This is a genomic window from Paenibacillus sp. JT22N1 (assembly GCF_059692155.1).
Map to the genome: position 1 here is coordinate 115,343 of NZ_JCAUAW010000013.1, position 57,671 is coordinate 173,013.

Below are 57,671 nucleotides of genomic sequence, written 5' to 3' on the forward strand. Positions count from 1 at the left end.
AGCCGTCATCTCAGGTAAGGTTTGGTTGTTCCCAGTTGAACCGACACTTCGTGGCTATCAGGCCGTGTTTCAAAATCCGCAAATCTTGACGGGGTACGGCAACTCTTTGTTCTATCTCTTCTTCGGGACACTGCTTAGCGTTTCATTGACGATAACGGCTGCTTACCCGCTATCTCGCAAAAACTTTTATGGACGCAACGTCATTACTGCATTATTCGTTTTTACGATGCTGTTCAGTGGGGGATTAATTCCTTATTATTTGACCGTGAAAGGGATGGGCTTGCTCGATACGAGATGGGCTATGATTATTCCAGGCGCGATTTCAGTATGGCAAGTCATTCTGGCGAGGACGTTTTTCCAGACATCAATTCCTTCGGAACTAACGGAGGCCGCACATTTGGACGGATGCAGCGACTTCAAGTTTTTATTTCGAATCGTTATTCCACTTTCCAAACCCATCATTGCCGTTCTAGTGCTCATGTACGCCATCGGCTATTGGAATTCTTACTTTGAAGCATTAATTTTCTTGAAATCGGCTAATCTGTATCCGCTGCAGCTCATTCTAAGGAACATTCTAATTCTGAACTCAATCGATCCTACGATGATTAAAGATGTCAGGGAACTTGCGGAAAGACAAGGGTTGAAGGAACTGCTTAAATATTCGCTGATCGTCGTCGCAAGTGCACCCGTACTTATTCTGTATCCTTTTGTACAAAGACATTTCGTGAAGGGGTTATTGATTGGTTCTCTGAAAGGTTGAATCTAGTTAGATATTGAAAGGAGGAATGCGAGGCACGAAGAGATCAGGTTTGCCCCCAAGGATTGATTATGTATAAAAAACAAGGAGGGTTTTGAATATGGTAAGTAAAGGAATCAGAAAAACATGGTTATCGGTGGTCCTGATTTTATTCATCACTTTGCTTGTAATCGGCTGTACGTCTAATAGCGAAGAGCCGAAGGATAGCGCTAGCCCTAATGGGGGTGGAAGCGCAAACGGGGGAGCAAACGTTAATGCAACAGGCTTTCCTATCGTCAAAAATAAAATTACGATGAGTGCTTTCGCACCGCAATCGGCTAATATTGCAGATTTGAATACGAATTGGTTTACCAAGTATTTGGAAGAAAAGACGAATGTTCATTTGAACTGGCAGCTTGTGCCGGGAGAAAACGCGGCATTGAATGAGAAGAAGCAGCTGCTGCTCGCCAGCGGAGACTATCCCGATATTTTCATGCAAGGGAATCTAACGAAGGAGGAGCAGCTGCTGTATGGTCAACAAGGTGTCTTGATCCCTTTAAACAAGTTAATCGATCAATACGCACCGAACATTAAGAAAGCGTTTAAAGACATTTCGTATCTGGAGAAGGCGATCACTGCGCCAGATGGCAATATTTATGCGATCCCTTCCGTAAATGAATGCTATCACTGCCAGTTTTCGGCCAAAATGTGGGTGAACACGAAATGGTTGCAAAAGCTCGGTCTTAGCGCGCCGAAGACGACAGACGATTTCTATAACATGCTCAAAGCGTTTAAGGAGAAGGATCCAAATGGCAATGGCAAGGCAGACGAAATTGCGTTCACGGGTTCACCGACAGGTTGGCATACGGATGTTGAGACGTTCGTGATGAACGCGTTCGTCTATTACAATGCGGATAACAACTATTTCATGATGAGCGGCGGCAAGCTGGCAACATCGGTCGACCAACCAGGCTTCAAAAAAGGCTTGCAATTTTTGAACAAACTGTATGCGGAAGGCTTGATTGATAAGGAAGCATTTACGCAAAAATCGGATGCGCTTACCCAAAAAGGGAATAGCCCGGATACGGCCATTGCCGGCGCTATTCCGGCAGGCTGGTTCGGTGAATTTACGGATGCATCGCCGGCAGCAACACGCCACAAAGACTATGATCCGATCGCGCCGCTTACAGGACCGGACGGAGCCTCATTCACAGCACACTACATCGGCATCGGCAACTCGGTGTTTGCAATAACGAATAAAAATAAAAATCCGGAAGCGGCAATTCGTCTAGCCGATTATCTGTACTCCGAAGAGGGGACAACAACGTCCAACTCTGGGGAAGAAGGCCGTAACTGGGTGAAGGCGGATGCGAACGATAAAAACACGCGCGGAACTGCAGCCAAGTTCAAGGTTAAGGAAACGTCTTACGGGGTAGGTCAGGTGCAGAACGATCATTGGAATCAAATGGGACCGAACCTTCGTTCTGCTGAATATCGCGAAACTTCGTATGCAGCCAGCCAGGAAATCTATACAATGGATGGCTTGGAAACTCGGCTGTACAAGGCCACCAAGGAATTGTACGAAGGACATCAACCGAAGGAAGAGTTCCCGACGGATATTTTCTTGACGAACGATCAAGCCAATCAAGTGAAACAGTTGAAGCCGATTATTACGGACTACGTCAAACAGTCTATGCTTCAGTTCATCATGGGGGCCAAAAGCATCGACAAAGATTGGGACGCTTACGTGAAAGGCCTTAAAGATTCCGGCATGGATCAATTTATCAAAATCTATCAGGATGCCTACGACAAAGTGTATAAAAAATAAGTAATTGGGTCTGATCGTACGAGTGTGAAGAACCTTCAAACCTATAGTAAGGGTTGAAGGTTCTTTATCCTTTGAGACTTAATAATGGAAGGTGATAGAGATGGAGGAAGAAAATAAAAGCGGATATTTAACTAATCAGCAAATTGAATTTTATAACGAAGAAGGTTACATCGTACTTGATCGTTTATTATCAAAAGAGGAATTAACGCCAGTACAAGAAGCGATGACGTACAAGGTTTCAATGATTGCCGATGAATTGTTTCTTGACGGACTAATTGAGGACAAATTGGTTGACCGCCCGTTTAAATATCGGTTAGCGGAACTTTTTGAACATTTAACCGCTGAAGAATTTTTGAAATACGGACGAAGTTGGCGTGACCGGATACCTGGTTATTTTCATTTAATGAGCAACGATAAAATTCTTAATGCTGTCGAATCTTTGATTGGTGGTGAGCTATTCTCGAATCCAGTTTATAATGTTAGGCCGAAGATTCCGAAAGTTGCTGCTGGAGCAGTGCCTTGGCATCAAGATAAATCATACTGGCCGGACGCTAATTCTAATCCTGTCATTACAGTGTGGATTCCTTTAGTTGACGCTAATGAAGTGAATGGCTGTTTGCATATTAAACCGAAGACACACCGAAAACCTCTTTTGAAATGGTACCAAGAATCTGATACTGGAACCGGTTACACAGCATTGAAGGAAAGTCAATTAGGGCACACCAAGACTGTTGTATTGCCCGTTTCCGCTGGCAGCGCAATATTATTCAACGATCGCTGTCTCCATATGTCAACGCCGAACCGATCTGATGAAGTAAGGTGGAGCGTGGATCTACGATACCAGCCGACAGACCAAGATCCAATGGTAGCACACGGAGCAGGCTTCTTGGCTAGAAGCTACAAATATCCGGAGCGAGTTGCAACTCTTGAAGATTGGTTAGAGAGACGTCCTGAGCATCGCATGTCGTGTACGTAGATGTTGATGTGAAAATAGCTGTCCAAAAAGTCGTCGAAGATGCCTGTGAGATAAACAGTGCACGCAGAGTTTGCCGACCTGAGACGCAATGATGTAAAACATCGATGCAGCAATCGCAATGCTACCTCAACTTGAATCTAACGATGAAATACATCATTGCAACAAAATAGGCTGTGCAAAAAGTCGCTGAAAATGACTGTGAGATAGGCTTTATGACAAAACAAGGGGCTGTCCTTAAAGACAGCCTCTTCATTTTTATTAAGCAAATTATTTTTTGTCAATGATAGCGACCGTACAGCGAGAAATACATATGAGTTGATTATTCTCATCGGAAATTTTAATTTCCCAAACCATTGTTTTCCTGCCCTTGTGCAATGGAGTTGCAACAGCAGTTACGATACCATCTTTCTTACTTTTGAGGTGATTGGCGTTAATTTCAAGTCCTGCAGCTGCATGTTTCTCTTTATTGATATTAATTTCAGAAGCGATAGAAGCTGCGGTCTCAGCCAATAAGACAGAAGCCCCTCCATGTAAAATCCCTGCTGGTTGGTGGGTAGCCGGTCCGACAGGCATCGTCATTACAACGCGATCTGGAGTTAGCTCTACAATTTCAATGCCTAGCGTGCGGATAGCGGTGTTCTGACTTCTTTCTTTCATAAACGCAATAAAGGAATCTTTATCCATGCCGTAGGACTGATAAATTTCTTCGGATACGATCATAACCATAACCTCCATAGGTCTAGAAAATTTTACGAATCCTTCCGTCAGCAACAAACAACTTCGGACAAATCGACTATGATCATACAAAGTAGGAACTGTATTTATTTTATGTCCAATGATACAAACATAGGCTCATATTCTCTGTTGGAATAGGTGAGGGAGGGGCTCTCCACAGCTCATTTATTTCTTTGCCTTGCTTCGGGCAAGCTCCTGTCGCACAAGTGGCGCAACCTTTGGTGCCGAGCAATTCGATAGACCGCTTGACCTCACGGAGCGGCATTGTGCCGACATTTACATGCAGGAAGAAACGCGTTATCCCCAAATTTTTGTGCAGTAGACATCCAACCCGACCTGATCAGCTAGTACGACTTCTTCAACCGCATTGCGTAACCGCTCGGCATGGCTGATGACCCCTCCTGTCACTGGGTCTGGTGTAGTCTCCAAGAAAGTACTTATTCCTATTTCTATGTTGGTTGCCATATCGTCCATCATGTTTCGCCTTCTTCATTATCTATATTTAACTCATTTATTTATGGTTTCTCAAATTTAGTAAGAGAAGAGCGGGCGCAACGAAGACATTAGAACGAATGTTAATACTTAGGGCTTGCACCCGCGAGCTTGAGACGGTATCGTAAAGGTCAGGGAGGCGAGGCAAATCCTATGCTGGAACCGGGGAAAACGTATAATACGGCAGTGGAAGTAACGCTCGAAGTGATCGGAGGCAAGTGGAAGCCAGTCATTTTGTTCCATCTCACGTTCGGTACGAAACGAAATGGTGAGCTGATGAGCTTGATGCCAACGGTTACTCAAAAAGTGCTAACCCAGCAGCTGCGAGAACTAGAGGAGGATGGGGTTGTTAACCGAATTTCATATAACCAGGTACCCCCAAAAGTCGAGTATGAGTTGACCGAATATGGCTGGAGTTTGAAGGAACTTCTTCATATCATGTGCAGATGGGGAGATAGGCATGTTGAGCGTGTGTACGGTGATAAGGTCAATATCTTGGAAAATTTACCACGCTTGAATGGAACATAATCAGTAATAAGACAGAAACCGGTCTCTGGAATTCAGAGGCCGGTTTCTTGTGTTAGGTCATGGAATAACCTTGCGTTGACGCAAATCCTCGAAGATGTTCAGGAACATTGCTTCTGTATCAATAAACTCGTGAAAACCGAAACGACGTGCTTTCGTACCGTCAGCAAAAAAGTCGTAATCCCAAGAAAACACAAAGTCACCGAACCGCCAGGAGGAAACGTCACTATAGCTGTTATCCACTAACCCATGCTTCTTCACCATGGTGTTCCATAGCGACTCCTTGTCGGCCATAACTACATCCAAGGACATCTGCAGCGGAGGTGCAGTTTCTAGACCGAAATACGTGGCAATCTTTGGCCAAAGCTCGTTCCAACGGAAGAGATCTCCGTTCGTAATGTTGAAGGCCTGATTCGCGCAACGTTCATCTGTCGCTGCCCAGACGGTGGCCTTGGCCAACAATCCCGCGTCGGTCATCTCCAGCAGGCTGTTGTAAGCTCCCGGCTTACCGGGAAAACGTAGCGGCAACCCGAGTTCCTTCGACATGGAAGCATAGATTGCGATAACCATCGCTAGGTTCATTGGATTGCCCAATGCGTATCCGCAAACGACGGAAGGGCGAAGCGCCGACCAGGTCCAGCTGCTCCCTTTCTGCCGATTTTCAAGGAATTGCTGTTGGTCGACATTAAACTCAGGCGGCATGTGATAGGCGTCTGTTTCCCGAGCTGGTGTCTTGAAGGGACCGAGGTGCGCGCCATATACTTTGTAGCCCTGCATGAGACTAATATGCTGGAGGTAAGGAGAGATTGGCTCAATCGCATTGACGATGTTGACGAGCATGGCTAAGTTTGGGGGGACCAATTCGGCCCAGGTAGGACGATCTTGATAAGCAGCATAGAAGATATGGGTGACTTCCGTTAGACTTCCAAGTTTCTCACGGATATCATTTTCATTAAGTAAGTCGACGGCTATATATCGGACTCGGTTGTTGGAATCCCCACCCCGCCGTGACACACCAATGATATCCCAGTCGTGAAGCTGCTCCAGATATGCGATAAGATTTCTTCCAATAACGCCGTTAGCTCCGACAACAAGAGCGGTTTTGTGTGGCGTGGTTTCATTTGTTTTCATAAAGTATCCTCTCCTACTTCGTGGTGGTTTCATGATCATTGTGCACTTTTGCGTGTTGAATGAAAAGTACGCACTTTGAAGTCATATAGTTACTTAGAAGTAATAAAAGGCAGTGGAGAGGAGGAGCTGGGAACAGCCAGTATCTATTTTATTTGGGCTGAGATCGAAGAGTATAAGAGTAATCGTAACTCAAAATACTGATTTAACAATAAAAAAACTGGATTAGGCGAAACCCTATCCAGCTTTTATTTCTTATTCGGTTGGTTGGAATCTTAACGCAACGTTTTTAAAGCGCCGCTCCAGGCGACGACTTGATCGAACATCGTGTTGGCGGCTGCTTCCTGATGAGGTGCGGGCTTCACAACGCTGTAGTTTTCGAAATCCGTAAAGAGCGAAAGGGTGACCTGAGCACGTACGTCCGCCACATGCAGCTCACCTAAGATGAGTCTCAGGTTTTCTGCCGCACGAGCACCGCCTGTGCCACCGCCGTAGCTGACGATACCTGCCGCCTTATCTTTCCACTCATTAAAAAGAAAATCTATGGCGTTTTTGAGTGCGCCGGAGATAGCATGATTGTACTCAGGTGTTACGAAAACAAAGCCGTCATACGAATGGATTGCTTTCGACCAAACCACCGTATGCGGCTTCGTATACTGAGCCAGTACAGGAGGCTTCGGTTCATCATATAGCGGTAAATTGAAATCGGCAATATCCACGATTTCGTATTCAGCGTCACTGCGTTTTTGTGCGATCTCGTGGACCCATTGAGCGACTGCCTCACCTCTGCGTCCTGGACGCGTGCTGCCAATTATTATTGCGATTTTTAACATTGTAATTTCCTCCGTTATGTTGACTGTATTTTTGAATGCAATATGAAATTCTGTTCCAATAACCTCCTTTCGTTTATACCCATGGAAAATGTTAACAGACAACATCATTACATTACAAACGAAACAACCGTTATAACCAAAGTTTCCGTTGGTATAGGAGGGGATATTTTTCAAATGGTTCTAGCAACAAGAGTTGTGGGTGAAGACACGAGGGGGAGGAGAAACGAAAAGTGGGTCTCTGATACCTCTCAATGTGAAATTAATAGAGTGAGAATAAGATAAGGATGCATGAAACGTTTAACTTAAGCCGATTATTTACAGTCGGGGAGGTTGAGCGTTTTTGCTTTGCTTGCTGCTTAAGAGATCAGCGCATGTAAAATCGTAAAAAATTCCATGTGTATCATAAATTAACTAATACAGAAATCTCAATGATTCATTATGATGGTAATTGAAAGCGTTTACTAGTATCGCAAAAATGAGGAAAGAAGGGGTTCATAATGTGAAGAAGTAAAGTCGGATTTTATTTGTTGTAAGCAGAATTGTTTTTTTATAGGCGCGGAAACCGCGCTTTCAGCGAGAGCTTGGCGAGCCGAAGCTCGCCAGTTGAGTCTGAGAAGCCAGAAATCGGCTTCTCAGCAGACCGTCTCGCACGTCCGTGCGGATTAAGCTCGGAAAACGCGCTTATTCGGAAACCTCCGAACAAATAGGCGCGGAAACCGCGCTTTCAGCGAGAGCTCGGCGAGCCGAAGCTCGCCAGTTGAGTCTGAGAAGCCGAAAGTCGACTTCTCAGCAGACCGTCCCATGCGCGAGTGACGATTAAGCGCGGAAAACGCGCTTAATCGGGCAGCCCCGAACAAATAGGGGCGGAAACCGCGCTTTCAGCGAGAGCTCGGCGAGCCGAAGCTCGCAGTTGAGTCTGAGAAGCCGAAAATCGACTTCTCAGCAGACCGTCCCATGCGCGAGTGACGATTAAGCTCAGAAAACACGCTTAATCAGGCACTTCCGAATAAATGGGCGCAGAAACTGTAGACGTTTAATATTACGAAAATAAGGAGGCTTTCAAATGTTTAAGCAACAAGTTCAAAAAAAGATAGTAAGCTCAGTTCTTTCATTTGCACTTGCATTTTCGTTTATTAATCTGTCTGTTCTTCCAGCATCAACGGTTCATGCCAATACGCCAGATATCAACAAAATCAACTCTTCAGTAACGGATGCTGTTTATAATCCCTCAGCAACCGGTTCAGTCAACCTGTTGGCTCCGTCTCTTTTTACACCACAAGCAGGCGTGAATCTCAAGGTAAGTTCGGAATCAGCTGATCATCCTGGTGTAGACGCTTTGCGATCGGGAGGCAGCGGCTACTGGCGTAATTCAAGCTCAAATGTCTATATGAGTAACTATTCGCCATCCTCATTGGCATTGACCCTCGACTTAGGCGCTCCAAAAACGATTGATAAACTTTACCTTGAAATACCTAACACAATTGCTAATATCCAAAGCAATGCAACAAGATTTGAGGTTTATTACACAAATGACCCCAATTCTTGGGCAAGTGCTCCCACGGCCTCCGATACGGCGAACAATTACAATTGGAAGGCAACCGGCTGGACGTTGGCTGGCGGGACGGAAACGGAAGGTTTATGGTCTTATGTAACTTACAACGGACAACAATGGGGCTATGATACCAAGACATTCTTGTATCCGTTTACAGCACGTTATGTGATGATCAATACAGTACTGGTTGGTCCTAGCGATAAGCGCGCAAATGATACAAGTTCAATGATGGGTATATCCGGCTTGGTTATCTACGGCAAAGATTCGGTATCTAATTCAACCGAACTGGTACCGGCTAAGGATACCTACAGTACATGGGATCAGGTCGCACCTAAATCTACATATATAAGCTTTGCTAGCGGACAGACGCTAACGAGCATTACCAAAGGCGATACTACGCTTCGCCCGAATATCGATTACTCGTTAACTGGCAGCACGGTTACATTCTCGCTTCCATACCTTGCCAAACTGCCACTCGGCACGAATGAATTCAACTTTCATTTTAACAGCGGTAACCCATCCATATTTGCATTGGATGTAACAGCCCGCGGGTTTGGTACGAATGACAAGACGATCAAGATGAACGCAATTGAAGGCGTATCTCCTTATAACATTTTGGGCGGCGCAATGGGGACGGACGAGCCAGTAGAAGGCGTGACTAAAAGGATAAGAGACGCATACCACGACTTTTACGGTAATCAGCCTCAGGCGACTGCGGCCGACGACCATATTAAGAGTATTTGGGATAGTACTTTGCAAAAAAATGTGTTCAAGGTCCTTGCCAACGGCAGAGGTTTGAATAATGAATTCCTTGATAAGGTTCGTGACGGCGAGTATGGCCACAAAGGTGTTTTTGACCGGAATTTAGGCTATGTGGTTGACGGAGCGGCTGTCACGGACAGGCAGCGAATTGAAATTCGCCCCAGCGAAGATTCAAACGGCGATTTTGTAGCCTATGAAGGCGACTTGGTTTCCTATGAATGGCTTTGGAATATTCCGGACGGCAACCAGTGGAATCAGTCAAACTTCCGACATATCTTCCAGTTGAAGGCTGTGAATCGTCAAGCGACCGATACTTTACCGGGAGGAAACAACGGCGGAGAAAATGGCGCCTATATCCTCGCGATGTCGATTTCGGGAACGAACAGCAGGGATCTGGTCGTGAATCATAACCGATATGACGGCGATAAGACCATGATGAGAATTCCGTTAAAAGAAATCGATGGCCACTGGATTAAGGTTGAACTTAACGCGCTTATTTCGGATAGCGGCTGGTTCACAATTAAGATTACGGATAGGGTAACCGGTAAGGTATACACTTTTGATAGCCCGGATGTTTATCAAGTGTTTACAAACAAAGGTGCGAGCGACGGTACGAAAGACATATGGAGAAGACCTGAAAGAACAGGCGGCTTCGAGACGGAGTATCCAGCTGCATTTGATCAATATTTGCGTCCCAAATGGGGCATTTACCGCAGCTCCGCTAACGGAACCAACTCTGCCTATGACGCTTCGCTTCAACTTGCCGATATCACCATAAGTAAGGTGGCATCAGGTTTGTCTTCTGTCAACCTTGCCCTTAATAAAAAAACGTATAACGTAGGCCGGATAGAAGGTGCCAACCCGATTCAGATACAATCTGCTATGGCTAACGAATACGGCAATGCAAACAAACTGGTGAACGGTGTATTGGAAGACCCGACAAAATGGAATGTAACCAACGTCACCAGTCTGAATCAAATCGGAAATTATTCATGGCTAGGTACCGACGGAGAGAGAAAAGGCAGTTTCGTCATTGACCTTGGCCAGGCCATGGATTTTAGCCAATTAAGACTATTTGCAAAATCCACCAGGTTAAAAGGCGCAACCGTTTATGTATCTGATGATTTTGGAAACCATACATCGGCTGCCGAATTTGACGCAATGTCGTTTAAACAAGTGGATAGACAGTCTACCCAAGGTTATACGTATGCAACAGGCAACGATAATGGAGGTACTGATTTGGAAGATGGTTCCCACCCAATTAACCTGGGTAAAACCTATCATTCCAGATATATAAAGGTAACGGTAGAGAACGCATCCGGCGGCAATTCCGGTACGGATCTAACAGGACCTCCACGCCTTACACAGGTTCAAGTGTTTAATGCGCCAATTCCTCCACAGAATCTTACTATTGAAACTAACAGCTCAGCTAAAATACTGAAGTGGGACTCCAATATCTTAAGCGAAGGTTATACAGTTTATAATGGCACAATAGTACTTGCTGACTTACCGGAAGGCGTAACAAGCTATACTTTACCAAGTAGCATAACCGATGTGTCCAAAATTGCCGTAAGGTCAAAGGGAACTGACCCGAACTCTCGCAAGTTTATGATTTCGGCACCGACCTTAGTGATAGATCCGCAAGATGTGACTCCGCCCAAAACGGAAGCACGGATCGAACCGGCGCTGCGGAACGGCTGGCTGAACACGGATGGGTCCGTTGCACTGACGGCACATGACGATCTCTCCGCTGTAGCGAAAACGGAATACAAGGTGGGGGATAACTCGGAATGGCAAACCTATATCGGGTCAATCGCTTTCAATAACGAAGGCGTGTATCGGCTGCAGTTCCGCTCGGTCGACGCTGCAGGCAACATCGAGCAAACGAAGGAGCTAATCGTCCAGATTGACAAAACGAAGCCGACCTTTGTGCTGACGGCAAACGGGGAACCGCTTGCGGAAGGCGCTGTTTTCTCCGACGACCGTCCGATTGCGCTGCTCTTGAATGCGAGCGATCCACTTTCCGGTATAGCGAACCAGGAACTTGTGCTGGACGGAAAGCGTTTGGACAACGGCACTTCCGTTGATTTGGCCGGCAAGCCTGGCCTCCATAGTCTGAAGATTGTCATCACCGATCAAGCCGGCAATAAGACGGATGAATCTGTCCGTTTTACCATTGCAGCCACCCCCGAAGGGTTGTCCAGCTTGATTGACCGCTATGCCAATGCCGGCGAATTGAAGGGACCGCTGGTTAACCAATTGCGCAACAGCCTGGATCAGGCGCTGCATCAATTGGGCAAAGGCGACAAAGACAAAGCGGCTAAACATATGCAGGATTTCCTGAAGCATCTGAATAACAAGTCGATGGTGGAGAACATCTCCGAAACAGTAAAGACCATCCTCACGGCTGACGCCAACGCTTTGATCAAGGCATGGTCCGCGAAGTAACGAACATTAACATATTGTAGATGCAAAAGCATCCGGCCATTGTTGAAGGCCGGATGCTTTTTTTATGATCAAAAGATTTAGAAATTCGTGTTGAAAAATTGCGGGGGAATTAAATAGTTAAAAAATGGACAGGGGATCATTCCTGCCCATTTTTTTCATAGTCGGAGGAGCCGCGTATCAGTAGTTCAGAATCCACTTTAAAAACACGATTCTCCGCATATTCGTTCTCATTCATCATGTCGATTAATTTCTCGACGAGAAGAGCACCCATGGTGTACTTCGGCTGATTCACTGTGCTTAACGGAGGGGTGATATATTTACTGATTCGATTATTATCTACCCCGACAACAGCTAACTGCATCGGGATTTGGATACCAAGTTCTGAGCATGCCCGATATACGCCAAGTGCCATCTCGTCATTTGCTGAATAAACGGCAGTAAAGGGTATCTTTTTAGCAAAAAGTCGATGAATGGCTTCATATCCGCCCGTTTCATTAAAGTTGCCGTTTTCAATTAATTCGGGACGAAACGGAATGTGATGCTCTCTTAAAGCTTTCAAATAGCCTTCTAAACGATCATAACTGTCAACAGCATGGGCAGACCCGTTAATAAATGCAATCTCTTGATGGCCAAGTTCCACTAAATGAGTTATAACCTTCATCGAAAATTTCACATTATCAGTTACAATGCAGGGGATTCGGTCATGATCAATCTGCTTTCCAACAATGCCAATGGTATACCCATTATCGGCAATTTGTAAGATGACTTCGTTAGATATCATGGGTGCAACCATAATGACGCCGTCGATGGTGCGTGTAGTTAACAAATTCAAGAATTCTAGTTCTTTTTCTTCATTATTTTCGGTATCACAAATCACCACTTTATACTTCTTTGAATAAGCAATGTTTTCAATACCTTTAATGATTTCGGAAAAGTAGGAGTTGCTGATATCAGGAACAATGACCCCTATTGTCATTGTTTTTTGCGAACGAAGATTTTTTGCGGCGGCATTGGGTTGATAACCGAGTTCATTAATGATTTTCATGACTTTGTCTCTTGTTTTAGGCGTAACCTTACTGCTGTCATTGAGAACGCGTGAAACCGTAGCGGGAGCAACTCCTGCTCTGGTGGCGACGTCAACAATTTTGAATTTCATATCCATGAGTATCAACCTTCTATCCATAGTAAACATATTGTGTGCTCTGTACACCAAGTATAAGTTAGATTGAAATCGATTTCAACAAAGGATGCATCTAACCTATCATATACATCATGACAGCGGTTTGAAAGCTGATATTGAGATATAAAAACGAATGTAAAAACAAATTGAATACGGTTTCATGCTAGTTTATAATTAAATGAAATCGATTTCAATTAACGAGGTGACGATGTTGAAAATAAAAACGTCCAATTCCAACGTGAAATTCTCCGCTTCTATTTTTCGGTCTTTTACGTTGACCATCGCTTTAACGATTGTGATGCTGTCGGGAATTCTACATGTTTATTTCGAAGATATTTCCCTCAACCAGACGTACAGATCCACATTGAATAATCTAGCACAAACAAGCCAAGAAGCTTCCATCATGGCGGTTAACGCCAACACGTTTGCCAAACAAATATATAACGACATGAATGTGTCCAAGTTGCTTTACTTTTCGTCAGGAGATCCTCTCGATACAAGTACGGCGATGGCTCAACTGAACTCCTATCGAGCTACATCCCTTTTTATTGATTCCATCTACATATATAACTACCAGACAGATACGTTTTATACGAGCGCAGAGATCAGTGCTAATTCGGTTTGGAAATCGAATGAGTTTTACGATACGACAGCCGTAGAAATGGTTAAGCATGTTTCGGATTACAAGACGTTAATGCCAATCCCGCGTAAAATTCCGTTTGAGAGCCTCATGCTGAACAATCAAGAGAAGGAACGGGATTGTTATACCTTCCTGTTGTACGACACTCTTTCCCATAAAGATGAAAAGAACGTCATTATCGTTAATATATCCGAAACGCAGATGCACAAAAATATCGATGGTATGATCGCCACTTCGGACAAAAATACGTTTATCATCAACGATCGCGGAGTCCTCGTCACGAACAGCTGGAAGAATGCTATGCTGACGGACCTTACCCATAAACCGTACATCCAAGTGGTGCTCGGAAGCGGCGAATCTGAAGGATATTTCGTCTCCGATGTGGATGGGGTTAAATCCTTAGTGACGTATACAGCTCCTGATGTTCTGGGCTGGCGATATATTAGAATTGCCCCTTACAGCGCCATAACGAGCGGCATTAATCATATGAGGCTCTATACGATTGCAATCGCAGTTGCTATTCTACTTCTTGGACTTCTGACTTCCTACCTGATTTCGCGAAAATTGTCCTTGAATGTAAACCGCAAGTTAGTGAAGCTGACAACACTTGAGACGGAACGAAGAAACCATTCCATGGCGCTGCGACAAGATCTGGTTCGCAATCTGCTTCTGGGATCGGGCAGCAGTAATCCTCATTGCCTGGACGAGAAGTTCAGGTTGTATGAAATTCATTTGGATGCCAAGAATCATTTTGCCGTGACGGTGCTGAAGATTGACGGTTATCGGGAGCTAGTGGAGAGATACAGCGTCGGCGACAGGAGCCTGCTCAAGATTGGGATTATGAACATCGCTCAAGAGTTATTGAATGCCTACTGTCCTTCCTTTGCCGTTGATATGGGAGATGACCGTATTGCGATTCTACTCAATATAGAGGAACCCGCTCCGAATAGTCATTCTGTCCTGCCAGAGAGCCTATGGCGTCAAATTCAATCCTTTGTGTCGGATTACATTAAAGTATCCGTTTCAATTGCGGTGAGTATGACCGGTGATGATGCTCGAAGCGTCAGCCGCTTGTACACTCAGGCGACGGCAGCCTTATTCCATCGGCTTTTCTTCGGTCATGAGTGTCTTATTTACGCGGAGCAAATCGAGTCGCTGAAGGCCAAATCTTATGTGTACCCGATCTCCAAAGAGAAGGTGCTGATCGAAGAGCTAATGATGGGTCGAATTACCGAAGCATCGCGCATATTCCGCGAGATCGTCGAAGAAACGGCCGGTTATTCCTATATGTCATATCATCTGGCTGTATCGCACTTGGCATTTGCCGTGAACAACGCAGTTTCCACGATTCAAAAGAATAACGATATCTTCTGGGATTTGAATATCAATGCGCTGCTTTCCAGTCTTAACGATGCGGAACTAGTCGAGGACATGTACCGTCCGTTCTTCGATGTATTTGAGCGTGTATCAGCCAGCCTGGAAGAGAAGAAGAACACAAGGCACGACGAAGTGGTGGGTAAAATCATCGCTATTGTGCAGCAGAAATATATGTTTCAAGAGCTCTCCTTGGAATCCATTGCCGAGGAGATGGGGTTGTCCGCAACCTATATCGGACGGTTATTTAAGAAACATACGTTAAACACGATTCTGAATTACATCATTGAAGTAAGAATGGACCAAGCGAGAACGTTATTGCTTACAACTGAGCTTCCCATAGGGGATATTGCGGAAAAATCAGGTTTTTCAAACAGTCCGTATTTCTACAAAGCGTTTAAAAAAATCAACGGTGTAACACCGGTTGACTTCCGCAAAAACGGACGATTGCAGGAAGAAGGGGTTCGAGAGATCAGTTGAGTTCCCAAACATCGGAAAAAGTGATCTGATGCGGAGAAAAGCTCTTCATAATGAAGCAAAAAATGATAATGATCGCATATTTATAGTTGCTCCAGCCTTGGTAGAAGGCCTAAGATTGGCCTTGCAAACAACAAACACAATCCAAGAGTTCGGAGGTGAGTAAGCGATGACAGCTTTAAAAGGCTTCTGGGCGGAATTGTCCAGGAACAAAATCATGTTTCTGATGGTAGCTCCTGCGATCCTTTTTTTTATCGTATTCAGCTATATTCCTATGGCGGGAATTTATCTGGCCTTCACGAAGTTCAGCTTCGACGGTGGGATATTTGGAAGCGAATTCATCGGTATGATGAACTTTAAGTTTTTGTATCAATCAGGTACGCTATGGAACTTGACGAAAAATACGGTCGTGTATAATTTGGCCTTTATTTTTATCGGTAACTTCCTGCAGTTGGTCTGTGCGATCTTCTTAAGCCAGATTGCCAACAAATATTTTAAGAAAGCAACGCAATCCATTATGTTTCTGCCGTTTTTCATTTCGTGGGTTCTTGTAGGCGCTTTCGTTTTCAACTTGTTTAACTCCGATACCGGCGTTATCAATACTTTGTTGAAACAGCTAGGGGCGCAGCCGTATGACTTCTATTTGAATACGGAACCGTGGAAGTACATCATTGTCTTCTTCAATGTCTGGAAAGGTCTCGGGTACGGAACGGTTATTTACTTGGCCGCCATTATGAGCATCAGCGATGAGTATTACGAAGCAGCGGAAATTGACGGAGCTCATATTTTTCAACAAATTCGTCATATCACGATTCCGCTTTTAACCCCAACCTTTATTTTGCTCGTCATTTTCAGTCTTGGCGGTATTCTCAAAGGGCAGTTTGACCTGTTCTATCAGATCATCGGCAACAACGGCATGTTGTATGATGCGACGGACATTATCGATACCTATGTATATCGGGCGTTGGCGGTCAATTTTGACATTGGAATGGGATCGGCTGCAGGCTTGTACCAATCGTTCTTTGGCTTCCTGTTAGTGATGACGGTCAACTTTATTGTGAAAAAAGTCCGCGAAGATTACGCATTGTTCTAAGCAAATGCTTACGAAGCCAGTTTTGCTGAAGCAAAACTCTTAGGAGGGACTACCGTGAGACGCAAAAAAGACTCGGCGACGATGGCTTTTATGGTCATCGCTTATGGAACGGTAGCGATCTTGACCATACTCTGCCTGCTGCCGTTCTGGTTAATTATTTCGGGTTCGTTTACGTCGGAGAATGAAATCATCGGGGAAGGGTTTAAGCTTTGGCCGAACGACCTATCTATCGACGCATACAAGGCGGTCTTCACCAACCCTGAGCAAATTTTCCGCGCCTATGGGGTGACAATTTGCCTTACCGTCATTGGAACAATCTTCGGCTTGTTCCTTACGTCCATGGCGGGATACGTGCTCGCTCGTAAAGATTTCAAATACCGTAACTCAGTCGCATTCTTCATGTACTTTACGACATTGTTCAGCGGGGGCTTGATCCCATGGTACATTCTTATCGTTAAGTATCTGGATTGGAAAGACAGCTATCTGGCCATGTTGATTCCCGCACTCATTAGTGCCTGGAATATCATTCTTATGAAGAACTTTATGAAATCGATTCCTGACTCCATCGTTGAGTCGGCTCGAATCGACGGCGCAAACGATTTTACGATCTACAGCCGCCTGATCCTTCCCTTATCAACACCAGGGCTAGCTACGATCGGATTGTTCCTTGCTCTTGGCTATTGGAACGATTGGTTTACCGCCAACATCTTCATCACGACGGAAAGCAAGTTTCCGCTGCAGTTCTTTTTGTACAAGATTCTAGCGAATGCCGCCGTACTGCGTACGGACATCGCCGCAAATTTGGCTGCCGTCAATTTCAAAGCCCCTGCCGAGACGCTGAAGATGGCAGTTGCCGTCGTCGTTACAGGGCCGATCGTACTTCTGTATCCATTTGTGCAAAAGTACTTCGTCAAAGGACTGACTATCGGCGCAGTCAAAGGTTAGAACCGGTTTAACGGCTAACATAGATATCGTTTGTCCACTTTTAAGGAGGAGTCATAAATGAAAAGAAAGATCGGAACTATTCTAGCAGGCGTCATGCTGGCTGCAATCACTTTGTCGGGTTGCAGCAGCAGTACCGGAACAAAGCCTGATACAACTACACCTGCGAAGACGGAAGGAAACCAAAGCGCAGCGCCTGCAGCGACAGGACCGGATATTTCAAAATCGGTTGAGCTCGTATGGTATTTGGTAGGTGATGCCAATAAGGATACACCTAAGGTTATGGACGAATTCAATAAAATGCTGAAGAAGGATCTGAACGCAACGGTTAAATTGAACTTCACCACTTGGAACGATTGGCAAACCAAGTACAACCTGCTGCTGACAGCTGGTGAGAAAATCGATATGATCTTTGCCTCCTCATGGGCAGGCTACTTCAAGTATGCCAAACAGGGTGCATTCACGGATCTGACTGCTCTGCTTCCCAAGTATGCGCCTCAGGTTCAAAAGCAAGTTTCGGCGCAGGATTGGAGTGACGTCACCATCGGCGGTAAAATTTACGCGGTTCCCAACACGAACCCGGAATACACGCCGAACGGAATTGTCTACCGCGAGGACTGGAGAAAAGAGTTGAACCTTCCAGAAATCAAAGATCTGGCTTCCATCGAGGCGTATTTGGATGGCGTCAAGAAAAATAAGCAGAACGTTATCCCGATCAACGGAAGTGCATGGAACGAAATTAGCACTTTATTCTCCGCAGTTCAAGGCTACCAGACAATCGGTGGTGAGAGCGGTGTTGTAGTAGCTAAAAACTATAACAGCCCAAGAGATATTGTCGCTTACCCATTCACACCGGAATATGAGGCTTGGGTGAAGAAAATGAAGGAATGGGCGGACAAAGGCTACTGGTCAAAGAACACACTGTCCTCTAAACAAGAAGCTGGCGATCTGATCAAGACGGGCACAGGTGCTATTTACTGGCGCAACCCTCCGGGCGCAGCTGGATTCATCACTGACGTTCAGAAGAAAGATCCGAAGGTGGAGATCGGATACTTCCCGTACACACGCATGCAAGGCTTCGCTATGCCGACGATGGGTATTGCCAATGGTATGGCGATTCCGAAAAGCGCAGCCAACCCGGAGCGTTCGCTCATGGTACTGGAGAAGATCAGAACCGATGCGAAGTATTATAACCTGATCACCTACGGCCTTGAGGGCTATCACTATGATTTGATCAACGACGGTAAAAATATCGTCACTCCTTCCAAAACCCAGGATGCTGCGAAGGTTCAAGGCTACGGTATCGCGGATTGGGGCTGGAGAAACAAGCCGCTTATGAAAGCGGGCGTCGGCGGTTGGGACGGTCTGGATAAGCTGAACGAAGAATTCTCCAAGATGAGCAAGCCAGACATTTTCTCGCCGATATCCATGGACTACGATGCAGTGAAGACAGAGTACGCTGCTGTCAATCAAGTTATCGATCAATACGGCAAGCCGCTCATGATGGGTTTGGTACCGAATGTGGACCAAGCACTCAAGACTTACCAGGATAAACTGAAATCTGCTGGCATCGATAAAGTTCTCGATTATGTGAAGAAGCAAGCTACGGCTTACTACGACGAAAAAGGCATTAAGTAAGAATAACAAGCAAAGAGCATGGGGCCGAAAGGGCAGCATCAGGCGTTAACGCCTGCGCTGGCCGTTGGCCTCTTGTTTTTTAGAATTTGTAGAGGAGCTGGCATAATGACCACCGTACAAGTATGGCAATCAACGATTGATGGGTCGAAAAAACTGGTGCAAATGGAATCGATTACATTTTCTGAAAGCAATAAGGTAATTACTGATTACGTCATCACCATTGACGAGGCGGTCACCTATCAACAGATGGACGGTTTTGGAGCTTCTTTTACCGATGCTTCAGCCTGGCTAGTGGTTCATGCTTTATCCGAGGAGCTTAGAGATGAACTCATGCGGAAGCTTTTTGACCGGGAAGAGGGCATTGGGGTTTCGTTCATACGTCAGCCGATGGGAGCAAGTGATTTCGCGTGGAAGATCTATAGCTATGACGATGTTGAGCCTGGAGAAAGCGACTATGAGCTTGCGCGGTTTTCAATCAATCACGATCGGAATTACATTTTACCTGTTCTCCATCAGGCTTTGCAGCTGAACCCTGAGCTCAAGGTGATGGCTTCGCCATGGAGCGCACCGGGCTGGATGAAGACTTCCGACGCGATGATCGGCGGCACGTTGAAGCCGGATTGCTACGGGATTTACGCAGACTATTTCGTCAAGTTTCTAGATGCCTATCAAGCAGAAGGGATTCCGATCTATGCCGTTACAATGCAAAATGAACCGGGCTACGAGCCGAAGGAATACCCGGGTATGATTGTGAAGCCGGCAGAAGAAGCCGCGTTTATCAAGTCACATTTGGGACCACGGCTGGCTAAGCGGGAGCAGACGACCAAGATCATGTGCTATGACCATAACTGGGACGTCCCCGGCCATCCTCGCGAGATCTACGAAGACCCCGAAGCAAGCAAGTATGTCGCGGGAACCGCATGGCACGTGTATGGAGGGCGGCATGAGGCCATGTCGCAGATCAAGGAGCAGTTCCCGGACAAGGATGTTTGGTTTACCGAGGCGTCCGGAGGGCAGTGGATTCCGCCGTTCCACGACGCTTTCATGGACCAAATGAAGCATGTGATCCGCACGACAAGAAACTGGTCGAAGTCTGTTATTTGGTGGAACATAGCTCTGGATGAGAACAACGGGCCTACCGTCCTGTCGCGAAGCACGTGCCGCGGCGTGGTCAAGATCAATCAGCAGACAGGGGAGCTTACTTATAATCTTGATTACTACACTCTTGGCCATATCAGCAAGTTCGTGAGTCCGGGTGCTTATCGGATCGCTTCGAATACGTTTGAAGATGACTTAGAAACGGTAGCGTTTCGCAATGAGGATGGTTCCAAGGTGTTGATTGTTTCAAATCGGACTACGAAGCCGAAAACGTTCGCCGTTGCAATCCATGAAAGGACCTTCGAATACAAGATTGATGGGGAAGCGGCAGTTACTTTTAAGTGGGAACAATGATGAGAAAATTAATGCGAACACCGATTGTGGTGGGCATTATCATTGTACTGATAGCGATGCTCGGCTTCCTTAAGTACGGTCTTCATTCATCGCAAAGCCCAGTGAACGTGTGGATTACCACAGCCGATCAAAGTAAGCTGCTTCATCAAGAAGCGGATCTGGCTTGGGTAAAGGACAACACACCGAATGATTCTACCATTGTCATCGATGGAGAGAAGGTGTATCAGCAGATCGACGGTTTCGGTGCGGCTATGACGGATTCGTCCGCCTGGTTGATTGCAAACAAGCTGAATCCTGAGCAAAGAAGTGATCTGATGAATAAGTTGTTCGATCATAAGCAAGGCATCGGCATAAGTTATTTGCGGCTCCCAATGGGAGCCACGGATTTCTCGTTAAAGAGCTACACGTACGATGATATGCCAGAAGGGCAGACGGATCCGAAGCTGCAGAACTTTTCGATCGATATGACAAAGCATACATCATCCCGACCCTGAGCAAGGCCAAGGAACTCAATCCGGACTTGAAAATCATGGGCTCTCCCTGGAGCGCACCGGCCTGGATGAAGACGTCAGGATCCTTGATTAAAGGAAGCTTGAATCCCGACTTTTATCAAGCCTACGCTGATTATTTCACGAAGTTCGTTCAGGCCTATGCAGCAGAAGGGCTATCAATCGATGCTATTACACCGCAGAATGAGCCCCACTTCGAGCCTGACGGATACCCGGGCATGAGGATGGAACCGGCGGACCAAGCGAATTTTATCAAATCGCATCTGGGTCCGGCCTTCGAGAAGGCAAAGCTTGGAACGAAGATCGTGATATGGGATCACAACTGGGATGAACCCTACTACCCGATACAGATTCTGATCGACCCGGAAGCAAACAAATACATTGCTGGATCGGCTTTCCACGGCTATGCAGGTGATGTGTCCAGCCAGCAGAAGGTGCACGATTTGTTTCCGAACAAAGATATTTACTTCACGGAGAGCTCAGGCGGAGAATGGGCCCCTGATTTCGCAGGCAGTCTGAAATGGGATATGCAGAACCTCATTATCGGCTCGACTCGCTATTGGGCAAAGACGGTGCTGAAGTGGAATTTGGCCCTTGATGAATCGTTCGGGCCCAAGAACGGGGGCTGTCCCGATTGTCGCGGTTTCGTGAAAATCGATCAAAAGAACGGGGCGATCTCTTATAACCCGGAGTTTTATGCATTTGGGCATGCGAGTAAGTTTGTAAGGGCAGGAGCATATAGGATTGATTCGAACACGCTTGGCAGCGGAAATATCGAGGATGTCGCTTTCCGAAATCTTGACGGATCCGAGGTGCTCATCGCGTTTAATTCGGCTGCGGAGAGCAGGTCGTTCAAGGTGATGCGGGGCAGCAAGTCTTTTTCATACACGCTTCCTGCAGGCGCGGCAGCTACATTTTTATGGACGGGAGAGAAGAGAGGCGCGAAGTAAGGCGAGATATCCAGAATGCAGTCATAAATAAAATAAAACCGCCATGTTTGGCGGTTAGCGAATTAAGGTTCATCGATATATTCTTCTTCGTTCGGGATACTGTTCAAAAGGTTTTTATCTACTTTTTTCTGATCTTGCTCGGTGTTGGTGTCGCAGTTAACAATACAATTCATTATTTCTTCGGAATTATCTTGAATATTTGTGTACTCAACCATGTTTGAACCTCCTTTCATTGAATTAGAGTTTCCAAGATCAAGCAATTTATTCGAGTAATGTAAGCCTAAATCAAGGTACCAAGTTGTATAATGTTCACAGAAGGACAAATAAAAGCGACGCTCCTATAAAGAGGCGTCGTTTTCCTGTTTACTATTATCAATCACTAGGTGAGTGTTGACCCGGTTTCAAGCAATGTCTTCATTCCCGAAAGTACTATCGGTAGACCCATTTCAAGAATTTTTGCGGTGTTTGCTGCTTGTTCAAATTCATCATGCACGACTGTTACCAGGGTCACACCGACTAACTCGGAATGAGAATCGATTTCCCACGTAATACGTGAAGGGCTCTCAGAGGCCGTGTCTGGAAACGCGGGGAACTGCCAACTCATAACCAACTTATGTGGAGGTGTCATTTCGAGAATGATCCCAGCTGCTAGTTTTTTCTCCTCTGGGTTCCATAGTTCGAACGAGGAGCCGATTTCCCAGTTGGACCTGATCGAGCAATTGTACCAAAACTTTGATGTCTTGGCCGGATCTGTAATGGCTTGCCACACTTGCTCGGGTGTCGCTTTAATGGCAATTCGGTTAACATGCCGAGGTTTGTTCTCCATAGTTGATTCACGCTCCAATTCGTTTTTAAGTGATGTTAATTCGATAGCCCAGGGTTCGGCGTATTTGCTCACCCATCGGTCGTATATTTGCCGTATGGGCACTGAATTTAGATAATGCAGCTTTTCCCTGCCAACTTTTCTGGTGGTAATGAGGTTAGCTTCCTCCAAAATATTAAGATGCTTCATTACTCCAAATCTTGACATTTGCAATGGGGTACAAAGATCGTTCAACGTTCGCCCATCAGTTGCGTGAAGCAGGTCTAAGAGTGTGCGACGGCTGGGATCAGCAAGTGCCTTAAATATATCGTTATCTACTTGGAACGCCTCCTTCTCACAGTATGCTTACAAGCATGCTTTTTTTGCGCTTGACATGTTACCAAATGGTAACGTATTATAAAGGTGACAGTATAGTCACATATTAGCACAAACAAGTTTGTTTGTCAGCCGGCGACAAATAGACCCAACTAACTCGACTAATTATTTTAACATAATCGCCAATTTGAACACCATTGTTGTCTCAAAGCATTTCATGTAAGCACAAAAAAGGAGATGTTTGATTATGAAAACGATTGAACAAAAGAACATTGAAACGGTAACCGCGTTTATTGAAGCTTTATCGAATCAAAACGATTTAGATTGTACCGATCAATTCTTTTCTAAACAAATAGGGGAGGCATTTCCTGATAAACACTACGCAGTGGAAGAGGTCATTGCCCAAGGAGAAAAGGTAATAGCTAGAATCTTTATGACTGCTACGCATAAAGGTACGTTTGCAGGAAATTCACCTACAGGCAATTCCGTAAAGGCCACTCAGTTTCGTGAATTTCGTGTAGTAGATGGCCAGATTGTTGAGCATCGTGGATGGTTCGATACAGCGACACTTTTGCCTCAAATTAAAGCCAATTAACCAAAACAAAGGAGATGTTTTATTGTGATAACTATTGAACAGAAAAATATTGAGACGGTATCAGCTTTTATCGAGGCTTTTTGGAATCAAAGTGATATGGATTGTACGGAACAATTTTTGTCAACCGATTATCAAGAACACTCTTATCAATCAAAAGAAGGTCTGAAACAATTTGCTGGAAAAATATTAGAGGCGTTTCCTGATAAACTCTACACAGTTGAAGAGATCATTGCTCAAGGGGAGAAGGTGATCGTAAGAATGGTTGTGAAAGGTACGCATAAAGGGGTGTTTTTTGGAAACTCACCTACGGGTAATTCAATTGATGTCACGCTTTACCGTCAATATCGAGTCGTAGATGGTAAGATTGCCGAACATCGTGGTTGGATCGATATGATGACAATGTGGCGCCAAATACAAGGCAACTAATTTCCGATTGAAGTGAATTTTTCCCATAAGAATACATGCAGAATCAAATCATACACTCAAAATAGGAATTTATATCGAGGAGGTTCTTTATATGTTGAAAATTGGAATCATATTGGGAAGTACTAGACCTGGGCGGATGAGTCCACAAGTGGGGAATTGGGTCAAAGAAATTGCAGATAAACGCGGAGATGCAAGCTATGAAATCGTGGATATCGCAGATTACAAATTACCCTTTTTTGGTGAACCGGGTAGCGAAGAACAAATTAAAAGTTGGACTGAAAGATTGAATAGCCTTGATGGTTTTGTGTTTATTACGCCAGAATACAATCACAGCATTACTGGTGTTTTAAAAAATGCACTCGATTCAGCTCGTGTGGAATGGAATAACAAAGCTGCGGGTATCATTAGTTATGGGTCAACGGGTGGCGCGCGAGCGGCTGAACATTTGAGAGGAATATTAGGAGAATTACTAATTGCTGACGTGAAAGCACATCCAACCTTATCTATATTTACCGATTTTGAGAATTATAGCACATTTAAGCCAGCAGAATTACATCTCGGAAATATCAAACTTATGCTGGATCAAGTGATCGCATGGAGTGGGGCGCTTCAAACACTACGTATGTAGGTTCAGAACAAGCATCCTGCTACTACGGATAAATGAGAACTAAACTGTCACCATTTGAGAAACGCATGGTCCCTTAACTCAGGGATCAAGCGTTTTTTTTGATTTGCAAAATAAACGGATTAGTGATTTGATACTTTTATACGATTTATAAATAACCTTATAGGAACGATGATGATTATGAAAATAAATTTTGAAAATAATACGATAGAATTTAATGTTCAATATGGAATTAGAAAAAAGATTGTGATCCATATCGATTCTATGGGTTTCATAACCGTTAAAGCTCCTAATGATACAAGTAGGGAAATGGTTATGAGTGCTGTGCAACATCATGGGAAAACGATCTTAGAGAATTTACAACTCATTGCGAAAGCTCGAGAAATCCCGAAAACAAGAGAGTATCAAGATAACGGAAAGTTCCTTCATCTTGGGAAATATTATTATCTCCATGAGTTAATTGAGACGAATGAGCTAAATGAAGAAGAATTGAAAATGAATCTTAAAAAGTTCTATTTCTCAAGCTGTAAGAAGATTATTGGGGAACGAATCAAAATTTATCAAACACAACTGAAAGTAAAACCCAAAACGATTGAAGTAGATGAGTCCAAAACTAAGTGGGGAAGCTGCAGCTCGGATAAAAAAATAACCTTCAATTATCGGTTAGCCATGGCTCCAGTTGAAGTTATTGATTATGTCATCATCCATGAACTATGTCATCTCCTTCATATGAATCATGATCGATCATTTTGGAGACGTGTAGGAAGCATTATGCCGGATTATAAAGAAAAGGAAGCGTATTTGGCAAGGCATGGGCATGCTATGACGCTTTGAGAAACTAGAACTCAATAATAACAGGAAAAGTCAGCCAGTCTATGATCGGTTGACTTTTTTCTATTTTTAAATATTCCAGCGGAGTGTTAACTAAAAAAATGTAAATTTACTTCGAAAAAAACGTCAACTTTTCATAAAACTTAATTGATATGATAAGAATCAAGAAACAAGAAGGCAAAGCACTGTGGGTAGAACAAAAGGAATGGTGGGATTTACATTTTGATGTTGGAACGATTGGGAGTTTTGACGGATGAGGTTTCAGCTAATTTCGAGGAAGCGTTGGATTGGGCAGTTGAACAGGGTTTAAAGCATGTTGAAGTCCGTGTCATTAACGGACTGAATGTCGTCACTCTAAATGACGATCAAGCAATGGAAGTCCGGCGTCAGGTCGAAACCCGCGGGTTATTCATTTCCGCGATTGCTTCTCCCTTGTTTAAATGTGCGTTGGATCCGAGCAGACCGATTGCCTCAGGAGACACATTCGGCCAGAAAGAAGAGAGCGTGGATGCGCACTTTGACAAGCTGAAACGCGTGATCCAGCTAGCTAAGCTGCTAGGCACGACACGGATTCGTATTTTTTCATTTTGGCGTGAAGCGGATCCGCAGCTCTATAGGGAAGATGTTGTCCATCATCTGCGGCAAGCTGCTCAAGAAGCCCAGCGAGAAAGCGTGCAGCTTTTGCTTGAGAATGAGCCTTCCTGCAATGGCGGCTTTGCGGAAGAAGTTGCTGCCATTGTTCGCAGTGTCGATTCATCCGCTTTAAGGGGATTGTGGGACCCGGGCAACGAGTCATACGGCGGTCGTGAAGCTTTTCCGGCAGGTTACGGATTCATGAAGGATACATTGGCTCATGTTCATCTAAAGGATGCATATATCTGCGCAGACGGTACAGCACGTTGTGTGCCACTTGGCTCAGGCAGCGTACCAGTGATTCCACATCTCAAAACATTGTTAGCAGACGGATATGATGGACTCTTCACCATCGAAACGCATTTCATTCCTGAGGGTGGAAGTCAGATGACGGGTACTCGTATGACACTCGATGCGCTGCGTGCGCTTCTAAGTGAGGTATAGCACTATGACAAAGTGGAGATTTGGCATTATTGGATGTGGATCCGTCGCTGACTTTCATATCGAGGCAATCCGCGAGATAGAGGACGCAAGCTTAACCTTTGTTTCCAGCCGTAAAGAAGCAAGAGTGAAAGCGATTGCGAAGCAGGAGAATTGCGCCTGGACGACCGACTATCAAGAGTTGATCCATAGTCCGGATGTAGATATCGTCTGTGTGACGACTTCAAGCGGAAGTCATGCTCGCATTGGGCTAGACGTTTTGAACGCTGGAAAGCATCTAGTTTTGGAAAAACCGATCGCGATGAACACGCATGATGCTGCTGAACTTGTACGTACGGCAAAAGAACGTGGAGTTACACTGTCCGTTATCTCTCAACGGCGCTTTGAAGCTCAGCATCAAGCAGTCAAACGTGTATTAGATGAAGGAGTGCTTGGAAGACTTCTGCTCGTGGAGGCATCACTGTCATTTTCTAGGACACAAGCGTATTACGACGAAGCCGAATGGCGGGGGACGATTGCCGAGGATGGTGGCGTTCTTATGAATCAAGGTATACACATTTTGGATCTGTTGCTTTGGTTTGCCGGAGAGATTCATACGGTCTTTGGTAAAATAGCCACTCAAACACATCAAATAGAAGTGGAAGATTTGGGGTTGGCGATTCTGCAATTTAAAAACGGCGCTTTCGGTACGATTATGGCTTCAACCAACATTCAACCTGGGTTCCCGGCAACAATCAATCTCTATGGGGAAAAAGGCACAATCAAGTTGGAAGGTTCTTCCATCCTGCACTGGACAGTGCCAGGCAGAAGTGAGCCCAACTGGACGCAAGCGAGAACTTACGGAGGGGTGTCTGATCCTCGCAGTATTGTTTCCGATTTTCATCAAAGCCAGTTTATTGATGTGATAGCATCTATCGAAAGCGGCATAGAACCCCTCGTTTCTGGCGAGGACGGATTACGAGCCGTGCAATTGGTTGAAGCCATCTATGAAAGTTCGGCCAAAGGTGTTCAGCTCCATATGGAATAATGGCATCTAGATTGATCTCTTTCGCATAGCCATTCGGATGATCGGGAGGAGTATGGAAATATGAATGAATTACCAATCGTCTTTAAACAAACGGTTGATTCCTTAAAGGTTAACGTATATAACGACCGTCGTACTCTAGGGGCTGCCGCAGGCGCGGAAGTTGCCGCAAGGATCAAGCAATTGCTATCCGTAAAACACAGCATTCGAATCATATTTGCAGCAGCACCTTCACAAAATGAGGTTTTGAAATATTTATCAGGGGATGAATCCATTGACTGGTCCCGAATTACAGCCTTTCATATGGATGAATATAACGGTCTGCCATTAAATGCGGAGCAAAAGTTCAGCCGTTTTTTGAGTGAGCGTCTGTTTGATCAAGTAAAGCCGGGTTCTGTGCATCTGATTGACAGCTCAAATGAGAGCGAAGAAGAATGCCGCCGTTACGGAGAACTGCTGCTGCAGGCTCCTATCGATATCGTTTGTCTCGGAATCGGTGAGAACGGGCATATCGCTTTCAACGATCCACCAGTTGCCGATTTTAACGATCCGCAGGTTATCAAAGTTGTTGAACTGGATGACGCTTGCCGGCAGCAGCAAGTGAATGACGGTTGTTTCCCTTCATTCGAGGATGTCCCCACCCATGCGCTAACGTTGACTATCCCGGCCTTGCTCTCAGGCTCCCATTTGTTCTGCGTTGTTCCCGGACCTACGAAACGCAAGGCGGTCGAGCGTACGCTTAATGGATCAATCTCAACCGAATGTCCGTCAACGATATTGCGGAAACATCCGGATTGTACCCTTTTTGTTGATAGGGATTCTTATGGGAATTAAAGATATGAACTTGAAGGCCATTCATTATGCAACAGGTGAGCCTGTCTCGATCTGCATGGAGCAAGGGGTTATCCGGAGCATAGAGCCCGCCAGATCGGAGAACCCAGAAACGTCAGAGCTGGAGATTGTCGCTCCAGGACTAGTCGATCTACAGATTAATGGTTATGCAGGTCATGATTTTAATCAAGTGCCGTATCCTGACAAGATGGTTGGTGAATTGATTCGCAAGCTCTGGCAGGAAGGGGTGACTTCCTGCTTTCCGACGGTCATAACAAATAGTGATCAAGCGATTCAAGAAGCTTTGGAATCGATAGCGTTGGCATGCCAGCAGGATCCTGTTGCAGATCATGGCATTGCCGGAATTCATCTGGAAGGTCCGTTCATTTCGCCGAATGACGGCGCTCGCGGAGCACACAATTGTGATTATGTAAGACCGCCGGATTGGGAGTTGTTTAACCGTTGGCAGGAAGCATCCGGTGGACGAATTCGGATTATCACTCTGTCACCAGAGTGGCCAAACAGCGCTCAATTTATTGCTAAATGTACGGAAAACGGCGTAACGGTTTCGATCGGGCATACATCTGCGACACCGGAACAAATAGCTGAAGCGGTGGAAGCAGGTGCCCGGATGTCAACTCATCTTGGCAATGGTGCTCACCTGATGATGCCGCGCCATCCTAATTATATCTGGGAGCAATTAGCCCAGGATCGGTTGTGGAGCTGTGTGATCGCTGATGGCTTTCACTTGCCCGATCAAGTACTGAAGGTTGTGTTTAAAATGAAAGGTGCTCAAGCCATGCTGGTAAGTGATGCGGTTTCACTAAGTGGACTGCCGGCGGGTACTTACTCATCGCACATTGGTGGTTCCGTCGTTTTAACGTCGGAAGGTAAGCTGCATCTAGCTGATAACGAGCACCTCTTAGCTGGATCGGCGCAAATGCTGCTCAGGGGCATTGAGCATGTAACGAATCGGAATCTAGCCGAATTAGCGGTAGCTTGGGACATGGCTTCAGTAAGAGCGTCCAGATTTATGAAGCTGCCTTCTGCTGCAGGCCTGGCTCCTGGAGCTCCGGCCGATTTGGTTCTGTTTCGTAGAGAAGGAAGCCGAATTCGTTTGGAACGTACGTTTAAGTCGGGCAAACAAGTCTTCTTAAGGGAGGAAATATAATGAAGTTCGCGGCATTTAGTGGCGTATTTATGGAGCATAGCATTCAAGAGGCGATGCTGCTCACTAAACGATTAGGCATGGATGGCATTGAAATCGCTGTCCGCGAGCACCATCTATCCTCATCGATCAGTCAACCCCGGATCAATGAGATTAAAGCATTGTCAGAAAGCTTGAATCTCGAGATTCCTGTTTTGGCCTCCTATACAGGTGGATTTTCTACGGCAAGCGATAAAGAATGCCAACAGACGTTCGACGAGTTTCAAAGGCTCCTTGACATTGCAGATCAGCTGGGTGCCTCGATGGTTCGTGTTTCACCAGGTGGTCCGAATGCCTTTATGGCACAAGATTACCACTACGTTAAGGCGGCTTACTGGCTCAATCGTTGTGCGGAAGAAGCGAAGGCACATCAAGTCGATATTATTATGGAAATTCATAATCAATCACTCATTGAAACCGTAGATAGCAGCTTGCGTCTACTTGACCTTATCGCTTACGATAATATTGGCATGATACATGATGCGGGAAATATGTATATAACTGACACCGACTATGGCCGCGACTCCGTCTTGAAATTGGGCAAGCATTTATTTCATGTGCATGTCAAAGATGAGCTGCGTGTCAGTGAAGTTGGCGCTCCAGGCACCTTTACTAATGTCACCCACCGTGGTGAAGAGATGTTCCTTCAATGCCGTCTAGGTGAGGGAGGGGCTGATCATAAGCCGCTGTTTGAGGCTCTTCTCGAAACCGGCTATGCAGGTTGGGTTACTTTGGAATGCCATGCACCGTTTCCCGCTTATGAACGATTGGTACACGATTTTCAATTCGTGAAGAAGCTGATGAGTTCATCATAATGAAATGATAGTAGGTGGTAGTGATATGGGGATGGAAGGGGAAATACCCTTTTATCAAAGCAAGGATCAGCTTAATAAAGCGTTTCCTTTTAAAATCTTGCGTTACTCCAGCAGTCTGCTGAAGCAGCCCATGCATAGTCACGATTATGTTCAGATCGCTTATGTCCTTCGCGGGGTGTGTAATCATCAATTACGCGGTAAGTCGCTTACAGTAAGCAGAGGCGATATTTTCATCATTGCTCCCAATATAGGGCATAGTCTGAGTGCGATCGAGGATAAAGAATTCGAAGTGGTGCTTGTCGATTTTATCCCTAATCTAGTACAGGAGCAATTAAAGCCCTTTTCCGATACGCTAAATCCTTTACTTCAGCATTCCGATGAGGACTACAAGATTCCTTTCATACACCAATCTTGGCTTCATTTCGGGAAGAGCAAGCAGGTTTTCGTCGAGCAGCTCCTTCAGGATATTCAAGATGAATACGAGCATCGTGAAGTCGGATTCGAACACTCGATCCTGCTTAACTTAGCCAAGCTGCTGATCTTAATCGACCGTGAATACCGAAAGGCGAAGCGGAAGCCTGCCAAACAACCAGCACTTGCAGACCGGCATCCGATTGATGATGTGAAACGATACATTTATGATAACTTCAGTCAAGATATTCCCATGGAGCATGGGGCATTCATAGCGAATATGGCGCCAGCTTATTTCAGCCATCAGTTCAAAAAAGAAACGGGACAAACGTTTGTAGATTTCGTAACTGAGGTACGAATCGAGAGGGCGATGGAGCTCATCCGGCGCGATACGCACACGATTACACAGATCGGATTTCAGGTCGGATTTCATCATTTGAGCCATTTTATCCGAACCTTCAAGAAACGTTGCGGAATCACACCTACGGAATATAAAAAAACATTCGGCAGTAATCTGTAAATTGACAAAGAAAGAGGTGTACCATTTATGAGTCAAAAGGTATTGAGAGTAGGTATTATCGGACAAGGCCGCAGTGGTCGCGACATTCATGGCAATCTGCTCGTACAAATTAAGGATTATTATACGATTGTCGCAGTAGCCGATTCGATTCCAGAACGTCAGAAACGTGCGGAGCAGGAGTATGGTTGCAAAGCCTATGCTACCTGGGAAGAAATGGTTGAAAATGAGGAGCTGGATTTAGTCGTCAACGCTTCCCCAAGCCATTTGCATTTCCCTATCACGCTGGCGTTGTTAAATAAGGGGATTCATGTGCTTTGTGAAAAACCGCTAGCGAAATCCGTGGAAGAAGTGGATCAACTGATTGAAGCTTCGGAACAATCTGGTAAAATATTGGCAGTATTTCAGCAATCCCGTTATCAGCCTGCATTTGTCCAGATTCAAAAAGTAATTAATTCCGGCGTACTAGGCCGTATCGTCCAGATTGATTTCTCCTTGAACGGCTTCGCTCGTCGTTGGGATTGGCAAACGCTGCAAAGCAACAATGGCGGTAACCTAATGAACACAGGACCGCATCCGTTGGATCAAGCGCTGCAATTGTTCGGAACTGATGTATTACCTCAAGTAATGTGTATCATGGATCGCACGAATACATTTGGAGATGCGGAAGATTATGTGAAGCTAATACTTAGAAAACAAGGCCATCCGACTATTGATCTTGAAATCTCATCGTGCTCTGCTTTCCCTCATGAACAATTTAATATTCAAGGTACGAATGGCGGTCTCCACGGAACTGCAGGGCAACTTGAATGGAAATATTTCAAACCGGAGGAAGCGCCGGATCAACAATTAACGAAAGAACCGCTATTCGACAGCGATGGAATGCCAGCTTACTGTAGAGAGACATTAACTTGGAACTCCGAAAGCTGGGATGTATCGATCCCAGAGTGCAAGTCGGCGTTTGAGCATATGACGGAGAAATTGTATTTGATGCTTTATCGTACTTTATGTGATGGCGCTGCATTGGAAATCACACCGCAGCAAGTACGGCAGCAGATGTGGGTAATGGAAGAATGCCGCCGTCAAAATCCGCATATCTATCACGTTTAGGGGATGCGGTAAACAATGAATAACCAAAAACGTAGAGAACAATTATATGGGCTGCTCGGTAAATTGCCGACCAACTTGGAACCTATTCAGGTTACCAAGGTACTCGAGCAAGAACATGAGCATTATACATTGGAAAAACTGCTGCTAGAGCTCAATGGGATTCAAGCCGTTCCCGCCTATTTTCTGCGTTCCAAGATTGGTGGCACAAAAGCACCAACGATTCTTTATAACCATTCCCATGGCGGATTCTACACTGTCGGGAAGGATGAATTATTAACGCCCGCTCCCTATATGCAAAAGCCATCCTATGGTGAAACTCTTACGCAACAAGGGTTCTCAGTTCTGTGCATTGACTGTTGGGCTTTCGGAGAGAGAAGCGATCGAACCGAATCAGAGACGTTTAAGGAAATGCTTTGGAAGGGTCAAAACATGTGGGGAATGATGGTTTACGACAGCTTACGTGCATTAGACTATCTCGTATCACGGCCTGATGTAGATCCTAAACGAATCGGCACATTGGGCATGTCCATGGGAAGTACAATGGCCTGGTGGTTAGCCGCTTTGGATACACGAATTAAAGTAACCATCGATATATGCTGCCTGACGGATTATGAGGCATTATTAGACGAACGTGGTTTAGATAGACATGGCGTATATTATTATGTACCTGATCTTTTAAACCATTTTACAACAGCACAAATTAATGCATTGATCGCTCCTCGTCCTCATTTGAGCTTAGCAGGCAATCTTGATAAATTGACTCCATACGTAGGATTGACCAAAATTGATAACGAACTGAAGAAAGTATACCTAGATCATAATGCTACAGATGCGTGGAAATTATTAAGATACGATGTAGGACATATAGAAACGGAAGAAATGCGCAAAGCAAGTATTTCTTTTTTGCGAAAATGGTTATAGAGAACAACAATATAGGGGAAGTAAATCCTATACGAAACATGGGAAGCCCAGTGTATATGAACAACTGAGCTTCTTTTGTTTTGCTAATAATGATTAATAGATTGTGTAATTTCCGTTGTACAGACTTGAAGAGCCATCGGAGCGGGTGTTATCGTGCACCTTTCCACTGCCAGAAGCTACGTTAAATTCATTAATAATTCCTCCCATTTTTAAAGTGTAAACGCTTACATGAATAATGTGTGATCCGGAGGTAGTAACATCACATTAATATTACAAATTATGGTATTATGTTGAAAGGTTAATGGAATGGGAGGGGAATATATGGGAGCAAATAAGTTTACAGGAATACTTGCATTAATTGTCATTGCGGGCACGATCTCTTTGGCCGTTGTACATGATGCTGTAAACCGTAAAGTTAAGGACTTTGCGATATCAATAGATAACAAAACAGACGCTTCGACATGGTTAGCCTCTCCAGAATCGTTATTTGACGGAAATGAAAACAAGAAACTGAAGCCTTTACTCGGCCTGATGTCAGGGGCAGTTGCACTTCATTACGAAGGTCCTTATCAAACGGTAGAAGTCAACATTGAATACTGGAAGGACGGCGTGAAAACAAATATATCGAGTGGTATGGGAACGACCTTTCAGGGAAAAAACAATCAGGGTAATTATCAATATGACGGAGATTTCGTATATTCGTTTCAGGACCGTCATGATCCGAGTGGAACTGTATATAGCGAACTGGTTTATGCATTTGTTTCCGAAAGTGGTTACGCCAGTACGGCCGTCAGAGTTGACAAACCAGCTGGGCTCAACATGACAGGGGAGATGAGATTGCAACAGAAGGAAAAAGTCCCGCTTGATGAAAGTACGATAGTTTGGGGGTTGCAGGGTACTGATAAGCAACAGATGTTATCTTACTCTTCAATTGCTGAGACTCTTCAAAGCGCGCAGTGGGCGATGGTCGTTCGGGTTGGGTTTAATGCTAATATCTAATGAGTAACGTTTACTAATATAAAACGCTAATGAAGCAGGCGTCGCGGCGACCTGCTTTTTTTGTGATAAAGGACAGGTTAATGTGATGAATATCATTCCTTTTGGAAAACTTATCAATGTAGTTTAACAAAGGGGGATTATCGATGAGAAACAAATGGGTCATTGTTTGTGTTCTAATCATAGCATCATTAGTTACATGGCAAATTTCTAGTGTTGCTGCAGCAAGTAAAAAGCCCGAAAAAGATTCTAGGGAATTGAAATTTCAAGATATGCTTGTACTGTTTTTATTACCATATATGAATGACAAACTCACTGATGTATATTCCAAGGATTTAAAAGTTGCACCTGATTTATATCCTTATTTTATTGATGTTAAACATATAGATCGATTAAATGGGTTTCGAGGGTTTGAATTTCAGATTGCACTTGAAGCAACTCCTACTGTGGGACCTCATATTGCTGTTGGCGAGGATCTCTTTACGTTTGAAGTGATATCCGGAGTAGATGTTAAACTCGTGAAATTTGAACATTTGAAGGGACCCAACAAAAAAGACTTTCCACCTAATTATCAAGACCTCTTAAAATAAAGCATTACAGAAATAACGATTTGGGAAAAGGTGATGAAATTGATTTATCGGTGTATTAGGAGTATTATGCTAACTCTTATTCTTCTGTTTTCTTCAAATGATTACGCTCGTGATTGACAGTAACGGTATCATTGTTGCAAATGGGTTAACAGACAAAAAAGGAGAGTGGAGTGTCAAAATAAATACGCCAATTGATCCGCGTTTTCAAATAAAGAAAATGGGTGTAGTGACTGTTATTACTGTGGCAGATGGATTTAATGAGTTCATTAAGTTTAATGTGCCTGTAACCGAGAATGGAGATGGAGAAGGCACGGCTGTAATCACTCTTAGAAGGATTAGACCTGATGTTCGCAATGAACCATCCTTCGATGCTGCATTTCATCGTTTTACTGTTTTTGGTATGTTGGATTACTACGCCAATCAAATCGGACTTGCAAAACAGGAACAGATTAAAGGTGCAGATGGATTTGGTGAAGTTGATATGCCTTGGAGTGCAAAATTGAAGTAAACAAGCTGAGAAAATTAATCTCGATTATTACTTTTATTTTAGTGACTTTTGATGCATAATCAGCTATTAAGCCTGAATATGAAACAATTTAATGACAATAATAATTAATATGGATAAATAAAGGTATTGCTAACATAAACCTAAGAAAACAGTCAAACCATCGGCAGCAGTCGAGATTTGACTGTTTTTGTGTATTGCACACTAAGCCCATGTTTTCCTAACAAAAAAAATGCTACACAGCAGGAATAGACTTTATTATAATGTAAATATATCGATAAATTCTTTTGCCAAAAAAGGACAAAGGAGGATCGCCTTGAAATCTTTGGATGAACGGATCCAACAGATTATGGACAAGCATCGGATCGTTGGTCTAGAAGCCTCGATGATTTACGAAGGGCGTAAGATATGGAGTGGAGGGTATGGATGGGCGAATGTGGAAAGGCGCATCCCCGTTTCAACTCAAACCATTTTCAGGATTGCTTCAATTTCGAAGACAGTGGTCGCATCAGCGATTATGCAGCTTGTCGAGAAGGGCTTATGCGGTATCGATCAGGATGTAGGAGACCTACTCGGGTTTCCAGTGCGTAATCCAAAGTATCCAGATAACCCGATAACGCTCAAACACATCATGACCCATACTTCGGGGCTGCAAGATGAATATGTTCGATTTGTCGTTGATTCACGAAGTGAGAACCCGCCCCAAAAACGTCTTGCGGATATTTTGCTGCCAGACGGGACTTATTACACGGACAACCTCTGGGGAGAAGGGAAGCCCGGGGATCAGGATTGCTTTGAATACTCAAATCTAGGTGCCGTCATTCTAGCAACTGTCGTGGAACGGCTTTCGAATGAACGTTTTGACGAATATTGCAAGTGGCATCTGTTCGAACCGCTTCAAATGAACGAGACGAGTTTTCATATCGGCGATCTGAAGGATATGGAATCCGTTGCTGTACTGTATGAATATTCCGAAGTCGATGATCAATTTATTGTAGGAACGGACGATTTTCGTGGAAGAAAACCGGACGCAATCGATTACAGCGGATATGTTCCGGGCACCAACGGAGCGCTTTTCAGCCCTCAAGGCGGACTGCGTACAAATGTAGATGACTTGACGCGCTTTTTGGAAGCGCATACGAACGCGGGTAAATTGAACGATGTTCAAATTTTGAAGCGAGAAACGGTGGATCTCATGCACTTCCCTCATTGGTCGGGGCATAGGCAAGATGGCTTCTTCCGTAATTGCGGGCTCCAGTTTCTGATTACAGACGATCTGATCCCGGGGCACAGACTTATTGGACATTCCGGTGATGCTTATGGACTGCTTAGCGATATGTATTTTCATAAACAGGAAAAATGGGGCTTCATTCTGCTTATGAACGGCCTTATCCAAAGAAAAGAACAGGGCGTTTATTTTGAGGCAGAAGAAGAACTTGCTCGATTATTGCATGCCACTTTCGTCTAGTAAGTGATTCGTTATTTACAACATGTTAATTCGATGTTAGAATATATTACATCATTAGTGTTCTAGCTTCTGGCGGTCGTAGGAAGCACCACCCTTCCCATATCCCGCTTGGAAACCGAACAGAATGCTAATTAGGAGAGTGGTCGTTTGCTATACGACAAAGACACAATTTATGTTATCGGCGACGCTCAGGCTTCCGTGAACAATCCTATTACCCAGCAGTACAACGCATTTTTTATCGGACTTGTCGTAGATACCACCAGTCATAAAATTATCGATGCAGGATGTTCATCTACAATTCCGCTCACATCGGATTTTGTCCGCTCGATCTTTATCGGTCACAATATGCTGCTCCTTGATGTGGTGACGGAGGAAATCCGACGCAGATATCATGGATCATCTCAAAAGGCTCTGAGCGTAGCGTACAAAGACGCTCAAAAAAAATATAAATTAGCACTTAACGGCCGAGAAGAACTGGGTTTCCAATCTTCCGGTACAGTGTAAGCTGCTTTATTTATCCGTATGGAAACATACCCGTAAATAAAACCCAGCAAATAGTCTCTTGGGAGGAATGTTCCCAAGGCTGTTTGCTGGGTTTTTGCAACTCTACAATCTGGGAGGTTAACCTATGAAACTGTATATTTCCATTGATATGGAAGGCATCACGGGGCTTGTCGATAACACGTTTATCGATTCTAAGCAGTATAACTACACACGCGGGCAGCACATCATGACAGAAGAAGCCAATCATGTTATAGGAACCGCTTTTGATGAAGGTTGCAAAGAAGTCATTGTCAATGATAGTCACTCCAAAATGAACAATCTGTTGATCGAGAAGCTCCATCCCGAAACACAGTTGATCTCAGGTGATGTGAAGCCTTTTTCTATGGTACAGGGATTAGACGCCTCTTTTGCAGGAGCGGCATTTCTAGGCTATCACACTAGAGCGGCTACCAAAGGGGTACTAAGCCATACGATGATCTTCGGCGTTCGTAATATGTACATTAATGATAGAGTAATTGGCGAGCTGGGGTTTAATGCTTATGTTGCCGGACATTACGGCGTACCTGTTCTATTGGTAGCTGGGGACGATGAGACTGCGATTGAGGCGGAGGAGCTTATTCCGGGAATCACGACAGCGATTGTGAAAAGGCGGATTTCCCGGACTTCGGCTTTGTGCCTAACCCCGGAAAAAAGCGGGCAGCTGCTCCGGGAGAAAACGAAGGAAGCATTAGCTAATCGCAGTAAGGTCAAGCCGCTCGTACCTCCAGATCATCCGGTGCTGAAGATTGAATTTGCCAACTATGGTCAAGCGGAGTGGGCTCACCTGATGCCGGGTACGACCATAGATGATAACAGCCCTATTGTTACTTTTCAGGCTAAAAATATTCTAGAGGCCTACCGAGCCATGTTGGTCATGACTGAATTGGCGATGAGAACGGCATTTTGTTAAAAAGCGGGAGTGGGTGATAGCGTGGCACAATATATTCTTCGCAGATTTATCTCCATGATTGTCACACTGTGGCTAATTATTACGGTTACTTTTGCACTGATGCATGCTGTTCCGGGTTCGCCTTTCGAAAAGGAGGGCAAGAATTCGAATCCGACAGCGGTTCAGAACTTGATGGAATTTTATCATTTGGACCAACCCATTACGACTCAGTACGTGCTTTATTTAAAATCGCTGCTTTCATTGGACCTTGGACCGTCCATTGGCCACTTTCCAGATACCGTCAATTCTATGATCGATAGGGGATTTCCGGTTTCGTATAAGCTCGGTATCGTGTCCATCCTTATTTCTATCGTGACCGGCATCGCACTCGGCACAGTTGCTGCATTGAGGCAGAACCGAATCATAGACTATCTCGCCATGATCTTTGCCGTAATTGGCATTGCAGTACCCAACTTCATTGTGGCGACCTTGCTGATCAAATATGTAGCTGTCGAATGGAAACTCCTTCCGGTAGCTACTTGGGGAACCTGGAAACATGTCATCCTACCCGCACTTGCGTTATCAACAGGGCCTCTTGCGATCATTGCTAGATTAACAAGAGCCAGCATGCTCGAGGTATTGACCGCAGACTACATCGAAACGGCAAGGGCCAAGGGCTTGTCGCCCGCAACGATAGTCTTGAAGCATGCGCTTCGCAATGCGGTACTTCCGGTCATCACACTGCTTGGCGCTTTGGTAGCTAACGTTCTCACGGGGAGCTTTGTTATCGAAAAGATTTTCGCTATTCCGGGAATGGGCAAATATTTCGTTGATGGCATTAATAATCGCGATTACTCGCTAATTATGGGCACGACTGTATTCTATAGCGCTCTTTTAGTCTTTATGATGTTCCTGGTGGATATCGCCTACGGCATCATTGACCCCCGCATCAAGCTGCACAGGAAGGAGGGGTAGAATGAACGTTCCAGATTCCTTATTTGTCCCAATGAGCAAGAATAAAGGTACGGCTGAAGCGATTGTCCGAATACGGCTGTCGTTCTGGCAGGAAGCATGGATTAGGCTTCGTGCAAACAAGCTGGCCATGGCGGGGTTAATCATCGTTCTATTAATGTCGCTGATGGCCATCTTTGGACCGTTCCTTACCGACCATAGCTACTCGAAACAGGTGCTGCTCGATGCCAATCAAAAACCATCGGCAGCCCACTGGTTCGGGACGGATGAACTTGGACGCGACGTCTATGCCCGTATCCTTTACGGAGCACGCATATCGCTATTTATCGGCCTCATGGCTGCTTTAATCGATTTTGTAATCGGCATTATATATGGCGGCATCGCCGGTTACTTAGGCGGACGGATCGACAATCTCATGATGCGGTTCGTAGATCTTTTGTACGGGATCCCTTATTTACTTGTCGTCATCCTGTTGATGGTCGTCATGGGCCCTGGCCTATTGACCATCATCGTGGCTTTAAGTGCCACAGGCTGGATCGGAATGGCACGCATCGTGCGAGGACAAGTGCTTAGTTTGAAATCTTCGGAGTACGTGCTGGCGGCAAGGACATTAGGCGGAGGCGCGGGTTATATTATCCGCAAACATTTACTGCCCAACGCGCTAGGAGTCATTATCGTGCAAGTGACGTTCTCGGTGCCATCAGCCATCTTCGCAGAAGCGTTCTTAAGCTTTCTTGGCCTAGGTATTCAGCCTCCCTTGGCAAGCTGGGGCGTCATGGCCAATGACGGTCTGTCGACCATTTTATCAGGTCAATGGTGGCGGTTGTTCTATCCGGCGTTTTTCATATCGATGACAATGCTTGCTTTTAATCTGGTGGGCGATGGATTGCAGGACGCTTTTAATCCGAAGAGGAGGAGGTAGCCAACGTGAATGAAAGCAGCACATCCGATGTTCTATTGGAAGTGGATAATCTTCATGTCTCCTTCACCACACATGGGGGAGAGGTTAAGGCGGTCCGCGGAGTCAGCTTTAAATTAACTAAGGGTGAGACTTTGGCTATTGTAGGTGAGTCCGGCTGTGGCAAAAGTGTAACCGCCCGCAGCATGACGCGTCTTCTTCCCGAGCATAGCTCGAAGATCAGCCAGGGCAGCATCCGCTATAAGGGCAGGGAACTGACATTACTCAGTGAGAAGCAGCTGCGAGAGCTGAGAGGCTCTGAAATTTCAATGATTTTCCAAGATGCGATGACAGCCTTAAATCCCACCATCTCCATCGGTGAGCAGATTATAGAAGGGATCATCCGCCATCAGAAAATATCGCGTGCAGAAGCTCGTAAGCAAGCAACTGAAATGCTCGGGCTGGTAGGTATCTCCAACCCCGAGATGCGTTTGAAGCAATATTTACATGAGTTCAGCGGAGGCATGAGACAACGGATTATGATCGCTATCGCTGCGGTATGCAAACCTTCCGTTCTTATTGCGGACGAGCCGACTACGGCACTGGATGTCACCATTCAAGCCCAAATCATTGAGCTGTTCAAAATGCTTCAGAAGAAAACCGGCGTCTCTATTATCATCATCACACATGACCTTGGCGTTGTTGCTAATATGGCCGATCGGGTCAATGTGATGTATGCGGGTAAAATCGTCGAAGCAGGGACCGTATATGACCTGTTCCACAATCCTCAGCATCCGTACACCAAAGGGCTGCTGGCTTCCATGCCGCGTCTGGACACAGACAAGTCGCTTCCGCTTACACCGATCGCGGGAACACCGCCGGATCTGTTTGCTCCGCCCAAAGGCTGCGCTTTTGCAGCGCGCTGCAGTTATGCCATGGAAGTATGCGGTGCATATCAGCCAGAGCAGACTGCTGTATCGAGCAGCCATTCGGTAGCCTGCTGGCTTCAGGATCTGCGCTCTCAATTTGTATTCCAGCCGCTGATGAAGAGTAACAGTATGTCAGCTCTAGGATAAATAAGACCATGAACGAAGGGGAGATGTGCTCATGAAAAAAGTTTCAGCATTGCTAATCAGCTCCGTATTGGTATTCGGTACGTTACTAGCCGGATGTAGCAAAGATCCAGGGTCCGGAACGCAAGAGTCTGGAGCCAAACAGACGGAAGCAGCCAAAGAAACGAAGTCCAAAATCCTCCTTTACAACAACTTAAAAGAACCAACATCCCTCGATCCTCCGAAAGGATTTGACCAAGTTTCTTACGACGTTGTTAACAATGCGTTTGAGGGATTGACGCGTCTAGGCAAGAACCAGGCTCCTGAGCCGGCTATGGCGAAAGAGTGGAAAGTTAGTCCTGATGGGAAAAAGTACACGTTTACGCTGCGCGATGGCATTAAGTGGTCCAATGGAGATCCCGTTAAAGCTGCCGACTTTGAGTATGCCTGGAAGCGTCTTCTGGATCCAAAAACAGCATCTGATGCAGCTTTCCTCGCATATCCTATTGAAGGTGCAGAAGCTTTCAACTCCGGTAAGGGGACAGCCAATGATGTAAAAATTAAGGCTTTGGATGACAAGACCCTTGAGGTTACTTTGACCCAGCCTGCTTCTTGGTTAGTTGGCATGGTTTCCAGCCCAGCATTCTTCCCCGTGCATAAGGCTACCGTGGAGGGCAATGCCAAATGGGCAGGCGAAGCGGCAACGATAGTTAGTAACGGGCCGTTCAAAATTACCGAATGGAAGCACGATAGCGAGCTGAAAATGGTGAAAAACGACCAGTACTGGGATGCTGCAAACGTAAAACTGACGGGTGTTACTTTCAAAATGATCAATGATACCAATACCGCTTACCAGCTCTTCACTACCGGCGAGCTTCATACAACAGGATCCATTCCGGCTGACATGAGCGATAAATTGTTTGCAGAAAATAAAGTAAAGGTCGAAGATGCTGCAGGAACGGCGTTCTACCGTTTTAATGTGAAAATGGCACCTTTCAATAACGTCAACATCCGTAAAGCTTTTGTTGCGGCTGTAGACAGACAGAAGCTTGTAGATTTGGTATTGAAGCAAAAGCAGAAACCAGCAGACGGTTATGTATCTCCTGGACTTAAGGATCCTGCGGGTGGAGACTTCCGCAAGGTTGGCGGCAGCCTGATCAAGTTTGATGCAGCCGAAGCGAAAAAGCTTTTGGAGAAAGGGATGCAGGAAGCCGGATACACGAAGCTGCCTGAAGTTACTTTGACTTATAACACGAACGATGTGAGTCAACGAATTGCTCAAACTCTTCAAGCTATGCTCAAAGATAACTTAGGTATTGATGTGAAACTGGCAAACAAAGAAGGCAAAGTTCTGACTACCGAACAAAAGGCTCTGCAGCTGCAATTGTCACGTTCTTCGTTCCTCCCGGACTTTGCCGATCCGATCAACTTCCTGGACGGCTTCCAATCGACGAATCCGTTCAGCCGAACAGGGTGGGTTAACGCTTCTTATGATAAATTGATCAAAGACGCATATGTAGAATCAGATGAGGCTAAACGATACAAAATGATGCATGATGCGGAGAAGATTTTAATGGACGAAGCTCCTGTTCTGCCGCTTTACTTCTATAACTCCACTTACCTGCAAAGTGACAAATTGGAAGGCGTCGTTAGACACGCTTTCGGCTTCCTCGACTTTAAGTGGGCAGATTTGAAATAAAATTGAATGACGGAGGGATGCACCTGTTAGAGGTGCTTCTCCCTTTTTTTCAGGCGTAAAAGGAGTGCTTCATGGATGGTTGAGCTAATAAAGCCTAGGCGGTTAAATCCTGGCGATACGGTAGCCATAACGGCCCCGGCTAGTTGGGCTGACAAGGATCAAGTGAAAGCGGCTTCGTCCTATCTGGAGGAGTTGGGTCTCCATGTGCGGCTGGGAGAGACTCTCAATATGCAGCATGGCTATTTGGCAGGAACGGATGAGCAGCGGGCAGCGGAATTGAATGCCATGTTCGCCGATCCGACGATCAAAGCGATCATTTGTGCGCGTGGTGGTTACGGTACTGGGAGAATGGCGGATTTGCTGGACTATGAGCTCATTCGCGCTAATCCGAAGATTTTCTGGGGCTACAGCGACATTACCTTTCTACATGCGGCGATAGGACGTTTAGCGGGTTTGGTTACCTTTCACGGTCCGATGTTGATCGATCTGGGAAAAGAAGATGTGCACCCGCTCACGATTCAAAATTATGAAACGCTTCTTCGCCAGTCCGTTCTTCGCTATACAGAGGAGATTTCCCCTCTGCAAACCTTAGTTGAAGGAGAAGCGTTCGGAGCCCTCGTAGGAGGGAACATTTCCTTGATTGTTAGTACACTTGGAACTCCATATGAGCTGGACACGAGAGGGAAACTCCTTTTTATTGAAGATATTGATGAAGAGCCCTATAGGTTGGATCGGATGCTAAACCAGCTAAGGCTAGCAGGTAAATTTGCCGATGCGGCCGGCATTCTAATCTGCGATTTTAACAATTGTTTGCCGAACAAACGGAAGGTGTCGCTTACTTTAGAGCAAATATTTAACGATCACATCGTTTCTGCAGGGAAGCCGACACTCGCTGGATTTAAGATCGGCCACTGCTCTCCCAATATTGCGGTTCCGATGGGCATAGGAGCAAGAATGAGTACGTATGATAAGCTGCTGGCATGTACGGAACCCGGTGTAGAGGCATAAGCTTATGCTTCCGAAGTCGTTTTGTGGCATAAGCCCGCTTCGCTTGCATAACTGCACAAAACTTTCAGGAGGCAAACATGAACATTCAAAGTGTTGAAGTAATGCGGCAATCGACTCCGCTCATTAAGCCATTTAAAACAGCACTGCGTACGGTGTATAAAACGGAGTCTATCATCGTTCGGATTCAGGCTAATGATGGCAGGATCGGATGGGGAGAGGCACCGGCAACGATTGTTATAACCGGTGACAGCCTGGATAGTATCCATTCAGCAATTGTAAATACGTTCACCCCCTTACTTATTGGCAAAAACCTACTGGCGTACGAACGCATTCTGCAAGAGATTCATCATTCAATGATAGGCAGCAGCAGTGCCAAAGCGGCAGTAGATATGGCTATATACGATCTAGTCGCGCAGTATTGCGGTCTCCCATTGTACCAGTTCCTCGGTGGTTATAAGGATCAGATAGAGACGGATTACACGGTAAGCGTCAATTCACCTAAGGAAATGGGAGAAGACGCTATCCGTTATGTGCAGGAAGGCTTCAATGTACTGAAGATTAAGGTTGGTAAAGATGATATCCAAGAGGATATCGAAAGAATTAAGGAAATCCGCAGCTGTGTCGGCAGCAGCGTGAAAATTCGCATAGATGCGAATCAGGGGTGGCAGGTAAAGGACGCCATCCGGACTATCCGCCGCATGGAGGATTTGGGGCTTGATATTGAATTGGTAGAGCAGCCGGTGAAAGCTAACGACATCGAAGGGCTGAAAATGGTTACAGATAGCGTGGAAACCCCCATTATGGCAGATGAGAGTGTATTTTCTCCGGCACAAGCCTTCGAAGTGCTGAAACACCGCGCAGCCGATTTGATTAATATCAAACTAATGAAATCCGGCGGTATTTACAAAGCGCAAATTATTAACCATATCGCAGAAGAGTTCGGTGTGGAGTGCATGGTGGGAAGCATGATCGAATCTCGTGTGGCTGTAACAGCAGCAGCTCATCTGGCAGCTAGCAAGAAGAACATTACCCGTTTTGATTTTGATGCCCCTCTCATGATGCTGAACGATATTGTGATAGGTGGTGTGAAGTATGACGGCAGAATGATGACCTTCCCGAAAGAAGCAGGCCTTGGCATTCGTGATGTGGTCCCCAGCGAAAGTGTAGTGGGGTCATGAGTATGCTGAAACGGATGACAGTCGCTGTTTCCGTCGCAACGGTTTGGACGAAGCCGGAATCTCCACGGCCCATGGATGAGCCTGCATTGAAGCATCCGGCAGAAATCAGAGAATGGTTGAGCAGCATGACGCTGGACGATAAGCTGGACTTGTGGAAAGGGAACCGGATTCAGACCCAAATTCTATATGGTACCAACGTGCTGGTTGTGGAGGAACTGGAAGATTGGATCAAAGTGCTCATTCCGCAGCAGGGAACACGTAAGGAAGCTTCGGGTTACCCCGGTTGGGTGCCAAGACGCCAACTGATTACAGAGCAGGAGGCCCCTGCTGGCTCGAAGATAGCGGAAGTGATAACAACTCAAGCATGGCTGTACCGGAATCCGTCCGAACGCTCGATCGAGTTGAGCTATCTGACCTCTCTTCCTGTCTTTGATGAAACCGAAGATTGGGTAAAGGTGAAGACGCCAGAGGGTGACGGTTATTTAAAAGCGAACGAGGTCCGCTTAATCGATGGCTCTCTGATCCCTGAGACTGGTGAAGGCCATATCGGATGTGGAATCGTGGAGCAGGGGAGAAGATTTCTTGATCTGCCTTATTTATGGGGCGGAATGTCCTCATTTGGCTACGATTGCTCTGGTTTTGCTTATAACATGCACAGATATTTTGGGATTTCGATTCCAAGAGATGCCTCTGACCAAGCTAAGCAGGGAACGCTCATTGCAAAGAGACAGATGGAACCGGGGGACTTGCTCTTTTTCGCTTATGATGAAGGCAAGGGAGCTATTCACCATGTAGGGATCTATGCCGGAGACAATCGGATGATCCATTCCCCTGAATCGATCAAATCAATTGAAATTGTGGATTTAAGCAGCTATAAGTTAGCCAAAGAGCACTGCGTGTCAAGGCGGTACTGGAGCTAGCTCAGTGTTCAAACAGCTCGTAAGATGATGATCTTACGGGTTTTTTTTATTTTAAAGGAGTGAATAGTTAAGAAAGTTCATAAAAAGCAATATTTTATATATGTGATTTAACATACTTTTTGATAACTGTATAGATTATTCACTATTAATGATTGAAGCGGGCTGTGTATACTTCAGTAGAATTCTAATTCAACTAAGGGGGTACATAGTATGACGAAGTTTAATAACCTTCGAACGAAGATCATGATGGCCATTCTGATCCTTTCGATGGTGTATCCAGTCATTGCTTTACCATCTGCATCCGCAAGTGCGCCGACTGTTTTATTCGAGGATAATTTTGAAAGCGGTTCAACAAATAGGTGGACGCTTACCGGCGCGGCCAATTCATGGTCGATTGCTACGAATGACACCGACAATGCGGCCAACAAAGTATTTTATCAGAACAATACATCAACAGAAGCTTTTGCTATTGCGAACAATCTAACGGCTGCCGACTATGCGATTGAGGCTAGGGTGAAGCTGACAGATGGAGGCGCATATCCTGGTATAGTGGCCCGATACACAGATGCGAACAATTACTATATGTTCAGAGTCAACAAGACGAGTGAAGCCAGAGTCGAACTCAGCAAAAATGTGGCAGGCGCGTCGACTATGCTTGCGGCTGCTGTCCCTTTTGCCAGCGTATCGAATAAATGGTACACACTGAAGATGGTACTAAAGGGTGCCACAATTCGCTGTTATATCGACGATGTCTTGGTTTTCGATGTGACGGATAGTAAATGGACGACGGGCAAGGTCGGATTTCGTACCAAATGGGGACTGGCTCAGTTTGACGACGTGAAAATCACAGACGCTTCTAACCTACCTGCCGCTCCTGCCAACTTGACTGCTGGGACAGTAACGGCGACGTCGATCCCGTTGACCTGGGATAATGTAGCTGACGCAACGGCTTACCGTGTTTACCGATCGACCAGTGCTAACGATACGTTTGCGCAAGTCTACAAAGGTTCGGCTAACGCCTTCCGTGACACAGGCCTTAATGCGCAAACAACGTATTATTACAAAGTATCGACTGTGGTTAGTGCGCTGGAATCGACATTCTCCACAGCGAAGGACGTTACGACAACTGCGAGAGCAGCCGCTCCGACGGGTCTAACCGCATCGAATCCAACGGATCATTCCATTTCCTTGAACTGGCATGCAACAAGCGGTGCAAGCGCTTATGTTCTTTACCGGGGCGGCAGCGCGTCTGGCCCATTCACGAATGCGGTATACACGGGCACCGACACTTCGTATGTGGATACCAGTCTCCGAATGGGACAGACGTATTATTACAAGTTGTCCTATAAGGCGACGGAAGAAAATGCCTTTGATGAATCGAACCTGTCCGAAGCTGCAAGCGAGACGACCACGGTCACGCCAACCGATTCGGATGATCCAATCCCTAACCCGACGGAGCAGGGGAATATTGCCAACGGCGTCCCTTGGTTAGACACGGACGGCAATGTGATGCAAGCCCATGGCGGTGGCGTCATCAAATCAGGCGACACATACTATTGGTTCGGTGAAGACAAGAGCCACAATTCGGCTGTCTTCAAGGCGGTATCGGTGTATGCATCTAAGGATTTGATCCACTGGGAATTCCGCAACCAGGCGCTCACGATTGCGTCGGATACGGCCAACCTCACCGACGCCAAGATCGAACGTCCTAAAGTGCTTTACAATGAGAAAACGAAAAAGTATGTCATGTGGGGTCACTGGGAAATGGGCAGCAATTACAACGAGGCGAATGCTTATGTGGCTGTATCGGATACAGTCGACGGCAATTACCAATTTGTCGCGAAGTTCAGACCTTTGGCAGATAAAGGGGTATATGAAGCAGATGGCCGGTTAGGTAAGGACAATCGGGATTTTACCGTATTTCAGGACGATGATGGTACGGCGTACTTGATTTCTTCGACGAACGGCAATAAAGATCTCGGTATATATCAACTAACTGAGGACTACACGGGAGTAGAGAAGCCTCTTTATACGCTGTATGCTGGACAAAGAAGAGAAGCGCCTGCCATTTTGAAGAAAGACGGTATTTATTATTTGCTTACTTCCGGCCAATCCGGCTGGTACCCGAATCAAGGGAAGTATTCAACTTCTACCTCAATCAAGGAAAATAAGTGGTCGGATCTGAAGAATTTCGGAGAAAATTCGACCTTTTACAGCCAGCCTTCATTTATTATTACAGTGCTTGGCTCACAGGAAACGTCCTACATTTATGCCGGTGACCGATGGTTCGCAAACCAATTAGGAAGCTCGCAATATATTTGGCTCCCACTTAAGCTTAATACCGAGGGCCAGACCCTTGACATGGAATACAGCGGCAATTGGAGCTTGAACGCCGAGACGGGTATCATCGATCAGTCCCGTTACATCAACGCTTCGCAAGGGAAAACTGCGACGTCGTCAACCGAAAGCGCAGCGCTGCCATCAGCCAATGCGGTTGACGGCAATTATGCCACCAAATTCGATACGGCAAACACCAACGTGCCTTATTGGTGGCAGGTCGATCTTGGCGCCTTGTACGATCTTAGCCGAATCGATTTGAGCTTCCCGCAAGTGAATGGATCTGAAATGTATTTTCAATACATCGTGGAGGGCAGCAAGGACGGAAGCACGTACACCGTGATCTCAAATAACAGCTCGAACAAGCAAGTGGCTTTTACAAGCAACACCTTGTCGGGGATCTACCGCTACATCAAGGTAACGGTCTCAGCAATTAAAAAAGCGTCAGACAATAGCACGCAAACTTGGTCCAAGGGTTTCAATGAAGTGAAAGTTTTTGCGACGAGAGAAGTCTATGAGCCCGGCAAGGTAAAAGGACTCACCTTCTCAGATGCACAAGGCTATTGGAACAATGGCAAGACCATCGTTCACTTCAATGCGCCTTCCGTAGCGGGGAACACGTTCAAATATAAGTTGTCGTCGGATACGAACCCGGTTCCTGCTAACTATTACGGTGACGATGCGTCTTCGTGGTCTTCTATCTTTGATGGTCAAGCCATTGATGCAGCGAACGGCCAGTATATCGCTGTTGCCGAAGTGAACACCAAAGGAAAGATCGTTGCGATTAGCCAAGGTACGGCGATTGTTACTGTCGAGGAAGTTGTCATCCCAGATGCACCGGCTGGTTTAACGGCTGTAGTGAATGGAGCGACGGGAGTTACGCTGAACTGGACAGCTGTACCTGGGGCTCAGAGCTACAATGTTTACCGTGCTGATTCAAAGAACGGAACCTTTAAGAAGATAAACGATTCTGCTGATATTGGCACGAGCTATGCGGACATAGGTTTGATGCTGGATACGGCGTACTCCTATCAAGTGACCGCAGTTAACACAGCTGGTGAGTCGGGCTTCAGCAACGCGGCTGGAGTTGATTTTATCGTGCCTCCAGTTACTGTCGCGAAGTTGGAAGGTGTGCAGTATAGCCAGTGGTACCAAACCCCCGTTACGGTAACGCTGAGCGCAACGGACGATTTTTCAGGTATCGGCAAAACGGAGTATAAGCTCTCAGTCGTAACCGAGTCTGTGTATGGTTCGACGGCTCCGACAGATGGATTTGTTGCATATACAGGACCGATCAAACTAACGGATGGCATTTACACAATCGCATACCACTCCGTTGATAAGGCAGGGAATGTGGAAGCTGATCAATACTTACAGGTAAGAATAGACGCGACTGCTCCAGTTGTGTCGCTGAACGCAAATGGCGCCAATCTAAGCGAAGGAGCTCAGTTTGAGAATGATCAAACCTTAACTCTGGAAGTACAAGCAGAAGATAACCTGTCGGGTGTTAACGGAACCTTCATCCTGCTTGATGGAGAGGCATATGCCGCCGGAACGGCACTTGATTTGACCAGTAAACTCGGTTCGCACACTATTGCAGTTACTGTAACGGATAACGCAGGAAACGAGCGTAAAATACAATATACGTTCAAAGTAAGAACAAGCGTTCACGGGATAAATGAGCTTCTAAACCGTTTCGCAACTTCAGGTGAATTGACGGGTCCTGTGCTCACTCAGCTTGAGAATAGCTTGCAGCAAGCAGAACATCAGCTGAATAAAGGCTCGAAAGACAAAGCGGCGAAGCATATGGGCGATTTCATCAAACATCTGACTAACCAGACATCGATGGATCATGTAACGGAACATGCCGCATCTATACTCAATGCGAGCGCAAATTACCTGATCGCATTGTGGACTGTATCGTAGTGAAATATGAGAAGACGTCGTTATTTCAAACGGCGTCTTCTTTCTTTTCTGGTCGAAATGGACAAAAAGGGATCGTACTTGAATACATATATAAGCAAAAACATAAAGGGGTGATGACATGCGCCCAGGATACGGAATGTTCCAACAGCAAGCCGCAAAAATGCGGTTGACTCCGCAATTGCGAAAAGCCATAACGATTCTCCAGCTATCGACACCGGAATTGCTGGAGGTTATCCAGCAGGAGATGAATGATAACCCGGTATTGGAATTTACTGGAAACGAATGGGATGCTTATAACGTCTCTCATAAGTTCCAAAGTGCAGCAGTCAGGCGTGATCATATCTATGACCCCATACATGACGCCGTATCGAACGAGGTATCCTTGGAAAGGCATTTAAAGGAGCAGTTGGGCTTTTCAAAAAAGATCCAGCCATCCATTCGTAAAATGATCGCGTTTATGATCGGAAATCTGGATAAAAATGGATATCTTGTACCATCCTTAAATGAAATATCCGACGTATTTAAGGTTGATCTTGCTCAAGCGGAGCTTGCGGTAAGGATCTTGCAGGGCTTTGATCCCGTCGGCGTGGGAGCAAGAAATTTGAGTGAATGTCTGCTTCTTCAGGTTCAGTCCTTGTCGGAGTGCTTTCCGTTAGTATCCTTACTAATTCGTAATCATCTGAAGGATGTTGCTGATTATCGCATTCATAAATTGTCGACGATGCTGCAAGTGACATCACAAGAAATTCAGGCTGCGATTGATGTGATCAAAGGATTGAATCCTAGACCCGGTGCAGCATTTCATACAGAAACAGTGCCATATATTATTCCCGAGGTCATCGTCGAAAAGGCAGGCGAACAGCTCACTGTGTTGATTCATCAAGCTGCGTCGCCCCGCCTTTCGGTAAATGGTTATTACGAACGAATGGTGAAGGATAGCAGCGACAATAACGAGGCAACAAAGTTCCTCTTTGGTAAAATAAATTCTGCGATGTTCTTCCTGAAGTGTTTGGAGCAAAGACGTAGGACCATATTCCGCGTAGCGCAAGCCATTGTGGAGGAGCAGACTGATTTTTTCTGGAAGGGGACTTCCCATCTCAAACCGATGACTCTGAAGCATATTGCCGATAAACTCAGTGTGCATGAATCGACGGTCAGCCGCGCGACGTCTGGCAAATATGCTCAAACGCCATGGGGCATCTTCGAGCTGAAGCACTTCTTTCCCTCCGGTTTGCAAATGAACCTTGGAGATCCAGCATCCTCGGAACGCGTAAAAGCGAGAATAAAGGAATGGATCCATGGGGAAAACCATGCGAAGCCTTACTCCGACCAGAAGCTGACAGAGCTAATGATGAAGGAAGGTATTCAAATTTCTCGCCGTACAGTAACCAAATATCGGGAGGAATTAGGCATTTCTTCTTCCCTGAGAAGGAAACGCATATAGTTTCTAAAGGGGTTAAAATCACTTCAACATTTTGGCCCACAAATTCATGTCCTCAAATTTATCGTAGATATCGCAATTTTTCGTTAGTCTGCCGTAATAACCATACCCCATCTGGAAGAAAACGGCATTCATTCCGAATGAAAGGGCTCTGGATAAGGAGTAAGCGCATGTGATGTTTCGCGCGATCAATTCATCTTCCAAAGCATGCATAAGCAGTCTCATGAGTCCTTGATTACGATAAGCAGGGAGTGTGGCGCAATCCGTCATTTCCGCATTGGCGTAGACTGTATTGATCTCTGCGGAGGCGGCGCTAATCAGTTGATGCGGCGATTCAACGAGATAATAAATCGTTCCATCCCACATGGTTTTTTCGACGTACAAAGGATCATTCATCGGTGTCGGGTACGTTTGAAATATTTGATCGTATAAAACAGAAAGCCGCTCTGCATCCTCCGTCCCAGCTATACGCAGTTTACATTGTTCCGGAACCAAGGGCCGATCTGGCTTGAGGGGAAGAGCTAGCACTTGCTTTAGAATGTGATCCTCCTCCATCCAATAATCGCTAGTCCGCCGCTCAAGATCATCATACAGAGCCATACAGTAGGCGTCGCGACCGTTGAAATATCCTTTATAAATTCCCTCCAGCATGCAGCCTTTGGATAGAAAGGTTTGCCAGTCATCCTCTCGCGATTTAATAAACACTTTGGTCAAAGCATTTGCTTTGGCAATTTCCACTATTCGCTTGCAGATGGTATCCACATTTCCCAGATAGTCATCCACCCGTAACCTTTTGTTAAAATAATCGAGGCAAAAGCTTACACTAAAATCCTCGCCATTTTCCACATGATTTGTATACGTTGGGAGATTACTTGGCATCCAGCATTCCCCTTTCTCCCTAAAATCGTTCCATTCAGCTATCTGCAAAAATGGTGCCAACTGTAAACCGAGACTACGTTAGTACATCGTGCGCGCAATACCGTATGAATTATTAATTTTGCTGCCAAAAAAATAGCAACTGCAAAATTTTTGGCGGCTTTTCCCGCGAAAATTTACCCTGAAAGAAGTCTAGATGCTTATTTCGAAAAGTTGGCATCTATTTTGCATAGTAATCAGGTAGCGATAAGAATGTTCTATATATAAATATATTCTGGGGTCCCCGCAAAGTAATAGGACTAAGCTTCGAAGCATTACTTCACTTTGTGGGGTACATTGAGGAGGCGGACGAATATGAATTGCATGTGGTGTGAAACAGAGGATATCCGTGAAAGCGTGAAAGATTGCTACTGGGTCATGCCGGATGGGAGAGTTGCGGTTCAGATTTTGGAAGTCCCCGCTATCGAATGTTCCAACTGCGGGACTTACGTATTGGAGAGCACCGCGCAGCAAATCGAAGAGACACTTTATTGGCATGATGTGTCTGCGCTTGGAACGACATTTCGCTATGGAGATCTGTTGAAGGCTCCGCGGGTTAAGAATATGTTTCTCAAATAAAACCGTAGCGATGGTTAACAATGGGGGGTGCTTTATGACGCGGGAGCATTTAATCAAGCCGGTTTTGGATCACCATTATCCCACCATTCAATATGGAAAAGGCGTCTTTTTGTACGATGATCAAGGCAAAGCCTATATAGACGCATCCTCGGGGGCTGTGACAGCCGGAATCGGGCACGGGGTTCAAGAAATCATCGATGCGATGCTGGAGCAGGCGAGCAAGGTCTCTTTTGTCTACCGCTCTCAGTTTACAAGTGAACCAGCCGAAAAGCTGGCGAAGAAGCTGAGTGATTTGGCGCCAGGCAATGATTACTGGGCTTTCTTTGTGAATAGCGGATCGGAAGCTACGGAGACGGCGATGAAGATTGCCATTCAGTACTGGCAGGAGAAGGGGCGTCAAGGAAAAAATAAAGTTATTTCACGACGGATGAGCTATCACGGTATTACGATGGGCGCTCTTTCGATGTCAGGCCATGTCCTTAGAAGAAGAAGATTTATTCCCTTATTAGAGGACTATCCGGTTGTCGTGCCCCCGTATTGCTACCGCTGTCCTTTGAATAAGACCTATCCGGATTGCAAGTTAGCATGTGCGGACGATTTGGAAACCGCTATAAAGCGGATCGGTGCCGAACATATTGCTGCATTTATTGCAGAGCCGATCATTGGTGCTGCTGGAGGTGCTATTGTTCCACCTGAAGGATATTACAAGAGGATCAAGGAGATCTGCGAACGGAATGAGATACTATTCATCGCCGATGAAGTCATGACGGGGATTGCCCGTACAGGAGCTATGTTCGGCATGGAGCATCATGGCGTCGAACCGGATCTGATAGCTCTAGGAAAAGGCATGAGCGCCGGATATACGCCGATGGCGGCAGCTCTGGTCAAAGATCACGTAATGGAACCCATTTTGAAAGGATCCAAAAGCATCATGTCTGGCCATACTTACAGCGCAAATCCCCAATCGGCTGCAGTTTCACTGGCCGTTCTCGCCTATATCGAAAAGCATCAGTTAGTCACGGAAGCAGAGATCAAAGGCAGCTATTTGCTGGGCAAGATGCGCCAAATGGCTGACCAGATCGAGATCATCGGCGATGTAAGGGGCCAAGGACTTCTTCTGGCCATGGAATTTGTTTCCGATCGGACCGACAAGCTGCCATTTCCATCTGGGCTAGGTGTCACCTCTCGAATCGTCGAAAACGCCTTTCAAAACGGTCTTCTCGTATATCCTGCGGCAGGCGCGGTGGACGGGGTAGGGGATGCCATTATTTTGGCCCCTCCTTTCGTGATTACAGAAGAAGAAATCGACCAGCTCGTGCGGATTTTGGATGAATCCATTCGGGAAGTCATGGCCCAGGTTACCCGATCCGAATTGGAGGAGATATGATGGAGCTGCATGAGAACACACATTCGGTCATAGGCGGAAAGGTAAAGACATTGGAAGATGCGCTTCAAGCGATAACCGATGGATGTACGCTGATGTATGGCGGGTTCGGCGGCATTGGAACGCCTCCGACGATGATCGAAGGAATTTTGCAAAAGGGGATTAAAGATCTCACGATCATTGGGAATGATACCGGGTTTCCGCATATCGGCATTGGTAGCTTAATCACAGCAGGCAGAGTAAAGAAGGTGATTGCCTCCCATATCGGCTCCAATCCTAACGCCGGCCTAAGGATGGAGGAAGGGACGATGGAGGTGGTGTTTTACCCGCAAGGAACGTTAGCGGAAAAAATTCGGGCAGGCGGCGTAGGTCTTGGCGGGATATTGGTGGATGTCGGTGTCGGAACGATCATGGAGCAGGGAAAGGCGACCGTGTCCATCGACGAGAAAAAATATCTGGTGGAGCCGGCTTTGACGGCAGACGTTGCTATTGTTCATGCTAAAAAAGCCGATCCGTACGGGAATCTTGTCTATGATAAAAGCGGCAGAAATCTAAATCCATTGGTCGCCATGGCCGGGAAATTTACGATTGCTGAAGTCGATGAGATTGTACCGCTAGGCGAGCTGAACCCCGAAAACATTGTAACGCCAGGCATTTTCGTGGATATGGTGATATTGAGCAGAGGGGTGACTTGGGAATGGGTATGGGAAAAGAAACCCGCGTCCGAATAGCTAAGCGGGCTGCTCAAGAATTAAAGGATGGCATGGCCGTCAATTTAGGAATCGGCATCCCGACCCAGGTTGCGGATTACGTTCCTGAAGGTATTCACGTCGTTTTTCATGCGGAAAATGGGATATTGTGTGCAGGGGGAGCCCCGCTTCCTGGCGAAGAAGATGCTTTTCTCTGCAACGCGGGAGGATACCCCGTCACGATTACCAATGGAGCTTCCTACTGCGATAGCAGCATTGCTTTTGCGATGATTCGCAGGGGATGTATCGATATCACAATACTTGGGGCGTTAGAGGTCAGTGAGCGCGGGGATTTGGCCAATTGGATCGTACCGGGGAAGCGGGTGGCAGGGATCGGAGGGGCGATGGAGCTTGCGCAAAAAGCCAAAAAAGTCATCGTTCTTATGAACCATGTCAACCGGCAGGGGGAATCCAAGGTTAAAAAACAATGTGACTTGCCGCTAACAGCGCAGGCCTGTGTCAAATTGATTATTACGGAAATGGCCGTGATGGAGGTCACGGAGCAAGGATTGCTTTTAAAAGAAATCATGCTGCCTTATACGGTAAAAGACGTTGTAAATCACACGGAAGCTGCATTAATCATTCCGGAGAACATCTCGTACATTCCATAATCGTGTGTTACAGACTCGTATTCATATGCCTATCTGAAGGAGGGAATTTCTTTGCCCAATCTGAACGCTGAACTCCAAAAGCAAATTCATGAATGGATTAGTCTTCATCGTGAAGAAGGAACCTGTTTTCTGCAGAAGATGGTCAGAATCCCCAGCACGCAAGGCAATGAGAAAGAGGTTCAGGTCTTAATTGCCGATAAATTTCGCGAGTTGAGATTAGACGTTGATGTCTGGGAGCCAGATGGAGTGACCCTGGAGACACATCCTTATTTTTGTTCTCCTAGAAACCGTTTTACAGGCAGTCCCAATGTAGTTGGCGTAATGAAAGGTTCTGGAGGGGGACGTTCTATCCTACTCAATGGACATATCGATGTCGTTCCGGAAGGAAATCGGGATCAATGGACAGATGATCCTTTTAGTGGCAATGTGGTGGACGGGAAGCTGTATGGACGCGGGGCAACGGATATGAAAGGCGGAAATCTCTCTCTACTTCTTGCTGTTGAGGCTATTCAGAGTCTTGGTATTAAATTGAAGGGTGACGTCATTGTGCAAAGCGTCATTGAAGAGGAAAGCGGCGGGGTAGGGACATTGGCTGCGATTGTGAAGGGATATCGAGCAGATGCGGCCCTTATTCCGGAGCCTACCAATTTACGCATATTTCCGAAGCAGCAGGGTTCAATGTGGTTCCGTATTGAGGTCAAAGGCCGTTCTGCGCATGGCGGAACCAGGTACGAAGGGATTAGTGCCATTGAGAAAAGCATGATCGTGATGCAGCATATCCGGGAGCTTGAGGAGCAAAGAAATGCTCGGATCTCGGATCCTTTGTACGCTCAAAACCCCATTCCAATCCCTATTAATATAGGTGTCATTCATGGAGGGAATTGGCCTTCATCTGTACCGGACACCGTAAAGTTAGAGGGAAGAATGGGCGTTGCACCTGAGGAGAAGCTTGATGAGGCTAAGAAGGAAATGGCCCGGTGGATGGAGGGGCTTAAGGAAAAAGACCCTTGGTTTGAAGAACATCCGTCTGTAGTTGAATGGTTTGGAGCCCGGTGGGTCCCAGGCAGCGTCGATCCGGGGCATGATTTGATGCGAGTTCTGATGGAGCAATATCGAGAGGTTAAGCAAGAAGAACCTACGATTGAAGCATCGCCATGGGGAACAGACGGCGGTTTGCTCACGCAGCTCGGCGAAACGCCTTGTATTGTTTTCGGTC

At 45.8% G+C, this 57,671-nt stretch carries 51 protein-coding genes and 2 pseudogenes (2 of these 53 running past the window's edge); 44 read left to right on the plus strand and 9 right to left on the minus strand.

The annotated features are described in order from the left end of the window. The 3 genes from AC58UU_RS24255 to AC58UU_RS24265 form a co-directional block, all read left to right on the plus strand. On the plus strand, positions 1–760 hold the 3' portion of the coding sequence (locus tag AC58UU_RS24255) for a carbohydrate ABC transporter permease (protein WP_497319509.1). Its footprint begins 176 nt before the window's first position; the window shows 760 of its 936 coding nt (coding positions 177–936); its start codon lies beyond the left edge, outside the window; it ends in the stop codon at positions 758–760. Between the two features lie 97 nt (positions 761–857). Next, positions 858–2,564: an ABC transporter substrate-binding protein gene (locus AC58UU_RS24260; RefSeq protein WP_497319510.1), complete on the plus strand. Its 1,707-nt coding sequence runs from the start codon at positions 858–860 to the stop codon at positions 2,562–2,564. A 100-nt stretch (positions 2,565–2,664) separates the two neighbouring features. Next, the gene (locus AC58UU_RS24265) at positions 2,665–3,540 is read left to right on the plus strand and encodes a phytanoyl-CoA dioxygenase family protein (protein WP_497319511.1); all 876 of its coding nucleotides are present in this window, start codon (positions 2,665–2,667) and stop codon (positions 3,538–3,540) included. 267 nt (positions 3,541–3,807) lie between these two features. Here the strand turns inward: AC58UU_RS24265 and AC58UU_RS24270 are convergent, their stop codons facing one another. The 3 genes and pseudogenes from AC58UU_RS24270 to AC58UU_RS24280 all read right to left on the minus strand — a co-directional run. Then, entirely contained in the window at positions 3,808–4,197 is a 390-nt protein-coding gene (locus AC58UU_RS24270; protein ID WP_497319727.1) for a PaaI family thioesterase, read from the minus strand. 169 nt (positions 4,198–4,366) lie between these two features. Then, positions 4,367–4,582, minus strand: a complete 216-nt coding sequence (locus AC58UU_RS24275) for a hypothetical protein (RefSeq protein WP_497319513.1) — start codon at positions 4,580–4,582, stop codon at positions 4,367–4,369. Between the two features lie 11 nt (positions 4,583–4,593). Then, positions 4,594–4,728, minus strand: a pseudogene (locus AC58UU_RS24280) (LLM class flavin-dependent oxidoreductase); the annotation flags it as partial. A gap of 192 nt (positions 4,729–4,920) precedes the next feature. Here AC58UU_RS24280 and AC58UU_RS24285 point away from each other — a divergent pair. Next, positions 4,921–5,295 carry a winged helix-turn-helix transcriptional regulator gene (locus AC58UU_RS24285; RefSeq protein ID WP_497319514.1) on the plus strand — a complete coding sequence of 125 codons (375 nt, stop codon included), beginning with the start codon at positions 4,921–4,923 and terminating at the stop codon, positions 5,293–5,295. Positions 5,296–5,352: 57 nt separating this feature from the next. On the opposite strand, the gene AC58UU_RS24290 is transcribed toward AC58UU_RS24285, so the two are convergent. Continuing rightward, entirely contained in the window at positions 5,353–6,423 is a 1,071-nt protein-coding gene (locus AC58UU_RS24290) for an SDR family oxidoreductase (RefSeq protein WP_497319515.1), read from the minus strand. Between the two features lie 272 nt (positions 6,424–6,695). Beyond that, positions 6,696–7,253, minus strand: coding sequence for an NADPH-dependent FMN reductase (locus AC58UU_RS24295; protein ID WP_497319516.1), 558 nt, complete (start codon positions 7,251–7,253; stop codon positions 6,696–6,698). 1,063 nt (positions 7,254–8,316) lie between these two features. Here AC58UU_RS24295 and AC58UU_RS24300 point away from each other — a divergent pair. After that, the gene (locus tag AC58UU_RS24300; RefSeq protein ID WP_497319517.1) at positions 8,317–12,015 is read left to right on the plus strand and encodes an FIMAH domain-containing protein; all 3,699 of its coding nucleotides are present in this window, start codon (positions 8,317–8,319) and stop codon (positions 12,013–12,015) included. Positions 12,016–12,151: 136 nt separating this feature from the next. Here AC58UU_RS24300 and AC58UU_RS24305 read toward each other — a convergent pair whose 3' ends face one another. Beyond that, positions 12,152–13,171 (minus strand): LacI family DNA-binding transcriptional regulator, encoded by a 1,020-nt coding sequence (locus tag AC58UU_RS24305; RefSeq protein ID WP_497319728.1) that lies wholly within the window; start codon positions 13,169–13,171, stop codon positions 12,152–12,154. Positions 13,172–13,373: 202 nt separating this feature from the next. Here AC58UU_RS24305 and AC58UU_RS24310 point away from each other — a divergent pair, with 202 nt between their 5' ends. From AC58UU_RS24310 to AC58UU_RS24340, 7 genes and pseudogenes are all read left to right on the plus strand, one after another. Then, positions 13,374–15,689, plus strand: coding sequence for a helix-turn-helix domain-containing protein (locus AC58UU_RS24310; protein WP_497319518.1), 2,316 nt, complete (start codon positions 13,374–13,376; stop codon positions 15,687–15,689). Positions 15,690–15,855: 166 nt separating this feature from the next. Beyond that, a complete protein-coding gene (locus AC58UU_RS24315; protein ID WP_171644061.1) occupies positions 15,856–16,779 on the plus strand; it encodes an ABC transporter permease in 924 nt (307 codons plus the stop codon). A gap of 54 nt (positions 16,780–16,833) precedes the next feature. Further along, a complete protein-coding gene (locus AC58UU_RS24320) occupies positions 16,834–17,724 on the plus strand; it encodes a carbohydrate ABC transporter permease (protein ID WP_497319519.1) in 891 nt (296 codons plus the stop codon). Between the two features lie 57 nt (positions 17,725–17,781). Beyond that, positions 17,782–19,359 (plus strand): extracellular solute-binding protein, encoded by a 1,578-nt coding sequence (locus AC58UU_RS24325; RefSeq protein ID WP_497319521.1) that lies wholly within the window; start codon positions 17,782–17,784, stop codon positions 19,357–19,359. 105 nt (positions 19,360–19,464) lie between these two features. Further along, positions 19,465–20,811: a glycoside hydrolase family 30 protein gene (locus AC58UU_RS24330; protein WP_497319523.1), complete on the plus strand. Its 1,347-nt coding sequence runs from the start codon at positions 19,465–19,467 to the stop codon at positions 20,809–20,811. A 251-nt stretch (positions 20,812–21,062) separates the two neighbouring features. Continuing rightward, positions 21,063–21,985, plus strand: a pseudogene (locus AC58UU_RS24335) (glycoside hydrolase family 30 protein); the annotation flags it as partial. Next, positions 21,968–22,270 carry a glycoside hydrolase family 30 beta sandwich domain-containing protein gene (locus AC58UU_RS24340; RefSeq protein ID WP_497319729.1) on the plus strand — a complete coding sequence of 101 codons (303 nt, stop codon included), beginning with the start codon at positions 21,968–21,970 and terminating at the stop codon, positions 22,268–22,270. The pseudogene AC58UU_RS24335 and the gene AC58UU_RS24340, both read left to right, overlap by 18 nt. Before the next feature lie 62 nt (positions 22,271–22,332). Here the strand turns inward: AC58UU_RS24340 and AC58UU_RS24345 are convergent, their stop codons facing one another. Continuing rightward, a complete protein-coding gene (locus AC58UU_RS24345; protein WP_171688098.1) occupies positions 22,333–22,485 on the minus strand; it encodes a hypothetical protein in 153 nt (50 codons plus the stop codon). A gap of 164 nt (positions 22,486–22,649) precedes the next feature. Next, the gene (locus AC58UU_RS24350; protein WP_497319730.1) at positions 22,650–23,399 is read right to left on the minus strand and encodes an ArsR/SmtB family transcription factor; all 750 of its coding nucleotides are present in this window, start codon (positions 23,397–23,399) and stop codon (positions 22,650–22,652) included. Positions 23,400–23,655: 256 nt separating this feature from the next. Between AC58UU_RS24350 and AC58UU_RS24355 the strand changes: the two genes are divergently transcribed. The 27 genes from AC58UU_RS24355 (at position 23,656) to rpoN (ending at position 52,220) form a co-directional block, all read left to right on the plus strand. Further along, positions 23,656–24,003 carry an ester cyclase gene (locus tag AC58UU_RS24355; protein WP_497319524.1) on the plus strand — a complete coding sequence of 116 codons (348 nt, stop codon included), beginning with the start codon at positions 23,656–23,658 and terminating at the stop codon, positions 24,001–24,003. A 24-nt stretch (positions 24,004–24,027) separates the two neighbouring features. Next, entirely contained in the window at positions 24,028–24,429 is a 402-nt protein-coding gene (locus tag AC58UU_RS24360) for an ester cyclase (protein ID WP_171688095.1), read from the plus strand. 91 nt (positions 24,430–24,520) lie between these two features. Beyond that, the gene (locus tag AC58UU_RS24365) at positions 24,521–25,057 is read left to right on the plus strand and encodes an NADPH-dependent FMN reductase (RefSeq protein ID WP_497319526.1); all 537 of its coding nucleotides are present in this window, start codon (positions 24,521–24,523) and stop codon (positions 25,055–25,057) included. Between the two features lie 177 nt (positions 25,058–25,234). Next, positions 25,235–25,888 (plus strand): M48 family metallopeptidase, encoded by a 654-nt coding sequence (locus tag AC58UU_RS24370; RefSeq protein WP_497319731.1) that lies wholly within the window; start codon positions 25,235–25,237, stop codon positions 25,886–25,888. Positions 25,889–26,110: 222 nt separating this feature from the next. Continuing rightward, entirely contained in the window at positions 26,111–26,962 is an 852-nt protein-coding gene (locus AC58UU_RS24375) for a sugar phosphate isomerase/epimerase family protein (RefSeq protein ID WP_497319528.1), read from the plus strand. A 4-nt stretch (positions 26,963–26,966) separates the two neighbouring features. After that, the gene (locus tag AC58UU_RS24380; RefSeq protein ID WP_497319530.1) at positions 26,967–27,986 is read left to right on the plus strand and encodes a Gfo/Idh/MocA family protein; all 1,020 of its coding nucleotides are present in this window, start codon (positions 26,967–26,969) and stop codon (positions 27,984–27,986) included. A gap of 60 nt (positions 27,987–28,046) precedes the next feature. Next, positions 28,047–28,817 (plus strand): glucosamine-6-phosphate deaminase, encoded by a 771-nt coding sequence (locus AC58UU_RS24385; protein WP_497319531.1) that lies wholly within the window; start codon positions 28,047–28,049, stop codon positions 28,815–28,817. Then, the gene (locus AC58UU_RS24390; RefSeq protein ID WP_497319532.1) at positions 28,807–29,985 is read left to right on the plus strand and encodes an N-acetylglucosamine-6-phosphate deacetylase; all 1,179 of its coding nucleotides are present in this window, start codon (positions 28,807–28,809) and stop codon (positions 29,983–29,985) included. Before AC58UU_RS24385 ends, AC58UU_RS24390 begins: the two co-directional genes overlap by 11 nt. Continuing rightward, positions 29,985–30,836, plus strand: coding sequence for a sugar phosphate isomerase/epimerase family protein (locus tag AC58UU_RS24395; protein ID WP_497319534.1), 852 nt, complete (start codon positions 29,985–29,987; stop codon positions 30,834–30,836). The genes AC58UU_RS24390 and AC58UU_RS24395 overlap by 1 nt, the downstream gene beginning before the upstream one ends. A 25-nt stretch (positions 30,837–30,861) precedes the next feature. Next, on the plus strand, positions 30,862–31,767 hold the full coding sequence (locus AC58UU_RS24400; RefSeq protein WP_497319535.1) for an AraC family transcriptional regulator: 906 nt from the start codon (positions 30,862–30,864) through the stop codon (positions 31,765–31,767). 27 nt (positions 31,768–31,794) lie between these two features. Next, complete coding sequence (locus AC58UU_RS24405) at positions 31,795–32,874, plus strand: Gfo/Idh/MocA family protein (RefSeq protein ID WP_497319536.1); 1,080 nt, start codon at positions 31,795–31,797, stop codon at positions 32,872–32,874. 15 nt (positions 32,875–32,889) lie between these two features. Then, positions 32,890–33,795, plus strand: coding sequence for a dienelactone hydrolase family protein (locus tag AC58UU_RS24410; protein ID WP_497319537.1), 906 nt, complete (start codon positions 32,890–32,892; stop codon positions 33,793–33,795). A 321-nt stretch (positions 33,796–34,116) separates the two neighbouring features. Next, the gene (locus AC58UU_RS24415; protein ID WP_497319539.1) at positions 34,117–34,794 is read left to right on the plus strand and encodes a hypothetical protein; all 678 of its coding nucleotides are present in this window, start codon (positions 34,117–34,119) and stop codon (positions 34,792–34,794) included. A 143-nt stretch (positions 34,795–34,937) separates the two neighbouring features. After that, positions 34,938–35,381 (plus strand): DUF3888 domain-containing protein, encoded by a 444-nt coding sequence (locus AC58UU_RS24420; RefSeq protein ID WP_497319540.1) that lies wholly within the window; start codon positions 34,938–34,940, stop codon positions 35,379–35,381. 97 nt (positions 35,382–35,478) lie between these two features. Beyond that, positions 35,479–35,889, plus strand: a complete 411-nt coding sequence (locus AC58UU_RS24425) for a hypothetical protein (protein ID WP_497319541.1) — start codon at positions 35,479–35,481, stop codon at positions 35,887–35,889. A 313-nt stretch (positions 35,890–36,202) separates the two neighbouring features. Then, entirely contained in the window at positions 36,203–37,354 is a 1,152-nt protein-coding gene (locus tag AC58UU_RS24430; RefSeq protein WP_497319543.1) for a serine hydrolase domain-containing protein, read from the plus strand. Positions 37,355–37,501: 147 nt separating this feature from the next. Continuing rightward, positions 37,502–37,858, plus strand: a complete 357-nt coding sequence (locus AC58UU_RS24435) for a DUF3870 domain-containing protein (RefSeq protein WP_171688071.1) — start codon at positions 37,502–37,504, stop codon at positions 37,856–37,858. A gap of 124 nt (positions 37,859–37,982) precedes the next feature. Next, positions 37,983–38,807 (plus strand): D-aminopeptidase DppA, encoded by an 825-nt coding sequence (gene dppA / locus AC58UU_RS24440; RefSeq protein WP_497319545.1) that lies wholly within the window; start codon positions 37,983–37,985, stop codon positions 38,805–38,807. A 21-nt stretch (positions 38,808–38,828) separates the two neighbouring features. After that, positions 38,829–39,761, plus strand: a complete 933-nt coding sequence (locus AC58UU_RS24445; protein ID WP_497319546.1) for an ABC transporter permease — start codon at positions 38,829–38,831, stop codon at positions 39,759–39,761. Position 39,762: 1 nt separating this feature from the next. Continuing rightward, the gene (locus AC58UU_RS24450) at positions 39,763–40,680 is read left to right on the plus strand and encodes an ABC transporter permease (protein WP_497319547.1); all 918 of its coding nucleotides are present in this window, start codon (positions 39,763–39,765) and stop codon (positions 40,678–40,680) included. A 5-nt stretch (positions 40,681–40,685) separates the two neighbouring features. Continuing rightward, complete coding sequence (locus tag AC58UU_RS24455) at positions 40,686–41,732, plus strand: ABC transporter ATP-binding protein (RefSeq protein WP_497319548.1); 1,047 nt, start codon at positions 40,686–40,688, stop codon at positions 41,730–41,732. Positions 41,733–41,763: 31 nt separating this feature from the next. Beyond that, positions 41,764–43,407 (plus strand): peptide ABC transporter substrate-binding protein, encoded by a 1,644-nt coding sequence (locus AC58UU_RS24460; protein ID WP_497319550.1) that lies wholly within the window; start codon positions 41,764–41,766, stop codon positions 43,405–43,407. Positions 43,408–43,482: 75 nt separating this feature from the next. After that, positions 43,483–44,415 carry a S66 peptidase family protein gene (locus AC58UU_RS24465; protein ID WP_497319551.1) on the plus strand — a complete coding sequence of 311 codons (933 nt, stop codon included), beginning with the start codon at positions 43,483–43,485 and terminating at the stop codon, positions 44,413–44,415. Positions 44,416–44,492: 77 nt separating this feature from the next. Beyond that, a complete protein-coding gene (locus tag AC58UU_RS24470) occupies positions 44,493–45,593 on the plus strand; it encodes a dipeptide epimerase (protein ID WP_497319552.1) in 1,101 nt (366 codons plus the stop codon). A gap of 2 nt (positions 45,594–45,595) precedes the next feature. Then, positions 45,596–46,513 (plus strand): C40 family peptidase, encoded by a 918-nt coding sequence (locus tag AC58UU_RS24475; RefSeq protein WP_497319553.1) that lies wholly within the window; start codon positions 45,596–45,598, stop codon positions 46,511–46,513. A gap of 210 nt (positions 46,514–46,723) precedes the next feature. Next, positions 46,724–50,776, plus strand: a complete 4,053-nt coding sequence (locus tag AC58UU_RS24480; RefSeq protein ID WP_497319555.1) for an FIMAH domain-containing protein — start codon at positions 46,724–46,726, stop codon at positions 50,774–50,776. A gap of 118 nt (positions 50,777–50,894) precedes the next feature. After that, the gene (gene rpoN / locus AC58UU_RS24485) at positions 50,895–52,220 is read left to right on the plus strand and encodes an RNA polymerase factor sigma-54 (protein WP_497319557.1); all 1,326 of its coding nucleotides are present in this window, start codon (positions 50,895–50,897) and stop codon (positions 52,218–52,220) included. A gap of 18 nt (positions 52,221–52,238) precedes the next feature. Here the strand turns inward: rpoN and ablB are convergent, their stop codons facing one another. Beyond that, the gene (gene ablB / locus AC58UU_RS24490; protein WP_497319559.1) at positions 52,239–53,096 is read right to left on the minus strand and encodes a putative beta-lysine N-acetyltransferase; all 858 of its coding nucleotides are present in this window, start codon (positions 53,094–53,096) and stop codon (positions 52,239–52,241) included. A gap of 351 nt (positions 53,097–53,447) precedes the next feature. Here ablB and AC58UU_RS24495 point away from each other — a divergent pair, with 351 nt between their 5' ends. The 5 genes in view from AC58UU_RS24495 to AC58UU_RS24515 are tightly spaced (at most 60 nt apart) and all read left to right on the plus strand, a layout consistent with a single transcriptional unit that may run on beyond the window. After that, complete coding sequence (locus AC58UU_RS24495) at positions 53,448–53,711, plus strand: YokU family protein (protein WP_497319561.1); 264 nt, start codon at positions 53,448–53,450, stop codon at positions 53,709–53,711. Between the two features lie 34 nt (positions 53,712–53,745). Beyond that, complete coding sequence (locus AC58UU_RS24500; RefSeq protein ID WP_497319563.1) at positions 53,746–55,098, plus strand: aspartate aminotransferase family protein; 1,353 nt, start codon at positions 53,746–53,748, stop codon at positions 55,096–55,098. After that, positions 55,095–55,826 carry a CoA transferase subunit A gene (locus tag AC58UU_RS24505; protein ID WP_497319564.1) on the plus strand — a complete coding sequence of 244 codons (732 nt, stop codon included), beginning with the start codon at positions 55,095–55,097 and terminating at the stop codon, positions 55,824–55,826. Before AC58UU_RS24500 ends, AC58UU_RS24505 begins: the two co-directional genes overlap by 4 nt. Then, the gene (locus AC58UU_RS24510) at positions 55,793–56,455 is read left to right on the plus strand and encodes a 3-oxoacid CoA-transferase subunit B (RefSeq protein ID WP_497319565.1); all 663 of its coding nucleotides are present in this window, start codon (positions 55,793–55,795) and stop codon (positions 56,453–56,455) included. The genes AC58UU_RS24505 and AC58UU_RS24510 overlap by 34 nt, the downstream gene beginning before the upstream one ends. Positions 56,456–56,515: 60 nt before the next feature. Further along, on the plus strand, positions 56,516–57,671 hold the 5' portion of the coding sequence (locus AC58UU_RS24515; RefSeq protein ID WP_497319732.1) for a peptidase. It continues 125 nt past the right edge of the window; only the first 1,156 of its 1,281 coding nucleotides appear in the window; its start codon is at positions 56,516–56,518; the stop codon falls past the right edge of the window.

Coding starts and splice junctions, on each gene's coding strand:
- AC58UU_RS24260 (WP_497319510.1), top strand. CDS start 858: ATGGTAAGTAAAGGAATCAGAAAAACATGGTTATCGGTGGTCCTGATT.
- AC58UU_RS24265 (WP_497319511.1), top strand. CDS start 2,665: ATGGAGGAAGAAAATAAAAGCGGATATTTAACTAATCAGCAAATTGAA.
- AC58UU_RS24270 (WP_497319727.1), bottom strand. CDS start 4,197: ATGAAAGAAAGAAGTCAGAACACCGCTATCCGCACGCTAGGCATTGAA.
- AC58UU_RS24285 (WP_497319514.1), top strand. CDS start 4,921: ATGCTGGAACCGGGGAAAACGTATAATACGGCAGTGGAAGTAACGCTC.
- AC58UU_RS24290 (WP_497319515.1), bottom strand. CDS start 6,423: ATGAAAACAAATGAAACCACGCCACACAAAACCGCTCTTGTTGTCGGA.
- AC58UU_RS24295 (WP_497319516.1), bottom strand. CDS start 7,253: ATGTTAAAAATCGCAATAATAATTGGCAGCACGCGTCCAGGACGCAGA.
- AC58UU_RS24300 (WP_497319517.1), top strand. CDS start 8,317: ATGTTTAAGCAACAAGTTCAAAAAAAGATAGTAAGCTCAGTTCTTTCA.
- AC58UU_RS24305 (WP_497319728.1), bottom strand. CDS start 13,171: ATGAAATTCAAAATTGTTGACGTCGCCACCAGAGCAGGAGTTGCTCCC.
- AC58UU_RS24310 (WP_497319518.1), top strand. CDS start 13,374: ATGAAATCGATTTCAATTAACGAGGTGACGATGTTGAAAATAAAAACG.
- AC58UU_RS24315 (WP_171644061.1), top strand. CDS start 15,856: ATGACAGCTTTAAAAGGCTTCTGGGCGGAATTGTCCAGGAACAAAATC.
- AC58UU_RS24325 (WP_497319521.1), top strand. CDS start 17,782: ATGAAAAGAAAGATCGGAACTATTCTAGCAGGCGTCATGCTGGCTGCA.
- AC58UU_RS24330 (WP_497319523.1), top strand. CDS start 19,465: ATGACCACCGTACAAGTATGGCAATCAACGATTGATGGGTCGAAAAAA.
- AC58UU_RS24345 (WP_171688098.1), bottom strand. CDS start 22,485: ATGGTTGAGTACACAAATATTCAAGATAATTCCGAAGAAATAATGAAT.
- AC58UU_RS24355 (WP_497319524.1), top strand. CDS start 23,656: ATGAAAACGATTGAACAAAAGAACATTGAAACGGTAACCGCGTTTATT.
- AC58UU_RS24365 (WP_497319526.1), top strand. CDS start 24,521: ATGTTGAAAATTGGAATCATATTGGGAAGTACTAGACCTGGGCGGATG.
- AC58UU_RS24370 (WP_497319731.1), top strand. CDS start 25,235: ATGAAAATAAATTTTGAAAATAATACGATAGAATTTAATGTTCAATAT.
- AC58UU_RS24375 (WP_497319528.1), top strand. CDS start 26,111: ATGTTGGAACGATTGGGAGTTTTGACGGATGAGGTTTCAGCTAATTTC.
- AC58UU_RS24380 (WP_497319530.1), top strand. CDS start 26,967: ATGACAAAGTGGAGATTTGGCATTATTGGATGTGGATCCGTCGCTGAC.
- AC58UU_RS24385 (WP_497319531.1), top strand. CDS start 28,047: ATGAATGAATTACCAATCGTCTTTAAACAAACGGTTGATTCCTTAAAG.
- AC58UU_RS24390 (WP_497319532.1), top strand. CDS start 28,807: ATGGGAATTAAAGATATGAACTTGAAGGCCATTCATTATGCAACAGGT.
- AC58UU_RS24395 (WP_497319534.1), top strand. CDS start 29,985: ATGAAGTTCGCGGCATTTAGTGGCGTATTTATGGAGCATAGCATTCAA.
- AC58UU_RS24400 (WP_497319535.1), top strand. CDS start 30,862: ATGGGGATGGAAGGGGAAATACCCTTTTATCAAAGCAAGGATCAGCTT.
- AC58UU_RS24405 (WP_497319536.1), top strand. CDS start 31,795: ATGAGTCAAAAGGTATTGAGAGTAGGTATTATCGGACAAGGCCGCAGT.
- AC58UU_RS24410 (WP_497319537.1), top strand. CDS start 32,890: ATGAATAACCAAAAACGTAGAGAACAATTATATGGGCTGCTCGGTAAA.
- AC58UU_RS24415 (WP_497319539.1), top strand. CDS start 34,117: ATGGGAGCAAATAAGTTTACAGGAATACTTGCATTAATTGTCATTGCG.
- AC58UU_RS24420 (WP_497319540.1), top strand. CDS start 34,938: ATGAGAAACAAATGGGTCATTGTTTGTGTTCTAATCATAGCATCATTA.
- AC58UU_RS24425 (WP_497319541.1), top strand. CDS start 35,479: ATGATTACGCTCGTGATTGACAGTAACGGTATCATTGTTGCAAATGGG.
- dppA (WP_497319545.1), top strand. CDS start 37,983: ATGAAACTGTATATTTCCATTGATATGGAAGGCATCACGGGGCTTGTC.
- AC58UU_RS24450 (WP_497319547.1), top strand. CDS start 39,763: ATGAACGTTCCAGATTCCTTATTTGTCCCAATGAGCAAGAATAAAGGT.
- AC58UU_RS24460 (WP_497319550.1), top strand. CDS start 41,764: ATGAAAAAAGTTTCAGCATTGCTAATCAGCTCCGTATTGGTATTCGGT.
- AC58UU_RS24465 (WP_497319551.1), top strand. CDS start 43,483: ATGGTTGAGCTAATAAAGCCTAGGCGGTTAAATCCTGGCGATACGGTA.
- AC58UU_RS24470 (WP_497319552.1), top strand. CDS start 44,493: ATGAACATTCAAAGTGTTGAAGTAATGCGGCAATCGACTCCGCTCATT.
- AC58UU_RS24475 (WP_497319553.1), top strand. CDS start 45,596: ATGCTGAAACGGATGACAGTCGCTGTTTCCGTCGCAACGGTTTGGACG.
- AC58UU_RS24480 (WP_497319555.1), top strand. CDS start 46,724: ATGACGAAGTTTAATAACCTTCGAACGAAGATCATGATGGCCATTCTG.
- rpoN (WP_497319557.1), top strand. CDS start 50,895: ATGCGCCCAGGATACGGAATGTTCCAACAGCAAGCCGCAAAAATGCGG.
- ablB (WP_497319559.1), bottom strand. CDS start 53,096: ATGCCAAGTAATCTCCCAACGTATACAAATCATGTGGAAAATGGCGAG.
- AC58UU_RS24495 (WP_497319561.1), top strand. CDS start 53,448: ATGAATTGCATGTGGTGTGAAACAGAGGATATCCGTGAAAGCGTGAAA.
- AC58UU_RS24500 (WP_497319563.1), top strand. CDS start 53,746: ATGACGCGGGAGCATTTAATCAAGCCGGTTTTGGATCACCATTATCCC.
- AC58UU_RS24505 (WP_497319564.1), top strand. CDS start 55,095: ATGATGGAGCTGCATGAGAACACACATTCGGTCATAGGCGGAAAGGTA.
- AC58UU_RS24510 (WP_497319565.1), top strand. CDS start 55,793: ATGGGTATGGGAAAAGAAACCCGCGTCCGAATAGCTAAGCGGGCTGCT.